At 72.1% G+C, this 56770-nt stretch carries 52 protein-coding genes and 1 pseudogene (1 of these 53 cut by a window edge); 28 read left to right on the top strand and 25 right to left on the bottom strand.

What is annotated here, in order from left to right; all coding sequences use genetic code 11:
* The 8 genes from AB0I52_RS26905 to AB0I52_RS26870 form a co-directional block, all read right to left on the bottom strand.
* On the bottom strand, window positions 1-789 hold the 5' portion of the coding sequence (locus AB0I52_RS26905) for a TetR/AcrR family transcriptional regulator (protein ID WP_363076786.1). Its footprint begins 102 nt before the window's first position; only the first 789 of its 891 coding nucleotides appear in the window; its start codon is at window positions 787-789; its stop codon lies beyond the left edge, outside the window.
* A gap of 101 nt (window positions 790-890) precedes the next feature.
* Complete coding sequence (locus tag AB0I52_RS26900) at window positions 891-1754, bottom strand: RNA polymerase sigma factor SigF (RefSeq protein WP_363076784.1); 864 nt, start codon at window positions 1752-1754, stop codon at window positions 891-893.
* Between the two features lie 437 nt (window positions 1755-2191).
* Complete coding sequence (locus AB0I52_RS26895; RefSeq protein WP_363076782.1) at window positions 2192-2806, bottom strand: XRE family transcriptional regulator; 615 nt, start codon at window positions 2804-2806, stop codon at window positions 2192-2194.
* A 133-nt stretch (window positions 2807-2939) separates the two neighbouring features.
* On the bottom strand, window positions 2940-4862 hold the full coding sequence (locus tag AB0I52_RS26890; RefSeq protein WP_363076780.1) for an ABC transporter ATP-binding protein: 1923 nt from the start codon (window positions 4860-4862) through the stop codon (window positions 2940-2942).
* Window positions 4862-5689, bottom strand: a complete 828-nt coding sequence (locus AB0I52_RS26885; protein WP_363076778.1) for an ABC transporter permease — start codon at window positions 5687-5689, stop codon at window positions 4862-4864. Before AB0I52_RS26885 ends, AB0I52_RS26890 begins: the two co-directional genes overlap by 1 nt.
* Entirely contained in the window at window positions 5686-6744 is a 1059-nt protein-coding gene (locus AB0I52_RS26880; protein WP_363076776.1) for an ABC transporter permease, read from the bottom strand. The genes AB0I52_RS26885 and AB0I52_RS26880 overlap by 4 nt, the downstream gene beginning before the upstream one ends.
* Entirely contained in the window at window positions 6741-8900 is a 2160-nt protein-coding gene (locus AB0I52_RS26875; protein ID WP_363076774.1) for an alpha/beta fold hydrolase, read from the bottom strand. Before AB0I52_RS26875 ends, AB0I52_RS26880 begins: the two co-directional genes overlap by 4 nt.
* A 45-nt stretch (window positions 8901-8945) precedes the next feature.
* Window positions 8946-10598: an ABC transporter substrate-binding protein gene (locus AB0I52_RS26870; protein WP_363076772.1), complete on the bottom strand. Its 1653-nt coding sequence runs from the start codon at window positions 10596-10598 to the stop codon at window positions 8946-8948.
* Between the two features lie 412 nt (window positions 10599-11010).
* On the opposite strand from AB0I52_RS26870, the gene AB0I52_RS26865 reads away from it, so the two are divergent.
* The 6 genes from AB0I52_RS26865 (at window position 11011) to AB0I52_RS26840 (ending at window position 16739) form a co-directional block, all read left to right on the top strand.
* Window positions 11011-11931 (top strand): NADP-dependent oxidoreductase, encoded by a 921-nt coding sequence (locus tag AB0I52_RS26865; protein WP_363076770.1) that lies wholly within the window; start codon window positions 11011-11013, stop codon window positions 11929-11931.
* A complete protein-coding gene (locus AB0I52_RS26860; RefSeq protein ID WP_363076768.1) occupies window positions 11928-12686 on the top strand; it encodes a GNAT family N-acetyltransferase in 759 nt (252 codons plus the stop codon). Before AB0I52_RS26865 ends, AB0I52_RS26860 begins: the two co-directional genes overlap by 4 nt.
* A 240-nt stretch (window positions 12687-12926) precedes the next feature.
* Entirely contained in the window at window positions 12927-14087 is a 1161-nt protein-coding gene (locus tag AB0I52_RS26855) for a PP2C family protein-serine/threonine phosphatase (protein ID WP_363076826.1), read from the top strand.
* A gap of 110 nt (window positions 14088-14197) precedes the next feature.
* A complete protein-coding gene (locus tag AB0I52_RS26850; RefSeq protein ID WP_363076766.1) occupies window positions 14198-14869 on the top strand; it encodes a TetR family transcriptional regulator in 672 nt (223 codons plus the stop codon).
* Window positions 14866-15639 carry an SDR family NAD(P)-dependent oxidoreductase gene (locus AB0I52_RS26845; protein ID WP_363076764.1) on the top strand — a complete coding sequence of 258 codons (774 nt, stop codon included), beginning with the start codon at window positions 14866-14868 and terminating at the stop codon, window positions 15637-15639. Before AB0I52_RS26850 ends, AB0I52_RS26845 begins: the two co-directional genes overlap by 4 nt.
* A 59-nt stretch (window positions 15640-15698) precedes the next feature.
* Entirely contained in the window at window positions 15699-16739 is a 1041-nt protein-coding gene (locus tag AB0I52_RS26840; RefSeq protein ID WP_363076762.1) for an NAD(P)-dependent alcohol dehydrogenase, read from the top strand.
* Between the two features lie 199 nt (window positions 16740-16938).
* On the opposite strand, the gene AB0I52_RS26835 is transcribed toward AB0I52_RS26840, so the two are convergent.
* The 3 genes from AB0I52_RS26835 to AB0I52_RS26825 form a co-directional block, all read right to left on the bottom strand.
* Complete coding sequence (locus tag AB0I52_RS26835) at window positions 16939-17154, bottom strand: DUF6243 family protein (protein WP_363076760.1); 216 nt, start codon at window positions 17152-17154, stop codon at window positions 16939-16941.
* A 234-nt stretch (window positions 17155-17388) separates the two neighbouring features.
* Complete coding sequence (locus AB0I52_RS26830) at window positions 17389-18018, bottom strand: phosphatase PAP2 family protein (RefSeq protein WP_363076758.1); 630 nt, start codon at window positions 18016-18018, stop codon at window positions 17389-17391.
* Window positions 18018-18662: a DedA family protein gene (locus tag AB0I52_RS26825; RefSeq protein ID WP_363076824.1), complete on the bottom strand. Its 645-nt coding sequence runs from the start codon at window positions 18660-18662 to the stop codon at window positions 18018-18020. The genes AB0I52_RS26830 and AB0I52_RS26825 overlap by 1 nt, the downstream gene beginning before the upstream one ends.
* A gap of 266 nt (window positions 18663-18928) precedes the next feature.
* Between AB0I52_RS26825 and AB0I52_RS26820 the strand changes: the two genes are divergently transcribed.
* The 3 genes and pseudogenes from AB0I52_RS26820 to AB0I52_RS26810 all read left to right on the top strand — a co-directional run bounded on the left by AB0I52_RS26820 (window position 18929) and on the right by AB0I52_RS26810 (window position 21877).
* Window positions 18929-19282 carry a BlaI/MecI/CopY family transcriptional regulator gene (locus tag AB0I52_RS26820; RefSeq protein ID WP_363076822.1) on the top strand — a complete coding sequence of 118 codons (354 nt, stop codon included), beginning with the start codon at window positions 18929-18931 and terminating at the stop codon, window positions 19280-19282.
* Window positions 19282-20217 carry a M56 family metallopeptidase gene (locus tag AB0I52_RS26815; protein ID WP_363076756.1) on the top strand — a complete coding sequence of 312 codons (936 nt, stop codon included), beginning with the start codon at window positions 19282-19284 and terminating at the stop codon, window positions 20215-20217. Before AB0I52_RS26820 ends, AB0I52_RS26815 begins: the two co-directional genes overlap by 1 nt.
* Window positions 20218-20478: 261 nt before the next feature.
* Window positions 20479-21877 (top strand): annotated as a pseudogene (locus AB0I52_RS26810) (ATP-binding cassette domain-containing protein).
* A 45-nt stretch (window positions 21878-21922) separates the two neighbouring features.
* Here the strand turns inward: AB0I52_RS26810 and AB0I52_RS26805 are convergent.
* The 5 genes from AB0I52_RS26805 to AB0I52_RS26785 all read right to left on the bottom strand — a co-directional run bounded on the left by AB0I52_RS26805 (window position 21923) and on the right by AB0I52_RS26785 (window position 25290).
* Window positions 21923-22429: an NUDIX domain-containing protein gene (locus tag AB0I52_RS26805; protein ID WP_363076754.1), complete on the bottom strand. Its 507-nt coding sequence runs from the start codon at window positions 22427-22429 to the stop codon at window positions 21923-21925.
* Window positions 22430-22486: 57 nt separating this feature from the next.
* Window positions 22487-22897 (bottom strand): PTS fructose transporter subunit IIA, encoded by a 411-nt coding sequence (locus tag AB0I52_RS26800; RefSeq protein WP_363076752.1) that lies wholly within the window; start codon window positions 22895-22897, stop codon window positions 22487-22489.
* A complete protein-coding gene (dhaL, locus tag AB0I52_RS26795) occupies window positions 22894-23508 on the bottom strand; it encodes a dihydroxyacetone kinase subunit DhaL (protein ID WP_363076750.1) in 615 nt (204 codons plus the stop codon). Before dhaL ends, AB0I52_RS26800 begins: the two co-directional genes overlap by 4 nt.
* A 58-nt stretch (window positions 23509-23566) precedes the next feature.
* Window positions 23567-24553 carry a dihydroxyacetone kinase subunit DhaK gene (gene dhaK, locus AB0I52_RS26790; RefSeq protein WP_363076748.1) on the bottom strand — a complete coding sequence of 329 codons (987 nt, stop codon included), beginning with the start codon at window positions 24551-24553 and terminating at the stop codon, window positions 23567-23569.
* Window positions 24554-24894: 341 nt separating this feature from the next.
* Window positions 24895-25290 (bottom strand): helix-turn-helix transcriptional regulator, encoded by a 396-nt coding sequence (locus AB0I52_RS26785; protein ID WP_363076746.1) that lies wholly within the window; start codon window positions 25288-25290, stop codon window positions 24895-24897.
* A gap of 241 nt (window positions 25291-25531) precedes the next feature.
* Between AB0I52_RS26785 and AB0I52_RS26780 the strand changes: the two genes are divergently transcribed.
* Together AB0I52_RS26780 and AB0I52_RS26775 are read left to right on the top strand one after the other, a co-directional pair.
* Window positions 25532-27034, top strand: coding sequence for an MFS transporter (locus tag AB0I52_RS26780; RefSeq protein ID WP_363076744.1), 1503 nt, complete (start codon window positions 25532-25534; stop codon window positions 27032-27034).
* Window positions 27035-27045: 11 nt separating this feature from the next.
* Window positions 27046-28077 carry a glutathione S-transferase C-terminal domain-containing protein gene (locus tag AB0I52_RS26775; RefSeq protein WP_363076742.1) on the top strand — a complete coding sequence of 344 codons (1032 nt, stop codon included), beginning with the start codon at window positions 27046-27048 and terminating at the stop codon, window positions 28075-28077.
* Window positions 28078-28083: 6 nt separating this feature from the next.
* Here AB0I52_RS26775 and AB0I52_RS26770 read toward each other — a convergent pair whose 3' ends face one another.
* Window positions 28084-28584: a tetratricopeptide repeat protein gene (locus AB0I52_RS26770; protein WP_363076740.1), complete on the bottom strand. Its 501-nt coding sequence runs from the start codon at window positions 28582-28584 to the stop codon at window positions 28084-28086.
* A 193-nt stretch (window positions 28585-28777) separates the two neighbouring features.
* Between AB0I52_RS26770 and AB0I52_RS26765 the strand changes: the two genes are divergently transcribed.
* The 4 genes from AB0I52_RS26765 (at window position 28778) to AB0I52_RS26750 (ending at window position 34920) form a co-directional block, all read left to right on the top strand.
* Window positions 28778-31000 carry an NADP-dependent isocitrate dehydrogenase gene (locus tag AB0I52_RS26765; RefSeq protein ID WP_363076738.1) on the top strand — a complete coding sequence of 741 codons (2223 nt, stop codon included), beginning with the start codon at window positions 28778-28780 and terminating at the stop codon, window positions 30998-31000.
* Window positions 31001-31326: 326 nt separating this feature from the next.
* Window positions 31327-33054, top strand: a complete 1728-nt coding sequence (gene ctaD, locus AB0I52_RS26760; protein WP_363076736.1) for a cytochrome c oxidase subunit I — start codon at window positions 31327-31329, stop codon at window positions 33052-33054.
* Window positions 33055-33083: 29 nt separating this feature from the next.
* Window positions 33084-33428 (top strand): hypothetical protein, encoded by a 345-nt coding sequence (locus AB0I52_RS26755; RefSeq protein WP_363076734.1) that lies wholly within the window; start codon window positions 33084-33086, stop codon window positions 33426-33428.
* A gap of 130 nt (window positions 33429-33558) precedes the next feature.
* Window positions 33559-34920, top strand: a complete 1362-nt coding sequence (locus AB0I52_RS26750; protein ID WP_363076732.1) for an NAD(P)/FAD-dependent oxidoreductase — start codon at window positions 33559-33561, stop codon at window positions 34918-34920.
* 92 nt (window positions 34921-35012) lie between these two features.
* Here the strand turns inward: AB0I52_RS26750 and rho are convergent, their stop codons facing one another.
* The 4 genes from rho to mutA form a co-directional block, all read right to left on the bottom strand.
* A complete protein-coding gene (gene rho, locus AB0I52_RS26745; protein WP_363076730.1) occupies window positions 35013-36170 on the bottom strand; it encodes a transcription termination factor Rho in 1158 nt (385 codons plus the stop codon).
* Between the two features lie 345 nt (window positions 36171-36515).
* Window positions 36516-37514 (bottom strand): methylmalonyl Co-A mutase-associated GTPase MeaB, encoded by a 999-nt coding sequence (gene meaB, locus AB0I52_RS26740; RefSeq protein WP_363076728.1) that lies wholly within the window; start codon window positions 37512-37514, stop codon window positions 36516-36518.
* Window positions 37515-37526: 12 nt separating this feature from the next.
* Window positions 37527-39728: a methylmalonyl-CoA mutase gene (gene scpA, locus AB0I52_RS26735; RefSeq protein WP_363076726.1), complete on the bottom strand. Its 2202-nt coding sequence runs from the start codon at window positions 39726-39728 to the stop codon at window positions 37527-37529.
* A complete protein-coding gene (gene mutA / locus AB0I52_RS26730) occupies window positions 39728-41587 on the bottom strand; it encodes a methylmalonyl-CoA mutase small subunit (protein ID WP_363076724.1) in 1860 nt (619 codons plus the stop codon). The genes scpA and mutA overlap by 1 nt, the downstream gene beginning before the upstream one ends.
* A 236-nt stretch (window positions 41588-41823) precedes the next feature.
* Here mutA and AB0I52_RS26725 point away from each other — a divergent pair, with 236 nt between their 5' ends.
* From AB0I52_RS26725 to AB0I52_RS26710, 4 genes are all read left to right on the top strand, one after another.
* On the top strand, window positions 41824-42237 hold the full coding sequence (locus AB0I52_RS26725; RefSeq protein WP_363076820.1) for a DUF6325 family protein: 414 nt from the start codon (window positions 41824-41826) through the stop codon (window positions 42235-42237).
* A 54-nt stretch (window positions 42238-42291) separates the two neighbouring features.
* Window positions 42292-42546, top strand: coding sequence for an SHOCT domain-containing protein (locus AB0I52_RS26720; RefSeq protein WP_363076722.1), 255 nt, complete (start codon window positions 42292-42294; stop codon window positions 42544-42546).
* Window positions 42547-42735: 189 nt separating this feature from the next.
* A complete protein-coding gene (locus tag AB0I52_RS26715) occupies window positions 42736-43533 on the top strand; it encodes a tyrosine-protein phosphatase (protein WP_363076720.1) in 798 nt (265 codons plus the stop codon).
* Between the two features lie 148 nt (window positions 43534-43681).
* Window positions 43682-44617: a hypothetical protein gene (locus AB0I52_RS26710; RefSeq protein WP_363076718.1), complete on the top strand. Its 936-nt coding sequence runs from the start codon at window positions 43682-43684 to the stop codon at window positions 44615-44617.
* Window positions 44618-44635: 18 nt separating this feature from the next.
* On the opposite strand, the gene AB0I52_RS26705 is transcribed toward AB0I52_RS26710, so the two are convergent.
* Window positions 44636-44818, bottom strand: a complete 183-nt coding sequence (locus tag AB0I52_RS26705; protein ID WP_363076716.1) for a hypothetical protein — start codon at window positions 44816-44818, stop codon at window positions 44636-44638.
* Between the two features lie 84 nt (window positions 44819-44902).
* Between AB0I52_RS26705 and AB0I52_RS26700 the strand changes: the two genes are divergently transcribed.
* Both AB0I52_RS26700 and AB0I52_RS26695 read left to right on the top strand, forming a co-directional pair.
* Window positions 44903-45307: a DUF1992 domain-containing protein gene (locus AB0I52_RS26700; RefSeq protein WP_363076714.1), complete on the top strand. Its 405-nt coding sequence runs from the start codon at window positions 44903-44905 to the stop codon at window positions 45305-45307.
* A 58-nt stretch (window positions 45308-45365) separates the two neighbouring features.
* Window positions 45366-45866, top strand: a complete 501-nt coding sequence (locus tag AB0I52_RS26695; RefSeq protein ID WP_363076712.1) for a GNAT family N-acetyltransferase — start codon at window positions 45366-45368, stop codon at window positions 45864-45866.
* Window positions 45867-45941: 75 nt separating this feature from the next.
* Here the strand turns inward: AB0I52_RS26695 and AB0I52_RS26690 are convergent, their stop codons facing one another.
* The 3 genes from AB0I52_RS26690 to AB0I52_RS26680 form a co-directional block, all read right to left on the bottom strand.
* Window positions 45942-46331, bottom strand: a complete 390-nt coding sequence (locus tag AB0I52_RS26690) for a VOC family protein (protein ID WP_363076710.1) — start codon at window positions 46329-46331, stop codon at window positions 45942-45944.
* A 179-nt stretch (window positions 46332-46510) separates the two neighbouring features.
* Window positions 46511-47338 carry a VOC family protein gene (locus AB0I52_RS26685; RefSeq protein ID WP_363076708.1) on the bottom strand — a complete coding sequence of 276 codons (828 nt, stop codon included), beginning with the start codon at window positions 47336-47338 and terminating at the stop codon, window positions 46511-46513.
* A 200-nt stretch (window positions 47339-47538) separates the two neighbouring features.
* On the bottom strand, window positions 47539-47871 hold the full coding sequence (locus AB0I52_RS26680) for a DUF6479 family protein (protein WP_363076706.1): 333 nt from the start codon (window positions 47869-47871) through the stop codon (window positions 47539-47541).
* Window positions 47872-48069: 198 nt separating this feature from the next.
* On the opposite strand from AB0I52_RS26680, the gene AB0I52_RS26675 reads away from it, so the two are divergent.
* The 7 genes from AB0I52_RS26675 to AB0I52_RS26645 form a co-directional block, all read left to right on the top strand.
* The gene (locus AB0I52_RS26675) at window positions 48070-48459 is read left to right on the top strand and encodes a hypothetical protein (RefSeq protein ID WP_363076704.1); all 390 of its coding nucleotides are present in this window, start codon (window positions 48070-48072) and stop codon (window positions 48457-48459) included.
* A 118-nt stretch (window positions 48460-48577) separates the two neighbouring features.
* Window positions 48578-49144 (top strand): 2Fe-2S iron-sulfur cluster-binding protein, encoded by a 567-nt coding sequence (locus AB0I52_RS26670; RefSeq protein WP_363076702.1) that lies wholly within the window; start codon window positions 48578-48580, stop codon window positions 49142-49144.
* Window positions 49141-50127 carry a xanthine dehydrogenase family protein subunit M gene (locus AB0I52_RS26665; protein WP_363076700.1) on the top strand — a complete coding sequence of 329 codons (987 nt, stop codon included), beginning with the start codon at window positions 49141-49143 and terminating at the stop codon, window positions 50125-50127. The genes AB0I52_RS26670 and AB0I52_RS26665 overlap by 4 nt, the downstream gene beginning before the upstream one ends.
* Window positions 50128-50146: 19 nt before the next feature.
* The gene (locus AB0I52_RS26660) at window positions 50147-52246 is read left to right on the top strand and encodes a xanthine dehydrogenase family protein molybdopterin-binding subunit (protein WP_363076698.1); all 2100 of its coding nucleotides are present in this window, start codon (window positions 50147-50149) and stop codon (window positions 52244-52246) included.
* 199 nt (window positions 52247-52445) lie between these two features.
* Window positions 52446-52961: an ATP-binding protein gene (locus AB0I52_RS26655; protein WP_363076696.1), complete on the top strand. Its 516-nt coding sequence runs from the start codon at window positions 52446-52448 to the stop codon at window positions 52959-52961.
* A 213-nt stretch (window positions 52962-53174) separates the two neighbouring features.
* Window positions 53175-54587 (top strand): NADP-dependent succinic semialdehyde dehydrogenase, encoded by a 1413-nt coding sequence (locus tag AB0I52_RS26650; RefSeq protein ID WP_363076694.1) that lies wholly within the window; start codon window positions 53175-53177, stop codon window positions 54585-54587.
* A 46-nt stretch (window positions 54588-54633) separates the two neighbouring features.
* On the top strand, window positions 54634-56770 hold a 2137-nt coding region (locus tag AB0I52_RS26645; RefSeq protein WP_363076692.1), incomplete at its 3' end, for a phosphoketolase family protein.

Below are 56770 nucleotides of genomic sequence, written 5' to 3'. Positions count from 1 at the left end.
GGCCAGCCCGTCGATGAGGGCGGTGAGACTCAGCGCGGCCGCCTCCGGGTCGACCGGCCGGAAGACCTCCTGCGCGACGCCGCGGCGTATCACCTCGGCGACCGTGGCCCGCCACTGCCGGTAGTACTCGACGTGGAGTTCACCGACCGCGGTGGAGCGCGCCGCCTCGGCCCAGAGATCGAGCCAGACGCTCCACTGGCGGCGCTGCTGCGTGGTGTAGGGCGTCTGGAGCTCGATCAGCAGGCGGAGTTCGTCGCCGGCGTGGTCCGTGTCGGCGGTCCCGGCCGCCCGTCTGGCGGTGTCCTCGTCCATGCACCAGCGGGCCGCCGCCTCCAGCAGCTCGTCCCGTCCGGGGAAGTGGTAATGGATGGCGGCGGTGCTGGTCCCGCAGGCTTCGGCGATGTCCGAGACCCGCACGGAGTGGAACCCGTGCTCCGCGATCAGCCGGACGGTCTGCCGGACGATCTGGAGCGGTCTGCCGCTGTCCGCCGCCGGCCGCGCGGCAGAGCCGTTGCGGGCGCGCCGGGGGCGGACGGCCGGCGGCGGGGCATCGGCCTGCTGCGAGGGCGCCGCGCCGTGTTCCGCGTGCGCCCCGAGCAGCCAGCCGGCGTCGACCTCCGCGATGTCGGCGACCCGGGCCAGCTCGGCCGTGGTGAAGCGACGGGTGCCGCCGAGCGAGCGCGAGAGCTTCGACGGATCGATGACCATCTGCCGCGCGAACTCGCGCTGACTCACTCCGGCGTCCCGGATCACCTGTCGGACCCGCTCGGCCACCTCATCGTGCTGCATGGTCAGCCACCGTACCCACATGTTGAGGGAATCTCAACGTCGGGTTCGATCAATGTGCCGCTGGCGTGTGCATTGAGGTGCTGACTGATGTGTCAGTCAGTTCATTCGTCGACGAGCATCCCGTTTCGGAGCTTTCCGAGGATCCGGCTGATCAGACGGGACACGTGCATCTGTGAGATGCCGAGCTCCACACCGATCTGCGACTGCGTCAGCTCCTGGCCGAAACGCATCTCCAGGATGCGGTGCTCGCGTGCGTCCAGATCGCCGAGCAGCGGCGCCAGCGTCTGCAGGTTCTCCACCGTCTCCATGGCGGGGTCCGCCTCGCCGAGCCCGTCGGCGAAGGTGCGTCCCGGAGTGCCGTTCCGGCCGGTGTCCGTCGCGTCGGTCGGCATGTCCAGGGACCCTGCCGTGTATCCGTTGGCCGCGACGATGCCCTCGGTCACCTCGTCCTCGGTGATCCCGAGGTGCCCGGCCAGCTCCTGGACCGTGGGATCGCGGTCGAGCTCCGTGGCCAGGGACTCCTTCGCCTTGGCGATGTCGACGCGCAGCTCCTGGAGCCGGCGCGGCACGTGGACCGCCCAGGTGGTGTCACGGAAGAACCGCTTGATCTCACCGACGATGTACGGAACCGCGAAGGAGGTGAACTCGACCTCGCGGGACAGGTCGAACCGGTCGATCGCCTTGATCAGCCCGATCGTGCCGACCTGGACGATGTCCTCCATGTCGCCGCTGCCGCGGTTGCGGAACCGGCCCGCGGCGAACCGGACCAGCGAAAGGTTCATCTCGATCAGCGTGTTGCGCGCGTACTGGTGGTCGGAGGTGCCCTCTTCCAGTGCCTGGAGCCGGTCGAAGAACAGCTTCGACAGCGCCCGCGCGTCCTTGGGCGCGATCTTCCCGGCGTCCTCGATCCACGGCAGTCCGTCCGTGGCCCCCGAGGCGTCCCCGGCCGTCGTACTGCCGGTCACCCCCCTCATCTCCGTGCTGTCCACCATGAACGCCACGTCCGCTGCGGCCGGCTTCCCTGTCGCCGTCGACCGTGCACTCTCCGCTCGTTCCGCATCGGCGGTCTGCGCAGTGTGCGCCGTCATCTCGTCACGCTCCCCTGGTCGTAGGCCATGAGGTATAGGCGTATGCCCGCAGGCAGTGTGCTCATGCGGGGAAGTGAGAGTTGATCAGGTCACAACGTGGCGATGGCCGAGAATCGACGTGATCCTTCGGCGTGTCTGTGCAAGGCCGTGCTGCCGGCAGCGGAACCGCCCCACCGGTACGGGGGAGCCCGGTGGGGCGGTCGTCACCAGAGTGCCACAGGCTCGGGTGCGATGGGCGCCGACCGGCGCATATCCAGCGGTAGTTGAGTTGAAATCGACGGTGCCCCGACCGGCGGCCCGTGCGCGGGGCGGTGTCAGTCGCGCGGGTATCCGACGATCGTGTGGGTGACCGCGGGGGAGTCCTCGGTGGTGTAGTAGTGGCTGCTGAGCCCCGAGAACCGGGCGGTGTCGCCCGCCTCCAGGAGATGGGGAACATCGTTCACCACCAGCGTCACCTGGCCGGACATCACCAGGACGTACTCCACCGAGTCGGCGCCGTGCGAGCTGACTTGGCTCTGCGCGTGCGGGTGCAGGCGGGTCCGGTAGATCTCCATGCGGCCCTGCTCGTGGCCGGAGTACAGCAGGGTGACTGAGGTCTCGTCCTCCGGTTCGACCAGCTCGGCGGCGCGGACGATCTCCGGGCGGAGCAGCGGCTGGCGCAGCAGATCCGTGCAGTTGGTGCCCAGCGCGTCGGCGATCCGGACCAGGACATCGACCGTCGGATTGGCTTCGGCCCGCTCTATCTGGGACAGCAGCCCCTTGCTGACGCCGGTCGCGGCCGACAGTTCGCGCAGGCTCCAACCGTGCTTCAGCCGTCGGCGGTTGAGATTTCCGGCCAATGACGTCCGCACCCCGGCGGAGCCGGGCCGAGGGGTCTCCGGGGCAAGCGGCGGCGCGGGACGGTCGGTGGTGGCGGGCGGCTCGGACACGGTTCCTCCTCGCTCCAGGTGCCAGGGCGTGTTTCGAAAGTAGCGCCGTCCGCCCGCCGGGCAGGCGGGACTTTGCGAAACACGGCCTAGGCGCAGGTCAGCGGCACACTCTACCGGTGCGGCCGGCGGACGGTCAGTTTCCGTCGGTGCTCTCCGCACGGCGTGGCAGCGCGTCGATCATGCGCCGGGTCCAGGGGTGTCGCGGGGCGTCCAGTACGGCGGCCGGGGTGCCCTGCTCGACGATCCGGCCCTCGTGCATGACAGCCACCCGGTCCGCGATCTGCCGCACCACCGCCAGGTCATGGGTGATGAACAGCACCGCGAAGCCCTCGACGCGCTGGAGCGAGGCGAGGAGGTTGAGCAGCTGGGCCTGGACCGACACGTCCAGCGCCGCCACCGACTCGTCGCAGATCAGCAGCCGGGGCCGGGCGGCCAGCGCCCGTGCCAGGGCCACCCGTTGACGCTCACCGCCGGAGAGCGCGGCGGGACGGCGCGAGGCGTACGAGGCGGGCAGCCCGACCTGCCCGAGCAGATCGGCCACCCCGGTGGCCGAATCGCTCCGCTCCCGCCCCGCCGCGGCGGCCAGCGCCTCGCGCAGGGTCGCGCCCACGGTGCGCAGTGGGTTGAGCGAGGAGTACGGGTCCTGGAAGACGATCTGCACCTGCTCCGCCAGACGCCGCCGGTCCGCGGTGCCGGGGCGGCGTCCGGCCGGCAGGGCGACACCGCCCACGGAGACCGTGCCGCCGTCGAACGTCTCGAGACCGACCGCGATCCTGGCCAGCGTCGTCTTGCCCGAACCGGACTCGCCGACCAGGGCCGTCACGGTGTTCCGCGGCACGGTCAGACTCACCTCGCGCAGGGCGGCCCGGTCCCCGGCGGACGAGCGGAACGTACGGTCGACGGAGGTGGCCACCAGGGCGGCGTCCCGCTCCGGCGGCCCGGCGGAGCCCCGGCCCGACACCGGTTCCGGTGAGGCGGTCTTCCGGAGCGCCGGCCCGGTGAGGGAGGGGCCGATCCCGTCGATCCGCACACAGGCGGACATGCGCCCGGTCCCGTGCCCGGCGCCGGACGGAGGCGCGAGCACGACCGGCCCGCTGCGGCACACCTCGGCCGCGTGCGCGCACCGCCCGGCGAACGGGCAGCCGGCGCCCCGGGACCCCGGCGCGGGCACGGAGCCCGGGATGGCGGGGAGCTCCGCGAACCGTTCACGCACCGACGGCTCGGAGGCCAGCAGTCCCGCCGTGTACGGGTGCCGGGGGTCCGGCTCCAGCTCGTCCGGGCGGCCGTGCTCCAGCACACTGCCCGCGTACAGCACGTACACCCGGTCGCAGGAGGAGAAGGCGACCCGCAGATCGTGGGTGATCAGGACCAGGCCCATCCGCCGCTGCCGCTGGAGCCGGCCGAGCAGGTCGAGTACGGCACCTTGGCTGGCGGCGTCCAGCGCGGTGGTCGGTTCGTCCGCGATCAGCAGCTCGGGGTCGCCCGCGAGGGCCGCGGCGACCGCCACGCGCTGCCGCATGCCACCCGACAGTTCGTGCGGGTAGCGGTCGGCGACATCGGGGCCGAGTCCGACCTCGGCGAGCCGCTGCTCCACCGCCGCCCGGCGGGCCGTCCTGCCCGGACGCCTGCGGTTGCCGCCGTCGAGGTCGCGCAGCCCGTCCGCGATCTGGCGCCCGCAGGTGAGCTGCGGGTGCAGCATGGTGAACGGGTCCTGCATGAGCAGGGTGACGCGCCGGCCACGCAGGGCGTGCCGCTCGCGCGGCGACAGGGTGAGGACCTCCTGGCCGTCGATCCGCACGGACCCGCCCGTCACCGCGGTTCCCGACGGCAGCAGACCCGCCACGGCCCGCATGGCGAGGGACTTGCCGCTGCCGGACTCACCGACGATACCGATGCACTCGCCCGGCCCCACCTCGAGCGAGACGCCGTCCAGGATCGGGACCGGCCCGTGCGCCCCCGCCGTCGCGCTCACCCTCAGACCGTCGACGGCGAGCAGCGGGCCGGTGGCCGGTGCGGGCGGTGCGGTACGGCTGTCCGTCGCCGGGCGCGCTGCCATCAGGACCTCCCACGGTCGGAGAACGCCTCGAACAGCCGGTCGCCGAGGAGGTTGAGGGCCACGGCCGCAGCGATGATGAGCACCGCCGGTGCCAGGGCCGCGGAGGGGTTGTCGTACAGCAGGGTGCGGTTCTCGGCGAGCATCCGGCCCCAGTCCGGGGCGCCCGGCGGTACGCCGAGCCCGAGGAAGGAGAGCGAGCTCAGCGCGACGATCGCCCCGGCGAAGTTCAGCAGGGTGTTGGCCACGACGACGGGCAGCACATTGGGCCAGATGTGCCGGGTCATCACCGTGAAACGGGAGAGCCCGAGAGTCTCCGCCGCTTCGACATAGGCGCGGTGGCGCTGTTCCAGCACGGCCGAGCGCACCAGCCGGATGTCGGCCGGTGAGGTCAGTACGACCAGTACGCCGACGGCCAGCGCGTACCCGCCACCGCCGATGCCGGCGACGACGATCGTCACGAGCAGGGCCGGCAGCGCCAGCAGCAGATCGGCCCAGCGCCGCACGACGGTGTCGATCCAGCCGCCCCGGTACCCCGCCAGGAGCCCCAGCACATTGCCGATGACCATGGAACCGAGGGCCACCAGCGCGGCACCGGCCAGGGTGCTCCGTGCTCCGGCGACCACCATCCCGGCGATGTCCCGGCCGAGTTCATCCGTTCCGAGCGGATGACCGCCGCCCGGCATGGCCGCGCCGGTCGCGAGATCCTGGGCGTCCCAGTCCGGCAGGAGCAGCCGGCCCACGGTGGCGGCCAGCGTGAACAGCACCAGCAGCACGGAGCAGCAGACGGTGAGAGGGGAGAACCGGCGGCGGGCTGTGCGGGTCTTCATCGGTCCTCCTCCGTACGGGCGCCGGCCGGGCGGGCCGCGGCGGTCGCCGGCGCTCCCCGGGCCGCCTTCGCCGCCGGTGCGGTCCGCAGCCGGGGGTCCAGCAGCGGCTGTACGAGATCGGTCACCAGGTTCGCCAGGCAGACCAGGGCCGCGATGAGCAGCGCCTCGGCCTGGACGACGGGCACGTCCCGGAAGGTGACCGAGTCGACGAGCAGGGAACCGAGGCCGGGCAGCGCGAACACCTGCTCCACCATGACCGTTCCGGCGAGGAGATAGGCGAGGACCAGACCGATCCCGGTGAGTACGGGGACGACGGTGCCGCGCAGCACGTACCGAAGGAGGATGTCCCGCTCCCGGACACCCCGGGCACGGGCGAACGTGACGTGCTCCCGGTCCAGTTCGCTGATCACCGCGGCCCGGGTCAGTTTGAGCAGGACGGCGGTGACGGCGAGTCCGAGCGCCAGGGCCGGCAGCACCAGGTGCGTCAGCCGGTCGGTGCCCGATCCCTCGCCCGGCCCGTATGCCGGGAACCAGCCGAGCATCAGCGCGAACACGTAGATGAGCAGCAGGCCGCCCGCGAACGCGGGGGTGGACAGTGCCACCACGCCCAGGCTCTGCACGGCCCGGTCCACGGCCCGCCGGCTGCGCAGGCCCGCCAGAACCCCCAGCGGCAGGCCGAGGAGCAGCGCCACGACGAAACCGAGGCCGACCAGCTGCCCGGTGAGCACGAGCCGGTCGCCCAGCGCGGCCGCGACGTTCTCACCGGTACGGATCGACGTACCGAGGTCGAGGTGGACGGCGTCGCTGAGCCAGTACCAGTACTGGACGGCCATCGGGCTGTCGAGGTGGTAGCGGGACCGGACGGCGGCCAGCGCCTCAGGGGTGGCGCTGCGCGGCCCGAGCAGTGTCCGGGCCGGATCGCCCGGGGCGGCCTGCAACAGGGCGAACACGGCGACGGACAGCACGACGAGCAGCCCGAGCGTGCCGCCGAGGCGCCGTACGACGAGCCGGGCGGGAAGAGCGCTCCGCAGCCGCGAACGGGCGGTGGCCGTCATCGCTCGCCTCCGGCCGGGGCGGCGGAAGCCGGGCGGGGGGTGGCCGGGCCGGACGGTGCCAGGGGGGTGTCACCGTCCGGCCCGGCCATGGAAGCCATGCCGGGGATCGGCTCGGGGGAAGCGTCCCCCGGCACGGCGGTTCGGTGGGCGGCCGGGGGCCGCGGGGCCAGGTGGACGGCGAGCCACTCCTCGACCCGGGCGGCGGCGTCGAGGAGATGCCCGCCGTCGGTGAACTCGTGTCCTTCGTCCGGGTAGACGTACAGCTCGACCGGGGCGCGTGCCGCCCGCAGCAGCGAGCGGTACAGCTCGTGCCCCTGGCCGACCGGAGTGACCCGGTCCGCGGCACCGTGCACGATGAGCGTCGGGGTTCCGCTGCCGCCGAGGGCGAAGACGGGGGAACGCCGGATCAGTTCGCCGGGTGCCTCCGGGCCGCCGATCCCGTAGGTCCGGTCGTAGCCGCCGCCGATGTTGCTGGTGTGCGTGAAGCTCAGCCAGTCGGTGGGCGCGGAGACGACCACCGCCGCCCTGAAGACGTCGGTGCGCGCCGAGGCCTGGGCCGCCAGGAAACCGCCGTAGCTGTGTCCCAGGACGGCGGTCCGGTCCGGATCGGCGAGCCCGGTGTCCACGAGGTGGTGTACCCCGGACAGCACGTCGTCCAGGTCGGCGCCGCCGACATCGCCGATCACGGCACGGGCGTGTTCGAGCCCCCGGCCGCTGCTGCCGCGCGGGTTGGGCAGCAGCACCAGATATCCGGCGGCGGCCAGCGCGGGGGCCAGCCCCAGTACATCGCCCGGCGCGTACGACGCGGACCAGAGCCAGGCGGGTCCGCCGTGCAGGAGAACGGCGAGCGGCCGGGGCCCGGCGTTCTCCCCGCTGGAGAGCAACAGCCCCTGCACGGTGCGGCCGTCGGGGGCGGACCAGTCGGTGCGTTCCGTACGGACGCCGGCGAGGGCCGGGTCGGCAGGGGTGTTGAGCGCGGTGACGGCCGCCCAGTTCCAGGCGTCGGGGCCCTCGGTGCGGGAGACCACGGCCTCGGCCGGGCGGCCCGGTGCGTCGAGCACGGTGGCGGCCAGCCGCTGGTCGCCACTGAGCGACAGACCCGGCTGGAAGCCGGCCCCGCCGAGCGTCACGGCCGCCGACCAGAGTGGGCCGGTGCGGTCTCCGGTACGCCCGGCACGGGAGCCCGTCCCGTCCCAGCCCGCGAACCACAGCGAGCGGGGCGCGGATTTCGCGCCGTCGTCGAACCGCAGCCAGGTCGCGTCCTCGACGCCCGGCACCGATTCGGCGCGCCCGGACTCCAGGTCGACCACGACCGGGCGTCCGGACACGATGGAGATGCCTTCGCAGACCGCCGCGGACCGGCCGTCGCCGCTGAGCGCGGGCGCGCCCAGCTGTCCCCGCGGCACGTACACCGTCCGGGCCGTGCGCGCGCCGAGATCCAGGGCGGCGAACCTCGCGCCGTAGTACCCGGCGGGCAGCGTGTCCTCGCAGACGGTGGCCACGGCGGTGTCCCCGCCGCGCCAGGCGACGTTCCACACGGTCAGTCCGTCCGGCCCGGCCTCCCTCATCGAACCGTCCGCGAGATCGACGAGATACAGCGAACGGCGGCCGGTGCCGGGGGCGAAGCGCTCCGGTGACGGTACGGCTCCGAGCCGGACCGGCAGGCCGAGGTTCATCCCGTCGCGTTCGGCGCCGTCCCGGGCGCAGAGCAGCAGCGCCCGGCTCCCGTCGTCGGACACCAGCAGTTCCTCGACCGCGCCGGGTACGTCCGCCACGGTGCGCACGGCTCCCGACTCCGTGTCCAGGGCCGCCAGCCGCACCTCGGTCCCGGCCGGTCCCGCGCCTTCGGCGATGTGCAGCAGCGTCCGGGAGTCCGGCAGCCAGCGCGGGCTGTGACGGTCCGTCGCAGCAGCCGGTTCCGACGGGGCGAGGAACACGTGCGGCCGGACATCCGCGTCGGGCAGCAGCCCTGCGGGAACCGGCGCGAGGACCAGCCCGGCCCGTTCGGGTCCGGCCGTGGCCACGGCGACGGCCCGGCCGTCCGGGCTGATCCGGGCCTCGACCGGATGGACCAGTCGCAGCATGGCCTCGCGGACCCGCCGCACGGTGATCGCGGCGTGCCGCTGCGGCGTGCTGGACGCGGCGGGACTGGGCATGGTGATCCGTTCTGATGCGGGAGCCGGGGAGGGGCGGGCGGCGGGTCAGGCGGCTTTGCGGATCCGGGTCGCCCACGGTCCGATGAAGGTGAACGGCCCTGGATCGGGCAGGACGAGCTCCTTGGACAGTGCGGTCGCGGTCTTGGCCCACCACAGGGGGAGGTAGGGCAGATCGGCGCCGGCCGTCTGCACCGCCTTCATCAGTTCCCGGGCGCGGACGTCCTTGTCGGCGGACGCCTTCGCGGTGTCGAGCGCGGAGTTGACTGTCCTGTTGTCGTAGTGCGCGATGTCCGTAGCCGTGGCCGCGCCGTTGAGATACGGGTCGGCCAGCTCGGCCGGGTCGCCGGTGACGGGGAAGTACCACAGGAACTGCAGCGGCTGCTTGCCGGAGCCGAGCTCCGCCACCCACTGCTCCAGGGTGATCTCCTTGACGTTCAGCGTGATGCCGAGCTTCTTGAGCGAGGCGGCGAGTGCGAGCGCCGCCTTGCCCAGCTGCGGACCGCTGCTGGGGTAGTGGAGTTCGGCCGTGAAGCCCTTCGCCACCCCGGACCTGTCCAGTTCGGCACGTGCGGCGTCCAGGTCGTACGGCACCGCGGGGATCGCGTCGTAGCCGGATCGGACCTTCTCGGCGGACAGCAGATCGCCCCACATGTCGCGGGAGGGCAGCGCGTCGGCGACCTCGGCCCGGCCCTGCAGGATGCCCTTCACCATGCCCTCGCGGTCGGTGGCGTGGGCGATGGCGCGGCGGACCCGGATGTCGTCGAACGGGGCGGCGGTGGTGTCGAACGCCAGGGACACCACGGAGCGGTCGCCGGTGTAGGTGACACGCGCGCTCGACTCCCAGCCGTGGGCCTCGTCCGACGCGAGGTTGAGGGCGCCGTCCACCGCGCCCGACTTCATCGCGACCAGCCGTGTTCCGGCGTCCGGCACGAAGGACAGCTTGAGCTTCCGCACGGCGGGTTTCTCGCCCCACCAGGCGTCGTTGCGCTCCAGCAGTACGTGGTCGTCGGCGGCGAATTCGGTGATCCGGTACGGGCCGGTGCCGAGCAGCAGTGTCTTCGGGGTGCCGACGCGTCCCGCGTTGCGGGTGAGGAAGGCGCGGCTGCTGACGAGGAGTCCGCCCGCGGTCGTCGTCCAGGCGAACATCGCGTCGGGCGCCTTGAGACGGATCGTCACCTCGTGGTCGCCGGTGGACCTCACCGACGAGACACCCGCGTAGGCGTATCCGAGGGCGGAACCGTTCTCCGGGTCCCGGATGGCCTCGACGGAGGCCACCACGTCGTCCGCGGTGAACGGGGCGCCGTCGCTGAAGGTGACACCGCGGCGCAGCGTGAAGACGTACGTCCTGGCGTCGGGCTGCCGCCAGGACGTGGCGAGGCCGGGTGCCAGCTTGCCGGACGGGTCGACCGAGAGCAGGGACTCCTGGGCCAGCACCGCGACCAGGTAGTTCAGCACACCCGACTCCCGGCCCACGTCGAGGCTGGAGATGGAGGAGGGCAGGGCGAGTACGAGACTGCCGATCGGCACGTCGGCGCCCAGCGCACCGGTCGCCGGTCCCTCCGGCCCGGTGCCCGTCCCGTTCGCGGGCGGGGGCGCACAGGCTGCGAGCACACCGGACGCGGCCAGGACGCCCGCACCCGCACCGGCCAGGCGCAGCAGTCGGCGTCGGCTGAGGTTGCCACCCGGTTCCGATGTCATCGGGAACCACCCATCTCGCATCTGTCCATTGAAACTGCCCAACTGGGCGTGGACAGTATCCGAATGGCCTAAGGGCGTCAACGGACGGTTGATGAGTGCCCACGGTGTGGACATGTCGTGGGGATGTATCAGGACATCCCGGAGAGGAAGGCGGAAGAGGGGTGACCTCGCTGCGACCGGTCGGAACCCCTCTCCGGGTGACGATCCGCCGGATCAGCTCGGGGACCCACTCGGCGTACTCGGTCCCGGGCCCGCCCCCGTGCCGGGCGCGGCGTGGTCGCCCGGCACCGGACCGCTTCCGTTGCGGCCTCGTGAATCCGGTGCCCCGAGGGAATACCCGCACGCGGAAGGGCCTTCCTGCTGCTGTGGGGACCCGGGTGGCCGGGTGCCGGGGACAGGAGAGTGGGAGCTCATGCCGAAGGCGTACGTGTTCACCCGCAACGGCGGACCCGAGGTGGAGGCACTCGTCGAGCAGGACGCTCCGGTGCCGACTCCCGGGGAACTGCTCGTCGCCGTACGGGCGGCGGGGGTCAACCCGGTCGACTGGAAGCTGCGCACCGGGTACACCGGACCCGGCAGTCAACCGCAGCCGTTTCCCACCGTCCTCGGCAGCGAGACCGCCGGGGTCGTCCAGGCGCTCGGTCCGGACGTGGAGGGATTCGCGGTCGGCGACGAGGTCTTCGGCACTCCGGTGACCGGTGGGTACGCCGAGTACACCCTGCTGCCCGTCGCAGTCACCGCGCACAAGCCGGCCGGGCTGTCGTTCACCGACGCCGCGGCATTGCCGGTCGCAGCGGCCACCGCGTACGACGGGGTCCGCCGGCTCGCCCCCGCCCCCGGTTCGACGCTGCTGGTCACCGGGGCCGGAGGCGGCGTCGGGAACGCGCTGGTCCAGCTCGCGGACCACGCCGGCGTCCGGGTCTTCGGCGCGGCGAGCGCGGCCAAGAAGGACTTCGTCGAATCGCTCGGCGCGGTGCACGTCGAATCCGGCGCCGGACTGGCCGACCGGGTACGGGTGGTGGCCCCCGGCGGCATCGACGCGATCTTCGACCTGGCCGGCGGCGACACCCTGAGGGAAGTGGCGCCGCTGCTCGCCGATCCCGCAGCGCTCATCAGCGCCGCGGGCGAGCCCCTGCCGGTCGAGCTCGGAGGTGCGGCCGTCGCCCGCGCCCGCACGGCGGCGGTGCTCGACGAAGTGGCGGACCTCGTCGTCACCGGGGTCCTGCGGACGCACGTCACCCGGACCTACCCGCTGACCGGGGCGGGCGAGGCGCTGCGCGCCGTCGAGAGCGGCCATGCCCGCGGGAAGCTCGTGATCGAGGTGGGCGCATGACCCCGCCGCGGTCCTCCGCCGGCGGCGCGCATCCGCTGGACGACCCGGTCGGCACCTCGCTGACCGGCCCGCACGCCCGTTTCGCCGAACGCCGCGGCCGGATCCTGCGCTACCCGGCCGATGTCACCCCCTGGGCCGCCGTCCCGGACCGGCCGGAGGCCGCCGACTGGGCCGATGCGGCGGCGCTCGCCGGCCCCGGGGGATCCGTCACCCTCACCGCCTTCCGTGAGCCGCCGCCGGCCGACTGGGAGGTGACCTTCCACGCCGAGGGCGTCCAGCTCGTCGACACGGGTGTCGCGGCTGCCCCGGACCCGGAGGCCGTCCGGCTCGGACCCGCCGATGTGCCCGAGATGCTCGACCTGGTCGCCCGCACCCGTCCCGGGCCGTTCCTGCCGCGGACGGTCGAGCTCGGCACCTATCTCGGTATCCGGCGCGAGGGGGTACTGGTGGCGATGGCCGGGGAACGGCTGCACCCGCCCGGCTGGAGCGAGATCAGCGGCGTCTGCACCGACGAGTCCGTAAGGGGACAAGGACTCGCCACCCGGCTGCTCCTCGCCGTCTCCCACGAGATCAGGGAACGCGGCGAGACGCCGTTCCTGCACGCCGCGGTGGCCAACGTCCACGCGGTGCGGCTCTACGAATCCCTCGGATTCGCGCTCCGCCGCCGGACGTCGTTCCTGGCGGCGCTCGCACCGGACGGCGCAGGCGCGCACCCGGCGCCGGGGGAGGCGGCCGGCGCCGCGGCCCGGAACTGAGAGCCGGAGCCGCCGGTCGGCCGGCGGGACGTCCGTCCGGGACTTCCGGCCCGGAACGCGGCTCTCCGCCCCGGCCGGGGACCTTCGGCGTGCCGCCTGAGGCCGAAAGCCCCGTGCGCCGTTGGTCCGGTCCGGGTGGACTGGAAGAGAGTGCCGGGACACGCCCGGTGACTGCGGGAGGAGATGGCCGTGACGATCGGGGTACAGCGTCCGTCGACGACGCGCGGTGCGCAGGCGGCGATCGACGCGGGGGAGCGGGCGGCCGTCCGCTCCCGGATCGGCACCCCGGCCCTGCTGGGCGGCCTCGTCCTGCTGTCCCTGGGCGTGGCGGGGCTCGATGTCCTCACCGGTGACGACCTGCGGCTCATCCCGCTGCTGGTCGTGGTGCCCGCGCTCGTCTCGGTCTTCTGCACGGTCCGGCAGACCGTCGCCGCCGCGATCTGGATCATGCCCATCGTCGTCATCTCCCGGCTGGTGTCCGGCGGCACGTTCTGGGACATCACGAGCGGTGTCTGCTTCACCGTGCTGGCCTGCGCGGTGGGCGTCGGGGCCTGTTCACTGAGAATCCGGCACGTCACCGAGATCGCCAGGCTGAGGTCGGCCGCCGTCGCCCTCCAGCGGCAGATCCTGCGCCCGCTGCCCGTACTGACCGACCAGGTCCTGGTGGACGGCATCTACGCGCCGATCGAGGAGGACCGGCTGGTCGGCGGCGACATCTACGAGGTCGTCCAGTCCCCTTACGGCACCCGCGTCATCATCGGTGACGTGCAGGGCAAGGGCCTTGCCGCCATAGGGGTCGGCTTCGCTGCGCTCGGCGCCTTCCGGGAGGCGGCCATCCGTGAGCCCGCCCTGACCGGTGTGGTGGACGCGGTCGAGGACGCGGTCGCCCGGCACAACGCCTTCTCCGCCCAGACCGGCGAGATCGAGCGCTTCGTCACCGCGCTGGTGCTCGGCCTCGACGGGGAGGGCCGGGTGCAGGCCGTCAACTGCGGCCACCTGCCGCCCCGGCTGCTGCACGAGGGGGTGGCGGCCGCCGTTCCGCTGCGCCGTACGTCGGTGCCGCTGGGCATGGCGGAGCTCAGCAACGAGGCGCGGGCCGCCGAATGGCTGGACCTCCCGCCCGGCGCGACGCTCCTGCTGTTCACCGACGGAGTGACCGAGGCCCGTGACGCCTCGGGAGCCTTCTATCCGCTGGACGCACGCCTGAGCGGCTGGACCCGGCTCGCCCCCCGCGAGCTGCTGGACACGCTCCACGCGGACCTGGAGGCGTTCTCCGGTGGCGTGCGGCGCGACGACATCGCGGTGCTCACGCTGCGCGGCTCGTCGTACGGCGGCCGCCACCGCCCCGCCACGGCCGGCGCCGACGCACGGCGGGCCGCAGAGGCGTTCAGCGGGCGGTAGGCGCGGCCCCGAAGCCGAATGGCGGCCAGGAGCAGCGAGGCGCACACCCTTCGAGGTGTCCCGATGCGGCATATGTCGCAACGGGACATTATTGGGTGTACGGTGCGGTCATGAACCGGGAACGGAAGACCCCGGAGAGGCGGAGCCGCAAGGCCCGCCGGACCCGGGACACGCTGGCCCAGGCCGCGTTCGAGCTGGTGCTCGACCGGGGGCTGAGGGAGGTGACGGTCGAGGAGATCGCGGAGCACGCGGATGTCGACCGCCGCACCTTCAGCCGGTACTTCACCAGCAAGGAAGCCGCCGTCCTGGACTCGGTCCGGGGTGACGGCGACCGGATCAACGACGCCCTGCGGGCCCGTCCCGCCGACGAACCACCGCTCACCGCGTACCGCGGGGCCGTCCTGGACTGGCTGGCGGACCCGGAGGCGGAGGCCTGGCACCGCCGCCCGAGGATTTTCGACCTGCTGGTCCTCGCGGAGCGGGAACCGACCCTCTACGCGGCGTTCCACCACATCCGGGTGGACGCCCAGGAGGACTCGGTCGCCATCGTCGCGCAGCGGCTGGGAACCGACCCGCGGCTGGACATCCGTCCCGCCGTCACGGTCGCCGCCGGAGCGGGAGCGCTCCTCGCCGCCCAGGCCGCCTGGGTGCGCGGAGGCTGCCCCGAGGAGCTGCCCCGGCTCGTCGAGCAGGCATTCGACGCCCTTTCGGGGGAGCTGTTCGCACGGCTCCCCGCCGGACCGGCGTCACACAGCACCACGGAAGGAAACGGAACATCATGAGCACCACCCCCACCACCACTGACCAGGAATTCGCCGGACGCACGGCCCTCGTCACCGGAGGAGCCTCCGGCATCGGACTGGCCCTCGCCCACAGGCTGGCCGCCGCCGGCGCGTCGGTGGTCGTGGCCGACTACGACGAGGAGAGCGCCCGCAAGGCGGTCGCCGCGCTGGAGAGCACCGGGGCCAAGGCCGCGGCGGTCGCCATGGACGTCACCGACCCCGCCTCCGTCGAGGCGGGCGTGCGGTTCGCCGTCGACACCTTCGGAGCCCTGCACCTCGCGGTCAACAACGCGGGCATCGGCGGCCCGAGCAGCCCGACCGGCGAGTACGCCGTCGAGGACTGGAACCGGGTCGTCGCCACCAACCTCAGCGGCGTTTTCTACTCGATGCGCTACGAGCTTCCCGCGATCGTCGCCGCGGGCGGTGGCGCCGTCGTCAACATGTCGTCGATCCTCGGCACCAACGGCTTCGCCGGATCGCCCGCCTACGTCGCCGCCAAGCACGGCGTCGTGGGCCTCACCAAGACGGCGGCACTCGAGTACGCGGCGCAGAACGTCCGCGTCAACGCCGTGGGGCCGGGCTTCATCGACACCCCGCTGCTGCGCAACACCGACGGCCCCGCCCGCGACCACCTCATCTCGCTCCACCCGGCCGGACGCCTGGGCACCGCGCAGGAGGTGGCGGAACTCGCCGCCTTCCTGCTCTCCGACCGCGCCTCGTTCATCCACGGCAGCTACCACCTGGTGGACGGCGGCTACTCCGCCTCCTGAGCGGAGTACGGGGGCTTCGGGGGGCGAGAGACAGAAAAGCAGAGGTCAAGGAGGACCCAATGAAAGCCGTCCAGTACCGCACCGTCGGCGCCGCACCCGAGGTCGTCACCGTGCCCGATCCGGAACCCGGCCCCGGACAGGTGCTGCTGAAGGTCACCGCCGCCGGTGTCTGCCACTCCGACATCGCGGTGATGAGCTGGCCCGCGGACCAGTTCCCCTACGATCTCCCGCTCACCCTCGGCCACGAGGGCGTGGGCACCGTAGCCGCGCTCGGCGACGGGGTCGCCGGTCTCACGGTGGGCGAGTCCGTAGCGGTCTACGGCCCCTGGGGCTGCGGTACATGCGTCAAGTGCGCCGAGGGCAAGGAGAATTACTGCCTGCGTGCCAAGGAACTAGGCATCAACCCGCCCGGTCTCGGCGCGCCCGGCGCCATGGCCGAGTACATGATCGTCGACGACCCGCGTCACCTGGTGCCGCTGGGAGACCTCGACCCGGTCCAGGCCGTGCCGCTCACCGACGCCGGCCTCACGCCGTACCACGCGATCAAGCGCTCCCTGCCGAAGCTGGTGCCCGGCGCGACCGCCGTCGTCATCGGCACCGGCGGACTCGGCCACGTCGCCATCCAGCTGCTGCGCGCCATGACGGCCGTCCGGGTCATCGCCCTGGACGTCACGGAGGACAAGCTCGCCCTCGCCCGCACCGTCGGCGCGCACGAGACCGTGCTGTCCGACGAGCACGCCGCCGCGAGGATCCGTGAGTTGACCGGCGGCATCGGCGCGCAGGTCGTCCTCGACTTCGTCGGAGCACCGCCCACCGTGACCACGGCGGGCGCCGCGGCCGCCATCGACTCCGACGTCACGATCGTGGGCATCGGCGGCGGGGCGCTGCCGGTCGGCTTCGGCTCGCTGCCGTTCAACACGACGGTGACCGCCCCGTACTGGGGATCGCGTTCCGAGCTGACCGAGGTGCTCGATCTCGCCCGTGCCGGTTCGGTCGAGGTGCACGTGGAGACGTACTCGCTGGACGAGGCTCCGCTGGCGTACGAGCGGCTGCACGACGGCAGGATCAGCGGCCGGGCCGTCATCCTCCCCAACGGCTGACCGTCCGATCCCCTTCCTCGGGACCCTGCGGGCCGTCGCACTGTGCGCCGGCCCGCATCGTCATGTCCACGACCCGTGCACTGAGCGGGACCGGCCGTACCCGGTACGGCAGCAAGGCCCCGGTACGACAACAGGGCCCGGACCGTGCGTCGCGGTCCGGGCTCTGCCCCTTGCGGTGCCGCACTGCGGCGGCGGTGCGTCAGCTCTGTGCGGTGTCGTCGCCCGACTGCCCGGAGGCCTCAGCGGCGCCTGCCTTCTCGCGCATCTTGCGCACCAGCTCCGCCTTCTGGTCCGCCGCACCCTGGCGGTCGAGGTTGCGGTGCGGACCGTTGTTCTGCCGTTCGGCGCGGGACAGCCTCTTGCGCTGGCCGCCGCCCATGCCCACGGGGTTGTTGATGTTCTTGCTCACGGTCATGGGTTCTCCCGGTAATGATGTGAAGTGATCTACGGATTCATCGGGGGGGATGGGCGGTGACATCGAAGGACGTCAGCAGAGGCCCATCACGCTCTCACTCGTAAATCGGCGTCTGGAAGAACATGCCGAAGACGTTACCCGGTTCCGTCGGCCCCGCACACCAACCCGAGACGGTCGGGTGTGCGGGCGTCCCGTCATCCGGCCGGGGCACACGGATCTCCGCGGGCACGGGAATCAGTTGCTGCGCGCCCCCACGCCCGCTGACCGCACCGCCACCAGCGGACGCAGCCGGCTGTCGCGCAGCCGGACCACCGCCGGGGCGCAGCGCCGCGCCGCGAGGGCCAAGGGCCAGGCGACGAGCGCGCCGATCAGCAGCCCGACGAGCACATCGTGCGGGTAGTGCGCCCCGACCCACACCCGGGACGCCGCCATCAGCAGCGCGGCCGGCAGCGCGACCGCTCCGAGCCGCCGGTCGGTCAGCCAGATCACCATGGCCGCGGCCGCCGCGATGGCGGCGTGATTGCTGGGGAAGGACCAGTCGCCGAGCGCCGGGCACGCCTCCACCGTCACGACGTGCAGCGTCTGGCAGGGGCGTTGTTCGTGAAAGGCGGACTTCACCACGTCGTTGACGAGATAGGTGGCGACCACGACGAGCGGGGCGCAGAGCGCCATGGCGGTACGCGCGGGATCCGCGGAACGGGAGCGCCACCAGGACGCGAGCATGAGCACCGCGAACAGGGCGAGCCCGTAGTCCGACCACACGCGGACGGCGGAATCCAGGACGGCGGGGGAGCGCTGGGCCAGCTCGGTGACCCAGGTGTACAGCCCACCGTCGATCGAGGTGGCCGCGGAGGCGAGCCGCATCAGTTGTTGTCTCCTTCGGCAGTGCGCCGGCTGCGGGAGCGGAGCAGTTCGACGGCGAGAGGGATGAGGGAGACCACGACCACGACGGCGACGATCGGCAGCAGGTAGCGGTCGACATTCGGCACCGAGGACCCCAGCGCGTATCCGGCGAGGACCAGACCGGCAGTCCAGACCACGCCACCGACGACCTGCCACAGGGCGAACAGCCTGGCCGGGACGTCGAGCGCCCCGGCCAGCGGATTGAGCACCGTGCGCACGACGGGGACGAAGCGGGCCAGCACGATCGCGCGGGCGTAGCCGTATCTGGCGAGCAGCTCCGCCGCGCGGCCGGCGCCCTCGTGCAGTCGCTTGGAACGGCTGCGGGCGAGCAGCGCCTGTCCGCCCCGGCGGCCGAGCCAGTAGCCCGTCTGCGCCCCGAGCAGCGCTCCGGCCACCGCGGCGATCAGCACCTGCGGCAACGACAGCTCGATCGGACCATGGGTACCGGAGACGCTGAGCAGGCCCGCCGTGAACAGCAGTGAATCGCCGGGGAGGAAGAAGCCGACGAGCAGCCCCGTCTCGGCGAAGAGCACGACGGCGACGCCTAGCGCGCCGAACGTTCCGAGCAGCGAACCGGCATCCAGCAGGTTCACCGCTTGTGGCATGGTCGCCAGTGAGAGTACGGACACGGTGGAGGGTCTCCCATAATGGTGAGCGGGTGTCCCTGTGAACACCCGGACTGACTACAGTGATGTAGACGGTCGACACCACTGTAGACGCCCGAAGGGGGAGGAGAGTTCCCATGCCGCAGGTGAACGGGATATCCGGCGGAGAATCCGCCCCCCGGCCGTACGACGGGCCGGACACCGGGCAGTCACGCCCGGCCGGGCAGCAGCCCGCCCCACGAACCGCCGCGGCCGGTCAGGTCCCGGTGGAGCGCCGCCCCTCGGGTGAGCTGGAGTCCGCGATCCTGGCGGCCCTCTGGGCGGCCGGCACCCCGCTCACCGCCGGTCAGGTGCAGGGCGCGATCGGGCCGGAGCTCGCGCGGACGACTGTCACCACCATCCTTTCGCGGCTCCACGAGAAGGGCACGGTCGCCCGCACCAGGTCGGGACGCGGATTCGCGTACACCCCCACCGAGGACGCGGCCGGACTGACCGCCCGCCGGATGCACAGCGAACTGCGCAAGGACGAGGACCGCGGCACAGTGCTGGCGCGGTTCGTGTCGCAGCTCAGCGGCGAGGACGAACGGCTCCTGCGCGATCTGCTCGACGGGGACACGTGATGATCTACGCGGTATGGATTCCGCTGCTCGTGCCGTTCCTGGTGGTTCCCGCGGCCCGCCGGCTCGCGGATGCCCTGTCGCCCGTGCGGGCCGTGCGGCTGCTCGCCGCGACGGGCGCCGGCCTGGCACTCTGCACCGTGTGCGCGCTGGCGCTGCTGGTGGTGCCCGGAGCCGGCCGGCTGTCCGCCGTCGCCGCCGCCGGAGAATTCGTGCGCCCGCTCGCCGCCGCCGAACCGGCCGTCGCCGTACCGCTCGCGGCCGCCGCGCTGGCGCTGCTCCTGGGCTGCGCCGTGGCCGTGACCGGTGCGGCGCGCAGCCACTGGCTACAGCTCCACCGGGCCGCAGGCCCGGGGCGGCGCGACGAGAGCGAGCTCGCCGTGATGCGTGACACCCGCCCCGACGCCTACGCGCTGCCCGGACGGCCCGGCAGCCCCGGCCGGATCGTCGTCACCACCGGCATGCTGCACGCCCTGGACCCCGCCGAGCGGGACGCGCTCCTGGCCCACGAGCGCGCGCACCTCACCGGGCGCCACCACCTGTACCTCGCCGTCGCCGAGCTGTCCGCCCGCTGCCACCCGGCGCTGCGTGCCCTGCGCGCCCCCATGGGATACGCGCTGGAGCGCTGCGCGGACGAGGCCGCTGCGCACGCCGTCGGAGACCGCAGGGTCGCCGCCCGCGCGATCGGGCGCGCCGCGCTGGCCGCCCGGACGGCCGGCGGCTGCGCGCCCCACCCCGCCCCGGCGCTCGGCGCGGTGGCCGGCCCCGTCCCGCGCCGGGTCGCCGCCCTGCTCGGCAGGACCGCCGGGCGCCCGCGCATCGGCCTCGCCGCCGCCGCGACCCTGATCGCCTGCCTGGCCGCCTCGGGAGCGGCCGCTCTCGACGCGACGCACGACCTGCACAGCAGCATCGAGGTCGCCCAGGGCGAGAACCCGTAGTACCCGCCCGGCTTCCGCCCGATCGGGGAAAAGGGCCTGACAGCCCACGCGCCCCCGTGCTTGGACTGGCTCCATGGGTTCGTACTACTTCTTCCGCTGATTCCGGCAGGACACCACAGAGCGTCGCCGGGTGCGACACCGGGCGTCGCCGGGTGACCCTCGGGGTCACCCCGTGCGGTGTCCCCTCCGCCCGTTCAGCGTCCTCGCCCGCCGCGCCCGTCACGGGCTGCCGAGGCATGTCGCCCGAGGGAAGAGCGACCCATGTCGCCCAAGCACGACAGCGCCCAGCTGGCCATGAAGGACGTATCCAAGGCGTACGGAGTCCGCACCGTCCTCGACCAGGTGTCGCTCACCGTCCGCCCCGGTGACCGCGTCGGAGTGATCGGCGAGAACGGCTCCGGCAAGTCCACTCTCCTGCGGTTGCTGTCCGGTGCAGAGACTCCGGACAGCGGCGAGATGACCGTCCGCTTCCCCGGTGGCACCGGTTATCTCTCCCAGACACTCGCGCTGGTCCCCGGCCACACGGTTCAGGACGCCGTGGACACCGCCCTGGCCGGACTCCGCGCGCTGGAGCAGCGGATCCGCACCGCCGAAGCCGCACTCGCCGTGCCCGGAGGCCCGGACGACGCCCGACTCGCCGCGTACGGGGATCTGCTGACGGAGTACGAGGAGCGCGGCGGCTACCTGGCCGATGCCAGGGTCGATGCCGCGCTGCACGGCCTCGGGCTCGGGCACCTCACCAGGGCGCGCCGGCTCGGCACACTATCCGGCGGAGAGCAGTCCAGGCTCGCGCTCGCCTGTGTGCTGGCATCCGGTCCGGAACTGCTGCTGCTCGACGAGCCGACCAACCACCTGGACCTCAGGGCCACCACCTGGCTGGAGGACCAGCTGCGCGCCCACCGCGGTACCGCCGTCGTGATCACCCACGACCGGGCGTTCCTGGAGCGGACCACCACCGTCATCGTCGAGGTGGACCGCGATCTGCGCGGCGTCGTCACGTACGAGGACGGCTGGGACGGCTACCGCACGGCGAAGACGGCCGCCCGCCGCCGCTGGGCGCAGGACCACCAGGAGTGGCTGGACGAACTGGCCCGTACCGAAGAGCTCGTGAGCGCCGCGGGCCGGCGGCTCGCCGGGGCCGGGAAGGACCCGGGGGAGGGCTTCGGCAAGCACCGCCGTTCGCACGAGGCCAAGTTGTCCGGGCAGGTCAGAGCTGCCAGGAGCCGACTGGAGACGCTGCGCAGGGCGCCGACGGGCCCGGATCGGGTATCTCCCGCAGGAACTCCCCGCCCGGCCCACCCGGCGCACGCTCCTGGCGACCTTCGCGGCCGGACGGCCCGGTCACGCCGACGAGTACACCGACACGCTTCTCGCGCTCGGACTGTTCCGTCCCGAGGACCTGGGTGTTCCCGTCGCCGGCCTCTCCGTCGGGCAGCAGCGGAGGCTGGCGCTGGCCCGGCTGGTCACCCGGCCGGCCGATCTGCTGGTGCTCGACGAGCCGACGAACCACATCGCCCTCGGCCTGGTGGAGGAACTGGAGGCGGCGCCGGCCGCGTACGCGGGTGCCGTCGTGGTCGTCTCGCACGACCGCAGCTTCCGCGGCCGCTTCACCGGCGACCGGCTCGAACTCCACGAGGGCGCACCGGCCGGCGCTCCCTGACCCGCCGGCCGCACCGCGGCGCAGCGGCTCAGGAGCCGCGGGACCTCAGGGCCCGTCGGGCGCGGACGGTTCCCGCTCGCCTGTCACCATGTCGCGCAGCCGGTCCACGAAGACCCGCTGCCCCTTGACGAGACGCCGGGCGGCAACCTCCGGCGTGCACCAGGCGAACCGGTCGATCTCCGGGAACTCCTGCTGCACGCCGGACCCCCGTGGCCACTCCATCGTGAACGTCCCCGGAACGGCCGTCGCCGGATCGAGGCCGGCCTCCAACGCCCATACCGTCACGATCTTGCCGCCGGACTGACGGGACTCGCCCAGCGCCACCCACGGACCGTTCGGGACCGGGTGGCCGAACTCCTCCCCGAACTCCCGCCGGGCCGCGGCCGCCGCTTCCTCCCCGGGGCCGTACTCACCCTTCGGAACCGACCACGCCGCGCTCTCCCGGCCCGCCCAGAACGGCCCGCCCATATGCCCGATGAGGACTTCCAGACCGGATTCCCCGGTGGTGCGGAACAGGAGAAGCCCGGCGCTGCGCCGCTCGTTCGGTGACATGCCGTCAAGTGTGAGTGAACGGCGCAGCAGGGCGGGCCGCCGACACGGCGGCCCGCCCTACACCTTGCGGTAGTCGTACGCCTCCGACGCGGCGGCCGCCACCGCCGAGAGATCGCCGCCCGCCGACGCGGTGACCACCGCGGCCACCGCACCCTCGACGAACGGGGCATCCACCAGCTGTGCGCCGGCCGGGAGTTCGTCGCCCTCGGCCAGCATCGCCTTGACGGTGAGCACCGCACTGCCCAGGTCGACCAGTACGGCGACACCGGCGCCGCCGTCCACCGACCGGGCCGCCTGCGCGATGAGCTCCGCGCTGGTCCCGAGGCCGCCCGCGGGCGTACCGCCGGCGGCGGCCACCGGCGCTGTCGCGCCACCGGCCGCGAGCCCCCTGGCCAGCGCGGCGACCGCCTCGGCCACCGGCCCGCTGTGCGATACCAGCACGATCCCGACCTGCTTGTCCGCGTTCACGCGTCACCCCCGCCTGCACCGTCGGCCGCTGCGAGCGCGGCGATCAGCAACGCGGAGGACGCGGCCCCCGGATCCTGATGTCCGATGCTCCGTTCGCCCAGATAGCTGGCCCGGCCCTTGCGCGCCTGCAACGGCACGGTCGCCACCGCGCCCGCCCGCGCCGCGTCCCGCGCCGCCTCGAACGAGGTCCCCAGCGCCTCGGCCGCCGGCAGCAGGGCGTCGAGCATCGTCTTGTCCCCGGCCTGGGCCCCGCCCAGCTGGGCCACCGCCGCCACGCCCGTGCCGAGCGCCTGTGCCAGCTCCCCGAGGGTCACGGTGGGCGCGTCACCCAGGGCCTTGCCGGTGCGCCGGAGCAGCGTCCCGTACAGCGGACCGGACGCCCCGCCGACGGTCGAGATCAGCTGTCTCCCGGCAAGCGTCAGTACGGACCCCGGAGTCTGCGGCGTTTCCTTTTCCAGGGCGGCCGCCACCGCGGTGAACCCGCGCTGCAGATTGCTGCCGTGATCGGCGTCCCCGATCGCCGAGTCGAGTTCGGTCAGGTGCGCCGCTTCGCGGTCCACGGCGGCGGCGGTCGTGGTCATCCAGCGGCGGAAGAAGTCGGCGTCGAACACTTGATCTCCTTGGTCCATCGAGTGTGACGGCGTGCGCTGCGACGCGGGACACGTAGGGTCAACGGCCCCAGCGCAGGGCAGGCGTCTCCACCGGCGCGTCCCAGAGCCGTACCATCTCCTCGTCCACCTGGCAGAGCGTCACCGAGCAGCCCGCCATGTCGAGCGACGTCACGTAGTTCCCCACGAGCGTACGAGCCACTGCCACGCCCCGCTCGGACAGCACCCGCTGCACCTCGGCATTGAACCCGTACAGCTCCAGCAGGGGAGTCGCGCCCATCCCGTTGACCAGCGCGATCACCGGCCCGTTCGGGCGCAGGTCCTCCAGTACGGCGTCCACCGTGAAGTCGGCGATCTCCCGCGACGTCATCATCGGACGCCGCTCGCGCCCCGGCTCGCCATGGATCCCCACCCCGAGTTCGAGCTCGCCCGCGGGGAGGTCGAAGGTGGGGGAGCCCTTGGCAGGCGTGGTCACGGAGCTCAGTGCCACCCCGAAGCTGCGCGACGACTCGTTCACCTGGCGCGCGATCGCCGCCACCCGGTCAAGCGGAGCGCCCTCCTCGGCCGCCGCCCCGGCGATCTTCTCGACGAACAGCGTCGCGCCCGTGCCCCGTCGCCCCGCTGTGAAGAGGCTGTCGGTGACCGCGACATCGTCGTTGACGAGCACCTGGGCGACCCGTACGCCTTCCTCGTCGGCGAGCTCGGCGGCCATCTCGAAGTTGAGCACGTCGCCGGTGTAGTTCTTGACGACGAAGAGCACACCCGCACCGCTGTCCACGGCGACAGCGGCCCGCACCATCTGATCCGGCACCGGGGACGTGAACACCTCGCCGGCACACGCGGCGGACAGCATCCCGGGCCCGACGAACCCGGCATGCAGCGGCTCGTGCCCGGACCCGCCGCCGGAGACCAGGGCGGTCTTTCCGGCCACAGGTGCGTCACGCCGTACGACGACACGGTTCTCGACATCCACGGTCAGATCCGGATGGGCGGCGGCCATCCCGCGCAGGGCATCCGCGACCACGGTTTCGGGGACGTTGATCAGCATTTTCAACGGTGACCTCCCAGTAGAGCCATCGAGTGGCGCCCTGATCAGGTTTTAGCAGCTCAGGGACCGCTTGGCGAGTCGTCGAGTCCGGCGGCGGACGGCTCTCCGGGATCGGGGCCGGCGCGGCCGGTGGCGACTCGCCGCCAGTGTACTGACGGCCTGTCATCGCTGGGGTGAGGTGCGCCCAGGTGGCGCGACGCCCCGGGGCCGCCGCCGCGGCAGGACACGTTGTCCTGGGACACCGAAGTGCGTCGTCGAAGGAGAAGCTGCGCTCGTCGTTGTCGATGTGATGGCGGGTGAGCGTGGCCCGGGCCGGGTTGCCGGACAGCGCGCTGAACGCGTCAGGTGCGGTCGATGTGCACGCTGGTCGACTTCACCCGGGCGGTGGCCTGCATGCCCACCTCGAGGCCGAGCTCCTCGACCGCCTCCCGGGTCAGCAGTGACACGAGCCGGTGCGGACCGGCCTGGATCTCCACCTGTGCCGCCACGTCCCCGAGCTTGACAGCGGTGACGATGCCGGGAAAGGCGTTGCGCGCCGAAGTGTAGGACGTGTCGTCCTCGCCGGCACCGCCCTGGGCGATCTCGACGGAGAACGCGGCCAGATCGCGGCCGTCGATGAGGCGGCGCCCGCCGTCCTCGCGGTGGGTCGCCACACGGCCGGCGTCCGCCCAGCGGCGCGCGGTGTCCGGGCTGACGCCCAGCAGGCGGGCGGCCTGCCCAATGGTGTAGGACTGCATATGCCGCATCTTAGGGTCGTATGGCTTGCATATGCAAGCTTTTTCTGTGAATTTCTTGGTGGATAGGAAGTATCCGGCGGTCGTCCTCGCCGCTGTCCGTGCACTGCGGTCGGCCGCCCCGGTCCGCATCCCGCCCGTACACCGTCCGCATACCGGCGACCGCGCCAATGTAGCGCGCGGCGCACGGCCGGGTGGCCCTGCCGGGATGAGGAATCGGGGCGTGCGACCTAGTGTGCGAGCCATGGCAGAGAGCGCGTACCGGGGTTCCGCGGGGCGGGGTGCGGAGTCCGCCGCCGGGCCGGACGCGCCCGACCCCCGGCGGTGGCGGGCACTCGCGGTGTGCCTGGTCGCGGGCTTCATGACGCTGTTGGACGTGTCGATCGTCAACGTCGCGCTGCCGTCCATTCGGGAGGGTCTGCACACCCCGGAGTCCGACCTGCAGTGGGTGCTTTCCGGATACGCCCTTGCCTTCGGGCTGTTCCTGATTCCCGCCGGGCGGCTCGGTGACGCGCGCGGGCGCCGCGAGGTCTTCATGGCCGGGCTGGTGCTCTTCACACTGGCGTCCGCGGCCTGCGGGGCCGCCCAGTCCAGCCTCTGGCTGGTGATCGCCCGACTGATCCAGGGCCTGGCCGGCGGGCTGGTGTCGCCCCAGATCTCCGCGCTCATCCAGCAGATGTTCTCGGGGCGCGAACGGGGCCGGGCCTTCGGCATGTTCGGCACGGTGGTCGGCATCTCCACCGCCGTCGGCCCGCTGCTGGGCGGCCTGCTGATCCAGGCGGCCGGCGCCGAGGAGGGCTGGCGCTGGGTGTTCTACGTCAACCTGCCGCTCGGAGCCGTCTGCCTTCTGCTGGCCCGCAGACTCCTGCCGGACACCCCGTCCGCGGGCCCGGTGCGGCTGCGGGACCTCGATCCCCTCGGGGTCGTGCTGCTGGGCGCGGGGGTGCTGGCGCTGCTGCTGCCCTTCGTCCAGGCACAGCAGTGGCGGGGCGACGGGAAATGGCTGCTCCTGTTGGCGGCCGCGGTGCTGCTCGCCGCCTTCGTCGCCTGGGAGTCCCGGTGCGGCCGCCGCGGCACCCAGCCGGTGGTGAACCTCTCGCTGTTCCGCGTCCGCTCCTACTGGCTGGGCTGTCTGCTGATCCTGCTCTACTTCGCCGGATTCACCTCGATCTTCTTCATCACCACGCTCTACCTGCAGAGCGGACTGCACTACACCGCCCTGATGGCAGGTCTCGCGATCACGCCCTTCGCCCTCGGGTCCGCCGCCGCGGCCGGCCCCGGCGGCAGGCTGGTCGGCCGGTACGGGCGCCCCCTCGTCGTCATCGGCATGACCACCGTGGCGGTCGGACTCGGGGCCACCGCGCTCGCCGTCCATCTGGTGCCCGGCAGGGGCGCCGGCTGGGCGATGGCGGCCCCGCTGCTGCTCGCCGGACTGGGCAGCGGCCTGGTCATCGCGCCCAACCAGACCCTGACCCTGTCCCAGGTGCCGGTGGCCAGCGCGGGGAGTGCCGGTGGCACCCTCCAGACCGGCCAGCGTGTCGGATCCGCGATCGGGATCGCCGCGGTCGGCTCGGTCTTCTTCGCCCGGATGGGCTCCGCCGGCTGGTCCAGCGCCTACGACCGCGGGCTGGTCGTCTCCGTCGCCTTCGTGGTGGCCGGACTGATCGTGGCGCTGGCCGACGTGGGCGGGGCGCGTCGGGGCAGAAGCCGTACAGAGCAGTCCGCCCGCATTGAGGCCCCGTCGTAGGGAGAAACGCGATGAACGACCCCGCCCGCACCGAACCGGACGGCAACACGGAGTACGGCCACAAGCCCTTCAAGCGGTCCAGGAGCCATTTCGCCGACCGGATCACCGCCGATGGCCGCGACGGCTGGCCCGTCGAGGCCGGCCGCTACCGCCTGGTCGTCAGCCGCGCCTGCCCCTGGGCGAGCCGCGCCCTGGTCTCCCGCCGGCTGCTCGGCCTGGAGAGCGCGCTCTCGCTCGCCGTCACCGATCCGCTGCAGGACGACCGCAGCTGGCGCTTCACGCTGGACGAGGGCGGCCGGGACCCGGTGCTCGGCATCAAGTACCTCGGCGAGGCGTACGACGCGCGGGAACACGGGTACCCCGGCGGGGTCAGCGTCCCCGCCGTCGTCGACGTCCCCAGCGGCAAGCTCGTCACCAACGACTACCAGCGGATCACCCTGGACCTCGCGACCGAATGGACCGCGCTGCACCGGCCCGGGGCGCCCGACCTCTACCCCGAGCCGCTGCGCGAGGAGATCGACGAGGTCATGGAGGGCATCTACCGTGACGTCAACAACGGCGTGTACCGGGCCGGGTTCGCGACCGGACAGGACGAGTACGAGGCCGCGTACGGGGATCTGTTCCGCCGCCTGGACCTGGTGTCGGAGCGCCTCGCGGACCGGCGCTACCTCGTCGGCGACACGATCACCGAGGCCGACATCCGGCTCTTCACCACACTGGTGCGCTTCGACGCCGTCTACCACGGACACTTCAAGTGCAACCGCTCGAAGCTGGCCGAGGACCCGGTCCTGTGGGGCTACAGCAGGGACCTCTACCAGACCCCCGGCTTCGGTGACACGGTCGACTTCCACCACATCAAACAGCACTACTACCGCGTCCACACGGGCATCAACCCCACCGGCATCGTGCCCGCCGGCCCCGACCTGTCGGGCTGGCTGACCCCGCATCACCGAGAGCAGCTGGGCGGCCGGCCCTTCGGCGACGGCACCCCGCCCGGGCCGGTGCCGGCGGGCGAGGAGGTCCCGGCGCGGGGGCGGCCCTGAGGGGCTCTACTCCGTCTCGTCCAGACGGTCGGCGTAGTACTCGATCGCGGGGCGGTACGCCTGGACCCGGCCGTCCGCACTGGTGGCCGCCGTGACCCCGAGGAGCGTCCGCACCGCTTCGCGGGAGTCGCCGAGGTTGTACAGCGTCATCGCCAGGAAGGTCAGCAACGAGGCATCGTGCGCGAACTCCTCCAGACCGCGGCCGAGCACCCCGCGCGCCGCCTCGTAACGGCCCAGCACCCGCAGCGTGCTGCCGAGGCCGAGGAAAGCCCCGTGGCGGTCCTCGGCCGAGAGCCCCGGCCCCTCCAGCGCACGCTCGTAGAACGGCACGGCCTGTGCTTCCAGGCCGAGGGAATCGTGCGACCAGGCGGTCTGATAGGCGATCGCCGCGTCCCGCGGATACCTCGCCGCCAGGGCCAGCAGCTGCTGGTGCGCCTGCGGGTCCTTCCGCTCGCGCAGCCGTACCGCCTGCGCCGACGGCTCGTCGTGTTCGAATTCCGGGCTCATAGCGCCGCACGCTGCCAGGACCGCGGCCGTACGGCAAATCAATGGCAAAGCGCGGCGGCCGGCTCGCCCGCCCACCGGCGGCGGGGCGGTACGGCGGGTTCCGGTCCGTGCGGGGCAGGGCCCTGTCGAGACAGCGGCGGTCACGAGATATCTTGATGTCAAGCAATGTTGCAGACGTGGAGCGGAGCACAGGGTGACTGACTCGACCATCATCTATACACACACCGACGAGGCCCCGGCCCTGGCGACGTATTCGTTCCTGCCGGTGATCGAGGCCTACGCCTCGAAGGCCGGGGTCACCGTGGAGAGCCGCGACATCTCCCTGGCGGGCCGGATCATCGCCAGTTTCCCCGACCGCCTCCAGGAGAACCAGCGCGTCGAGGACGCGCTCGCCGAGCTCGGCGCGCTGGCCACGACTCCCGGGGCCAACATCATCAAGCTGCCGAACGTCTCGGCCTCGATCCCGCAGCTGAAGACCGCGATCGCCGAGCTCCAGGCGCAGGGCTACGCGCTGCCGGACTACCCGGACGACCCGAAGTCCGACCAGGACAAGGACGCCCGCGCGCGTTACGACAAGATCAAGGGCAGTGCGGTCAACCCCGTCCTGCGCGAGGGCAACTCCGACCGCCGGGCTCCCGCATCGGTCAAGAACTACGCCAAGGCGCACCCCCACCGCATGGGCGCCTGGTCGGCCGACTCGAAGACGAACGTCGCGACCATGGACGCCGACGACTTCCGCTCCACCGAGAAGTCCGTGGTGATCGCGGACGCGGGTTCGCTGCGCATCGAGCTGGTGGGCGACGACGGCACCACCACCGTGCTCCGTGAGTCCGTACCGGTGCTCGCGGGCGAGGTCGTGGACGCCGCCGTCATGCGCGTCGCCGCGCTGCGCGAGTTCTTCACCGAGCAGGTCGCGCGCGCCAAGGCCGAGGGCGTGCTGTTCTCGGTGCACCTCAAGGCCACCATGATGAAGGTCTCCGACCCGATCATCTTCGGCCACGTGGTCCGCGCCTTCTTCCCGAACACGTTCGCCAAGTACGGCGAGGCGCTCATCGCCGCGGGCCTGACCCCGAACGACGGCCTCGGCGGGATCCTCAAGGGCCTGGACTCGGTGCCTCACATCGGTGCCGAGATCAAGGCCTCGTTCGAGGCCGAGCTCGCCGAGGGCCCCGCCCTGGCGATGGTCGACTCCGACAAGGGCATCACCAACCTGCACGTGCCGAGCGACGTCATCGTGGACGCGTCGATGCCGGCCATGATCCGCACCTCCGGTCACATGTGGGGCCCGGACGGCGAGGAGGCCGACACCCTCGCCGTGCTGCCCGACAGCAGCTACTCGGGCGTCTACCAGGTCGTCCTCGACGACTGCCGCGCCAACGGCGCCTACGACCCGGCCACGATGGGCTCGGTGTCCAACGTCGGTCTGATGGCGCAGAAGGCCGAGGAGTACGGCAGCCACGACAAGACCTTCGAGGTCCCCGTCACCGGCACGGTGCGGGTCGTCGACGGCAACGGCGACGCCGTCCTGGAGCAGGTCGTCGGCGCCGGTGACATCTTCCGCATGTGCCAGGCCAAGGACCTGCCCATCCAGGACTGGGTGAAGCTCGCCGTCACCCGTGCCCGCGCGACCGGCGACCCGGCCGTGTTCTGGCTCGACGAGGACCGGGCGCACGACGCCGAGCTCATCGAGAAGGTCAGGACCTACCTGGCCGAGCACGACACCGAGGGTCTCCGGATCGAGATCATGTCCCCGGTCAAGGCCACCGCGTTCTCCCTGGAGCGCATCCGCCGCGGCGAGGACACCATCTCGGTCACCGGCAACGTGCTGCGTGACTACCTGACCGACCTGTTCCCCATCCTTGAGCTGGGCACCAGCGCGAAGATGCTCTCCGTCGTCCCGCTGATGAACGGCGGCGGTCTGTTCGAGACGGGCGCCGGCGGCTCCGCGCCCAAGCACGTGCAGCAGCTCGTCAAGGAGAACTACCTGCGCTGGGACAGCCTGGGCGAGTTCCTCGCCCTCGCCGTCAGCTTCGAGCACCTCGCGCAGACCACGGACAACGCCGGCGCCCAGGTCCTCGCGGACACCCTGGACCGCGCGACCGCCACGTTCCTGAACGAGGACAAGTCGCCCAGCCGCCGGCTCGGCGGCATCGACAACCGCGGCAGCCACTTCTACCTGGCGCTGTACTGGGCCCAGGAGCTGGCGCGGCAGACCGCCGACACCAAGCTCGCCGAGGCCTTCGCGCCGCTCGCCAAGACGCTGGCCGAGCAGGAGCAGACCATCGTCGACGAGCTGATCGCGGTCCAGGGCAAGCCGGTGGACATCGGCGGCTACTACCAGCCCGACCCGGCGAAGGCCTCGGCCGTCATGCGCCCGTCGGCGACGTTCAACCAGGCGATCGCGAGCCTCGCCTGATCCGATCCGGTGGACGGGGGAGGCCCTGCCGCTTCCCCGCCCCGTACCGCTTCTGACCGCTCCGCCCCGGCCGACACACCGTCGAGCCGGGGCGGAGCTGTTTCCAGGAGCGGACGGGGCCCCGGAGCTGCTCGTCCGGGGACGTCCTGACGGGTGAATGTCGCGCCACGGCGGGCGCAGGGCCACCCCAGGCGGCCACCCGGCTGGTTTGCTGCAACCGGAAACTCGCGCGACGTGCGGGGAGGGCCGTTCGGCCGACCCCGGTGGAGGCGGCGCCACGCCGGGTGTGCAGTCCACCCGCGGAAGACAACCGAAGGAGCGTCCCAGTGACGACGACGGGCACAACAGGGACGGCGGAGGACGACGAGTCGTACGCCAACGAGCTTCCGGTACACAGCAGAGAGCCGGGAAACGTCGTCATCAAGTGGATGACCACCACGGACCACAAGACGATCGGCACGATGTACCTGGTCACCTCGTTCGCGTTCTTCCTCATCGGCGGTCTGCTCGCGCTCTTCATGCGCGCCGAGCTGGCCCGTCCGGGCATCCAGATCATGTCGCACGAGCAGTTCAACCAGGCGTTCACGATGCACGGCACGATCATGCTGCTGATGTTCGCGACACCGCTGTTCGCCGGGTTCACCAACTGGATCATGCCGCTGCAGATCGGCGCGCCCGACGTGGCGTTCCCGCGGCTGAACATGTTCGCGTACTGGCTCTACCTCTTCGGCTCGGTCATCGCGGTGGGCGCCTTCCTCACCCCCGACGGAGCGGCCGACTTCGGCTGGTTCGCCTACTCCCCGCTGACGAGCGCGGTCCACTCGCCGGGCATCGGCCCCGACATGTGGATCATGGGTCTGGCCTTCTCCGGATTCGGCACGATCCTCGGTTCGGTCAACTTCATCACCACGATCGTCTGCATGCGCGCACCCGGCATGACGATGTTCCGCATGCCGATCTTCGTCTGGAACGTCCTGCTGACCGCTGTCCTGGTCCTGCTGGCCTTCCCGGTCCTCGCCGGTGCGCTCCTGGCGCTGGAGGCGGACCGAAAGTTCGGCGCGCACGTCTTCGACGCGGCCAACGGCGGCGCACTGCTCTGGCAACACCTCTTCTGGTTCTTCGGCCATCCGGAGGTCTACATCATCGCGCTCCCGTTCTTCGGGATCGTCACCGAGATCATTCCGGTCTTCAGCCGGAAGCCGGTCTTCGGCTACATCGGTCTGGTCGGTGCGACGATCGCCATCGCGGGGCTGTCCGTGACCGTGTGGGCCCACCACATGTTCGTCACCGGCGCTGTGCTGCTGCCGTTCTTCTCGTTCATGTCGTTCCTCATCGCGGTGCCGACCGGGGTGAAGTTCTTCAACTGGATCGGCACGATGTGGAAGGGCTCGCTGTCCTTCGAGACACCGATGCTCTGGGCCATCGGCTTTCTCGTGACGTTCCTCTTCGGCGGACTGACCGGGGTGCTCCTGGCGTCGCCGCCGATGGACTTCCACGTCTCGGACTCGTACTTCGTCGTGGCGCACTTCCACTACGTGGTCTTCGGCACCGTGGTCTTCGCGATGTTCGCCGGATTCCACTTCTGGTGGCCGAAGTTCACCGGCAAGATGCTGGACGAGCGGCTCGGCAAGATCACCTTCTGGACGCTGTTCGTGGGCTTCCACGGCACGTTCCTGGTGCAGCACTGGCTGGGCGCCGAGGGCATGCCGCGCCGCTACGCGGACTACCTCGCGACGGACGGCTTCACCGCGCTGAACACGATCTCGACCATCTCCTCGTTCCTGCTCGGCCTGTCGATGCTGCCGTTCCTGTACAACGTGTGGAAGACGGCCAAGTACGGCGAGAACGTCGGGGTCGACGACCCGTGGGGTTACGGACGCTCGCTGGAGTGGGCTACGTCCTGCCCGCCGCCCCGGCACAACTTCGTCACGCTGCCGCGGATCCGTTCCGAGTCCCCGGCGTTCGACCTCCACCACCCGTCCGTGCGTGAGCTCGACGAGGCCGCCGGCCACGGCGGCCGCTCGGTGACGGCCCCGGGGGACAGGCGGGCGTGAGCGGGGCGGCCGGCGCAGAGGAGGACCGGATGGGGCCCGACCCCGACAAGGACAGCGCCCGCGGGCTGGCCCAGATGGAGGGCTATCTGCTGTGGAACGCCGAGATCGAGGAGGCGCGACGGTCCGCCCGTCGCTTCACCGACGAGCTGCCCTGGCTCACCACCGCCCAGCGCGAGGACGTGGAACGGATCTACGTGGCTGACCGGGCGGAGGCCTCGCGGGTGATGCTGGTCCGCGTCTGCGCCCGTGCCACCGAACTGCGCGGCGAGTACAGCCGGCGGTACCGCACGCTCAGGGCGCGCTGCGTCGCCGCCGTGGTCTGCCTGGGCACGGCCGGCGGCGCCTGCGCCGTGGTGACGTACCTCGTCAGGTGATCACCGGTGGTCCGTTCTGCCTCCCCAGCAGGCGAAGTCGCCCCTGTCTCGTGAAGATGAGAGGTGACGGGCGCGTGCGACGGGGCAGGCGAACGGACGACCGTGCAGACCCCGAGAAGGGACGAACACTGTGGCACGACCCAGGATTCTCGTTGTCGGAGCCGGTTTCGCCGGGGTCGAGTGCGTACGCCGTCTGGAACGCCGGCTCCGTCCGGGTGAAGCGGACATCGCGCTCGTTGCGCCGTTCTCGTACCAGCTCTACCTGCCCCTGCTGCCTCAAGTGGCCTCGGGTGTCCTCAGCCCGCAGTCGGTCGCGGTGTCACTGCGCCGCAGCAGCCGGCACCGCACCAGGATCATTCCCGGCGGGGCCATCGGAGTGGACCCGCTGGCGAAGATCTGCGTCATCCGCAAGATCACCGACGAGGTCGTCAACGAGCCGTACGACTACATCGTGCTCAGTCCGGGCAGCGTCACCCGCACCTTCGACATCCCCGGACTGCTCGACAACGCCCGGGGCATGAAGACCCTGGCGGAGGCCGCCTTCGTGCGCGATCACGTCATCGCGCAGCTCGATCTCGCGGACGCCAGCCATGACGAGGAGGAGCGGGCCTCGCGGCTGCAGTTCGTGGTGGTCGGCGGCGGGTACGCGGGCACCGAGACCGCGGCCTGTCTGCAGCGGCTCACCACCAACGCGGTGCGGCACTACCCCCGGCTCGACCCGAAGCTGATCAAGTGGCACCTGATCGACATCGCCCCGAAGCTCATGCCCGAACTGGGCGACAAGCTCGGGGCGAGCGCGCTGAAGGTGCTGCGCGACCGCGGGATCGAGGTGTCCCTGGGCGTCTCGATCGCCGAGGCGGGACCCGACGAGGTGACCTTCACGGACGGCCGGGTGCTGCCCTGCCGGACCCTGATCTGGACCGCGGGCGTCACCGCCAGCCCGCTGGTCGCCACCTTCGACGCAGAGACGGTACGCGGCCGGCTGGCGGTCACTCCCGACATGCGCCTGCCCGGTCACGACGGCATGTTCGCCCTCGGTGACGCGGCTGCCGTACCCGATCTGGCCAAGGGCGACGGCGCGGTCTGCCCGCCCACCGCGCAGCACGCCATGCGCCAGGGCCGCAGGGCCGCCGACAACCTCCTGGCCACCCTCCGTCACCAGCCCCTCAGGCCGTACGTCCACAAGGACCTCGGGCTCGTCGTGGACCTCGGTGGCAAGGATGCCGTCTCCAAGCCGCTCGGCATCGAGATGCACGGCATCGGCGCCCAGGCCGTGGCCCGCGGCTACCACTGGTCGGCACTGCGGACCAACGTGGCCAAGGCGAGGGTCATGACCAACTGGCTGATCAACGCGGCCGCGGGCGACGACTTCGTCCGAACCGGATTCCAGTCCCGCAAGCCCGCCACCCTGCGCGACTTCGAGTACACCGACAGCTATCTCACGCCTGAGCAGGTCCGCGAGCACACAGCCTCGCTGAACACCCGGATGTGACCCGCGGCAAACGGCGGGGCCCGGCCGGAGTCAGGTGGCCGCTCTCCCTCCGCTGGCCAGTGCCGCTGCATCGGGAGAGCTCCGACCGGCGCTCAGGCGGCCGGAACGGTACTGCGGATCAGCTTGAGGAAGGCCGCGTTGTCCGGGGTGTGCCGGATCCGGTCCAGCAGCGTTTCGAGCGAGGTCTGCGTGTCCCTGGAGTGCAGGGCGCGCCGCAGGCCGCGTACGGCGGTCAGTTCGTCGGCCGGCACGAGGAGTTCGTCGCGGCGGGTCCCGGAGCCCGAGATGTTCACGGCCGGGTGGATCCGCTTCTCGGCCAGGGTGCGGTCGAGCCGCAGTTCCATGTTGCCGGTCCCCTTCAGCTCCTCGAAGAAGTACTCGTCGGCCCGGGAGCCGGTGTCCACGAGCGCCGTGGCCAGAATGGTCAGGGAGCCGCCCTCCTCGGTGAGCCGCGCGGCCCCGAAGAGGCGCTTGGGTCCGAGCAGGGCCGCGGCGTCGACACCGCCGCTGAGGGTGCGGCCGCCGGCCGCGGCCGCGTTGTTGTGGGCCCGGCACAGCCGGGTGAGGGAGTCCAGCAGGATGACGACGTCCCGGCCCTGCTCGACCAGCCGCTTGGCGCGTTCGAGCGCGAGCTCCGCCAGCGCGATGTGCTCCTTGGCGGGGCGGTCGAAGGTCGAGGCGTAGACCTCGCCCCGTACCGAGCGCAGCATGTCGGTGACCTCCTCGGGACGCTCGTCGAGCAGCACCACCATCAGGTGGCACTCGGGGTGGTTCTCGGCGACCGATGCCGCGATCTGCTGGAGCAGGACCGTCTTGCCGGTCCTGGGCGGGGCCACGATGAGCCCGCGCTGTCCCTTGCCGATCGGGGCGACGAGATCGACGACGCGCGTCGAGGGGCTGCCCGAGGGTGTTTCCAGGCGCAGCCGCTGCCGGGGGTGGAGCGGGGTGAGGTCACGGAAGTGCGGACGGGCCCGAAGGGCCCCGGGGGGAAGGCCGTTGACGCGCTCGACGGTGCTCAGTGCGCGGGGCCGGTCGCAGGTCCCCTCGACGAGGTCGCCCTTGCGCAGGCCGTGCCGGCGGATGAGCGTGGCGGGGACCTGGACGTCGCGGGGGGTGGCGTGCCCGTCGGCCGGGCGCAGGGTGCCGTGCCCCTGGTGGGTGATGTCGAGGACACCGGCCGCTGCCGTGGAGGCCGCGGGCTTGGTGGTGACGGGCTTGGTGGTGACGGGGTGTTCGAGTGTGGTGGTCATGCGGGGGTGGTCCTTTCGCGGACATGCGAATGAAGGGGCCCGGCAGATACGGGGGCGGAGATCTCACGCCCCGGACGACGGGCAGGAAAGCCCGGTGGGAAAGCCCGTACCGGACTGAGGAAAGCAATGCGGTGAAGCTGGATCGCCGGTCGCAATGAACGGGCGCATCAGCGTGATGAAAAATGAACCGGTACCGGCGCCCGAATCTCTGGGCGTACACAAGTACCAATGGCAATGTACCACGGCTGCCGGGTACGGACGGCAGCCGTGGTGTGGATCACCCCGTCGACGCGGGGGAGCGGGAGGCGGTCGCGGGCTCCGGGACCCCGGGCCCCGGAGCCGTGGTCAGACCGTCGGCCCCGGGCCCCGGAACGTCTCCAGGATCTGCTCGGCGGCCAGCGTGGCCGGCAGGGTGCCCTCCCGTACCCGCAGTTCGAGTTCCGGGGCGAGCGCTCGCACCCCGGGATGGCTGCGCAGGCTCTCCAGCAGCTCCTCGCGCACCATCGTCCAGGTCCAGTCGACCTGCTGATCGCGTCTTTTGGCAGCCAGCCGGCCAGTCGATTCGAGCAGCGTCCGGTGCTGTTCCAGCCGCTCCCACAAGGTGTCGAGGCCGCTTCCCTCGCGCGCACTGCACGTCAGCACCGGTGGGGTCCAGGCCGCGTCCGCCGCGTGCATCAGCCGCAGTGCGCCCGCCAGTTCGCGCGCGGCGGAGCGGGCGTCGCGTTCGTGCGGTCCGTCGGCCTTGTTGACCGCGATGGCGTCGGCGAGCTCCAGCACGCCCTTCTTGATGCCCTGCAACTGGTCGCCGGTACGGGCCAGCGTCAGCAGCAGAAACGTGTCGACCATATTGGCGACCGCCGTCTCCGACTGGCCGACCCCGACCGTCTCCACCAGCACCACGTCGTACCCCGCCGCCTCCATCACCACGATGGACTCCCGGGTCGCCTTCGCCACCCCGCCCAGCGTGCCGGCGGTGGGGGAGGGGCGCACGAACGCCGCCGGGTCCACCGCGAGCCGCTCCATCCGGGTCTTGTCGCCCAGGATGGACCCGCCGGTACGGCTGGAGGACGGGTCGACGGCCAGCACCGCGACCCGGTGCCCGAGCCCGGTGAGCATCGTGCCGAGGGCGTCGATGAACGTCGACTTGCCGACCCCGGGCACCCCGCTGATGCCGATGCGGCGGGCGCTTCCGGAGTGCGGCAGGAGCTCGCGCAGCAGCTGCTGGGCCAGGGCCCGGTGGTCGGGCCGGGTGGACTCGACGAGCGTGATGGCGCGCGCGATGTGCGCCCGCCTCCCGTCGAGTACCCCCTTCGCATAGCTGTTGAGATCGATCTTCGGGGCCATGGGTTCAGCGGCTCACAGCTCGTGGCCGAGTGAGGCACCGAGCCGCGTCACCAGGTCGTGGGCCGCGTCCGGGATCACCGTCCCGGGCGGGAACACCGCCGCCGCGCCCGCCTCGTGCAGCGCCTCGATGTCCTGCGGCGGAATCACCCCGCCCACCACGATCATGATGTCCTCCCGGCCCTCGGCCGCCAGCTCCTCGCGAAGCGCCGGTACCAGGGTGAGATGGCCGGCGGCCAGTGACGAGACGCCCACGATGTGCACGTCCGCCTCGACCGCCTGCCGGGCGACCTCGCCCGGCGTCTGGAACAGCGGGCCGACATCGACGTCGAAGCCCAGGTCGGCGAAGGCGGTCGCGATCACCTTCTGCCCGCGGTCGTGCCCGTCCTGGCCCATCTTGGCGACCAGGATGCGCGGGCGCCGCCCCTCCGCCTCCTCGAACGCGTCGACCAGTGCGCGGGTGCGGTCCACGGACGGCGACTCCCCTGCCTCGTTGCGGTACACACCGGAGATCGTACGGATCTGACCGGAATGCCGGCCGTACACCTTCTCCAGCGCGTCCGAGATCTCGCCCACGGTGGCCATCGCCCGCGCCGCGTCGACGGCCAGCGCCAGCAGATTGCCTTCGAGCCCGGGGCCCGGCTCCCGGCCCGCCGCGTCCGTCAGCGCGCGCAGAGCGTCCTGGCAGGCCCGCTCGTCGCGCTCCTCGCGCAGCCGCCTCAGCTTCTCGATCTGCTGCGTGCGCACCGAGGAGTTGTCGACCTTGAGCACATCGATCTTCTCGTCGGTCTCGACCCGGTACTTGTTGACGCCGATGACCGGCTGGCGCCCGGAGTCGATACGCGCCTGGGTGCGGGCCGCGGCCTCCTCGATGCGCAGCTTCGGGATGCCGGCGTCGATGGCCTTGGCCATGCCGCCCGCCGCCTCGACCTCCTCGATGTGCTGCCAGGCCCGCCGCGCCAGGTCGTACGTCAGCTTCTCCACGTACGCGCTGCCGCCCCACGGGTCGATGACCCGGCCGGTGCCGGACTCCTGCTGGAGCAGCAGCTGGGTGTTACGTGCGATGCGCGCGGAGAAGTCGGTGGGCAGGGCGAGTGCCTCGTCGAGCGCGTTCGTGTGCAGCGACTGGGTGTGCCCCTGGGTGGCGGCCATCGCCTCCACACAGGTCCTGGTGACGTTGTTGAAGACGTCCTGTGCGGTCAGCGACCAGCCCGATGTCTGCGAATGGGTGCGCAGCGAAAGGGACTTGGGATTCTTCGGCTCGAACTCCCGGACCAGCTTGGCCCACAGCAGCCGGGCCGCCCGCAGCTTCGCGATCTCCATGAAGAAGTTCATGCCGATCGCCCAGAAGAACGACAGCCGGGGCGCGAACGCGTCCACATCCAGCCCGGTGTCCCGCCCGGCCCGCAGGTACTCGACCCCGTCGGCCAGGGTGTACGCGAGCTCCAGATCGGCCGTGGCCCCGGCCTCCTGGATGTGGTAGCCGGAGATGGAGATCGAGTTGTAGCGCGGCATCCGCTGCGAGGTGAACGCGAAGATGTCGGAGATGATCCGCATCGAGGGCTTCGGCGGATAGATGTAGGTGTTTCGGACCATGAACTCCTTCAGAATGTCGTTCTGAATGGTCCCGGCCAGCTTCTCGGGCGGCACGCCCTGCTCCTCGGCGGCCACGATGTACAGCGCGAGCACGGGGAGCACCGCGCCGTTCATCGTCATCGACACCGACATCCTGTCCAGCGGGATGCCCTCGAACAGCTGACGCATGTCGTAGATCGAGTCGATCGCCACCCCCGCCATGCCGACGTCGCCGGTCACCCGCGGGTGGTCGCTGTCGTAGCCCCGGTGGGTCGGCAGGTCGAAGGCGACGGACAGCCCCTTCTGCCCGGCCGCGAGGTTGCGGCGGTAGAAGGCGTTGGACTCCTCGGCGGTGGAGAACCCCGCGTACTGCCGGATCGTCCAGGGCTGGTTGACGTACATCGTCGGGTAGGGGCCGCGCAGATACGGCGCGATGCCCGGGTACGTACCGAGGAAGTCGAGACCCTCCAGGTCCTGGCCGCTGTACAGCGGCTTGACCGCGATGCCTTCCGGGGTCTCCCACAGCAGGTCGCCGGCGGAGCTCCCGGAGGACTCCTTCACCGCCGTACGCCACTGGTCCTCGGTCACCTCGGCGCCGCTGCCCGGCCCGAGCTCGATGTCGGAGAAGTCGGGGATCCGCATTACGCCACACCCATACGGTCGAGAACGGAGGAGAGCACGGCCACCACATCGCAGCCGGCGAAGACGTACTCGTCGACACCGGCGTAATCGCCCGGACGCCCCGCCAGGTACACCCGCCGCGCACCCGCCGACACGAGCGCCCCGGCCACCTCGCCGGCCTGCTCCGCGTAGAGCGCGTCACTGGAGCACAGGCACGCCACGTCCGTCCCGGCGGCCGCGAATGCCGCGCCCGCCGACGAGGCGTCCACCTCCACCGGTTCGTGCACCGGCTCGATACCGCCCGCCTGGAAGAGGTTCGCGGCGAACGAGGCCCGAGCGGTGTGCGTGGCGGCGGGGCCGAGCGCGGCCAGGAACACCCGCGGCCGGCGGCCGGTCGCCGCCAGATGGGCGTCCGAGCGGGCACGCAGCGCCTCGAACGCCTCGTCGCGGCGGACCACCGGCAGACCGCCCGGCGCCACGGCCGACGGCACGGCCTCGCGCTCCACCGCACGCTCGGCGAGCTGTGGGAACTCGCTCACACCGGTGATCGGCTCCTTGCGCCGCGCCAGGTTCTTCTTCCGCGCCGTCCAGGTGGCCGCCAGCCGCTCCGCGAGCATTCCGGAGTCCAGCGCGGCCGCCTGACCCCCCGCCCGCTCGATCTCCTGGAAGAACGCCCAAGCGGCGTCCGCGAGTTCGTCGGTGAGCCGCTCCACGTACCAGGAGCCGCCGGCCGGGTCGATGACCCGGGCCAGATGCGACTCCTCCACCAGGATCGTTGACGTGTTACGGGCGATGCGCCGTGCGAACGCGTCCGGCAGGCCCAGCGCGTGATCGAACGGCAGCACGGTCACCGCATCGGCCCCGCCGACGCCCGCGCCCAGACAGGCCAGCGTGGTCCGGAGCATGTTCACCCACGGGTCGCGCCGCGTCATCATCACCGGCGACGTCACGGCGTGCTGACGCTGCGCCCCCGCCTCCGCGGCGCCGCAGACCTCGGCGACCCGCGCCCACAGCCGGCGCGCCGCCCGCAGTTTGGCGATCGTCAGGAACTGGTCGGCGGTGGCCGCGTACCGGAACTCCAGCTGCGCGCAGGCCTCCTCGACACCGAGCCCCGCCTCGGCCAGCGCCCGCAGGTAGGCGACCCCGGTGGCCAGCGAAGCGCCCAGCTCCTGGGCGGCCGAGCCGCCGGCCTCGTGGTACGGCATGGCGTCCACGGTCAGTGCCCGCAGCCCGGGGTACTCGCGGGCGCAGCGCTGCGCCCAGTGGACCGCGGCCGCCAGGTCCGGTGCGGCGCCGCTGCGGGCCGCCTGCCCCAGCGGGTCCGCGCCGAGGCTGCCGCGCGCCGACTGCGGTGACAGGCCCCGCTCCGCGTACAGGCGCAGCAACTCCGTCGCCGCGGCGTCGAGTTCGTCCCCCGCGTCGAGCACGACCGGAGCCAGGTCGAGATGGACGCCGTCCAGTGCCCGTGCGAGACCGGAGACCGGAACGCCACCGCCGGCGTCCCCCACGGTCAGCCACAACGAGGTGACACCGTTCTCCAGATCCGTGAGCACGGCCTCGTTGAGCCGGGCGGGATCCGGTGTGCCGTGACGCTGTCGAACGCCCCAGCCGCCCGCCGTGCTTCCCTCGGGCTTGCTGCCGCGGGTGAAGGGGGCGAAGCCCGGGAGGCCGGTTTCGGGCGCGTCGTCGCGCGAGGTGTAGAGGGGGCGGGTGATGAGCCCGTCCTCCACCGTGGTGGACAGCGCTTCCTCGGCGGCCGAACCCGAAACGTCCTTGCCCGACTTGCGCAGCACACCCTCGACGAGGCTCTGCCACTGCTCATGGGCGGGGTCAGGGAATTCGGCGGCCAACGAAAGCCCGTCAGCAGGCAGGACCGTCATGCCCAGATGTTAGGGCAGGTCTCAGACGGGCAGCAGAGGCGCCGGCTGTGACCTTGCCCTCTCCGAACGCGCTTGATCCTTTACGTACTGTCGAGTAACCCCCTGGACGGTGATTCGCCCGGCGTTTCGACCGCAGGCGTCGGCGGGCGATTTGCCGCAGTGCGGCGCGAAATGACCGAAGTTATGCTGCTGGCAATCCATCCTTCCGGAGAGGACACCCCGTGGCAGTGGGACCTGTGGAGTACCTCGTCGTCGCCTTCCCCGGCAGCCGGTTCACCGGTGCGATCGCCCCGGCGCTGGCCGACGCGGTCGCGTCGAAGGCGGTGCGCATCATCGACCTGACCTTTGTGTACCGGGCCGACGACGGCACGATCGAGACCGTCGAGCTGGACGAGCTCGACCCCGACGACCTCGTCTCGTTCGAGCCGGTCGAGGGTGAGGTCACCGGGATGCTGAACGAGGACGACATCCGGCAGCTGGGCGAGAGCGTGCCGCCGGGGAGCTCCGCGGCGCTGATCGTGTGGGAGGACCTCTGGGCGGTACCGCTCACCGAGGCCGTCCGCGCGTCGGGCGGACAGCTCGTCGCACATGAGCGGATCCCCGCCGAGGTGGCGGAGGCGGCCGTGTCCGCCGCCGGTTCCGCCCGCTGAAGCCGCACCCGCACCGGAAGGGCGTACGACATGCCGATTTTTCGAGGAGCCGGAATGAACCGCCGCGGGCCCGGCCTGCTCGGCGTGGCGGCGCGCACGGCCGTCGTCGCGGGCACCGCCTCGGCGGTCGGCGGCCGGGTCCAGCAGCGCCAACAGGCGAAGAACGACGAGCGGGACGCGGGGCAGCCGGCCGAGCCGTCTCCGGATGATCTGATCGGTCAGCTGGAGCGGCTGGGCGCGCTGAAGAAGCAGGGCATCCTCACGGACGCCGAGTTCGTGGCGCAGAAGAACAGACTTCTGGCGGAATGACGCGGCGGCCCCGGCGGAACCGGTGCACGCGTTCCCCGCCGCCGGTCACGGGTGTGTGCGTCGGATTGACCCATCGCCGGGCCGGGGCGCCGGATGCGACATCCGTGCGGAATCCCGACCTCATGCGGCTTTTGATCCGGCCAAGCCGAAATCAATTCGGATACGTGTCGGGAAAAGAGGAAGTTCATCGTGCAAACCGTCAGGGCCGTCCCGGCAGTCTCCGTACTCAATCTGCGTGACCTGGGCGGCATCGCCCTCGAACGCGGCCGTCAGGTCCGGCCTGGCCGGGTGATGCGCTCCGGCCAGCTCAGCGGGCTGGAGCCGGCGGACGACGCCGCGGTGGCGGCGCTCGGAATCCGCACGGTCGTCGATCTGCGGACCGCGGACGAGCGCGCGTCGGCCCCCGACCGGCTGCCGCCCGGGGCCCGGCTGTTCGTCGCCGATGTGCTCGGGGACAACCCGGGCGTGGCGCCCGCCCGGCTGCGGGCCCTGCTCGCCGACACGGTCGAGGCGGAGCGGCTCCTCGGCGACGGAAAGGCCGAGGAGATGTTCGCGGAGACGTACCGGCAGATGGTGCTCTCGCCGCGCGCGGGAGCCGCGTACCGGGCCTTCGTCGACACGGTCGCCGACGGGGCGGCGTGCCCGGTGCTCTTCCACTGCACCGCGGGCAAGGACCGCACGGGCTGGGCGGCGGCCCTGCTGCTGCTTCTGCTGGGCGCCTCGCGGGACGTGGTGAGGATCGAGTACCTCGCGGTGAACCCGGTGGTGCGGGTCGCCTTCCGGCCGTACGTACAGAACTTTCTCGACGCCGGCGGCGACCCGGAGATCGCGTCCGCGATCATCGAGGTCCGCCCCCGCTACCTCGACACGGCGCTGGACGCCATGGACGAGCGGTGGGGAGGGCTCGACGGCTATGTGCGCGACGGGCTGCGCATCCCCGAAGCGGCCCTGCGGCGGCTGCGCACCGGACTCGTGGCCCCCGCCTAGCTGCGGTCCCGCTGCCGCCCCCTTCCGCTCCCCGCTCCCCGCCTTCCGGTGACCGCGTTCCGTTCCCTGTCCGCCTCCGGGTTGACTAGATACCCCTAGGGGGTATGTTGGATGCATTCGAAGCGGCCGTTTCCCGGAGGAGAGCGCCATGAACAACGGATTGAAGATCACCGCCTACGCCGCCGCGCTCGCCGCGACCTTCGGCGTCGCCTACGGAGTCGGCAACGGCGTCGACCCGCTGGTGGCCGCCGAAGCGCGACCCGCGCCGGAGCACGGCGGGCACGGTACGGAGCCGGAGGGCGCCGCCGGGGCGGCGGCAGGCCCGGCGGGCGGGCTCGACGCCTCCGACGGGGGCTACACGCTGGAGCTGCAGACGCCTGTGGTCGGTGCCGGAGCCCGCACCGGGATACGGTTCGCCGTCGTGGAGGACGCCACCGGTCGCAAGGTCACCGCCTATCAGCGCGAACACGGCAAGGAACTGCACCTCGTCCTGGCCTCGCGCGACCTCGGCACGTACCGGCATCTGCACCCCGTCCGCGCGGCCGACGGCACCTGGTCCGCCCCGGTCGACCTGCCGGCCGCCGGCGACTACCGGGCCTTCGCCGATTTCACCCCGGCGGCCGAAGGCGCCCGCAACCTCGTCCTCGGAGCCGACCTCGCGGTCTCCGGCGACTACCGGCCGAAGGCCCTGCCCGCCGCGCGCGCCACCGCCGTGACCGACGGCTACCGGGTGGACCTCGACGGCGGTCTGAAGGCCGGCCGGGAAAGCGATCTCAGGCTCACCGTCAGCAGGAACGGCAGGCCTGTCACCGACCTCCAGCCCCATCTCGGCGCGTACGGGCATCTCGTCGCCCTGCGCTCCGGCGACCTCGCCTACCTCCATGTACATCCCGCCGATGGCGGTCCTGGCCCGGCTGTCTCCTTCGCGGCGGCGGCGCCCAGCGCCGGCACCTACCGGCTGTTCCTGGACTTCCGGCACGGCGGCAAGGTGCACACCGCCGCGTTCACGGTCGAGGCTGGGACGCAGGCCGGGCCGGACGCGGGCCGGTCGCACTCCCCGGCCCCCGACGAGCACAAGCACTGACCCGGGCACGTCCGGGTCTCAGACGTTCAGCAGCCGTTCGGTGAGATCGCGGTACTGCCGCAGGGCGATCCGCGGTTCCTGACCCTTTCGGTCCGTGTACCGGACGAGGGCCGGTCCGGACGTGCCGCTGGTGTACCCGCGCCGATTCATGCCCGAGCGGGGCGAGTTGCCCGCCGGACGAGAGGCGCGCACACGCGTCATCGGCCTCTCCCGGAGCGGACCCGCCTGCCGGGCCTCGGTATCGTGAAGGGGGCGAATCACGAGTTCTCCGAGAGGGACGTCACGGTGACCGAACGCAAACCCGCGGGCATCAGCTTCGAGTCCTGGGTCGACAAACAGATCCGCGAATCCGAACAGCGTGGTGACTTCTCCCGGCTGCCGGGGTTCGGCAAGCCACTCGACGGCCTCGACCGCCCGTACGACGAGACGTGGTGGATCAAGGCGAAGATGCAGCGCGAGGGCATGTCGGTGCTCCCGCCGGCACTGGCCCTGCGCAAGGAGGCGGAGGACGTCATCGCGGCCCTGTCCGAGGTCCGGACGGAGGCCGAGGTGCGGCGGATGCTGACCGAGGTGAACGAGAAGATCGCCGAGGCCGTCAGGCGGCCGCCACCGGGACCGCGCCTCAACCTCAAGCCGTTCGACATCGACGCCCTGACCGGGGAGTGGCGCGCGGCTCGCGACTCCTCCTGAGCCGCCCGCCGGCGGATCGCCCGCCGTCCCGGGCCCCCGGATGCGTAATACTCGACGCATGAGATCGAGCGTTACGCGGCGGGGGCGCCCGGCGCCCGGCGAAGGCGTACGGATCAGGCGGGCCGCCGCCCGGGACGCGAAGCGGCTGACCCGGCTGGTCCAGGCCTCGCGGGCCTATCAGGGCCCGTACGCCCCGATGGTCGACGGATACCGGGTGGGTCCCGACTACGTCGAGACGCACCGGGTCTTCGCGGCCGTGGAGGAGGCCACCGGGCGGCTGCTCGGCTTCTACTCCCTCGTTCTGGATCCGCCTGAGCTCGACCTGATGTTCGTCGCCGACGACGCGCAGGGCGCCGGCATCGGGCGGCTGCTCGTCGGACACCTGCTGGACGAGGCGCGGAAAGCCGGACTCACGGGCGTGCGCATCATCTCGCACCCGCCGGCCGAGGGCTTCTACCGGAGCGTGGGAGCCGTGCGGACCGGGACCGAGCGAGCCGCTCCGCCCGCGGTGATGTGGGACCGGCCCGAACTGCTGCTCCCGGTGCTCCCGGTCGGCTGAGGACGGGGAACGGGAAGGGCCCGGCGCCACCCGCGTGCGGCGGATCCGGCCGGGCCCCTGGAACGGCGCCCGACGTCAGGACTCGTAGCCCCCGTACGGACGTGTGATGATCTCCATCGCATGACCGGCGGGGTCGATGAAGTAGACGCCACGGCCGCCGTCGTTGTGGTTGATCTCGCCCGGGTGCTTACGGTGCGGATCGGCGTAGTACGTGGCCCCGAGCTCCTTGATACGGGCGTACGCCCGATCGAACTCCGCCTCCGAGACGAGGAAGGCGTAGTGCTGGAGTGTGATGGACTCGGCGGGGACGGTCGCGAAATCCAGGGTGACCCCGTTGGCCGTGGTGACCGGGATGAACGGGCCCCACTCCGCACCCGTCTCCAGCCCCAGGACGCCGGCCAGGAACTCTGCGGATTCCCGGTTGTCCCGGGAGTGAATGATGGTGTGATTCAACTCGACTGACACTGTGGAATGCCTCCAACGGGCATCTCACGGGCACCTCCACGCCTCACCCGGCCGGTGACCGGCGCGCGATGCCGTACCCGTCAGCCTAGGCGCACGCCTCCCGATCGTCGAGGCTCTCCGGTGACGCCCAGCGGCTGTGATCGCGTCCGGGACCGCGACGGAGGCCGACGCCCCGTCCGTCAGGCCGGGTCGGTCGTGGTGGGGTTGTGGGCGTCCGTGAGGGTGAAGAGTCCGCCGTCCGGGTCGAGCAGCGTCGCCTCCCGTGCGCCGCGCCGCGACACCTCCTCGACGAGCGAACCGCCGTGCTCCCGCGCCGATGCGACGGCGGCGGCCACATCCGGGACGGGGAAGTTGACCTGCCAGTGCGGCCGGACCAGCGGGTCGGGGGCCGCCTCGACCGCGCCCGAGCTGATCCGGGCCAGCTGACGGCCGCGGTAGGTGACGATCACCTCGTCCTTCGCGTACGACACCTCGCAGGAGCCGGGCCGCCCGCTCGCCCAGTCCAGCACCTCGCCGTAGAAGATCGCGGAGTCGAAGGCGTTCCTGGTGTGCAGCCGCAGCCAGGCGTGCGAATGGCCGTCAGGCGCGGGCGGCGAGGTCGCGGGTTCGGTCCGCTCCCAGATGCCGAACCCCGCGCCCTCGCGGTCGGCGGCCAGCGCGCCGCGCCCCTTGCCCAGGGCCAGCGGCCCCACCGCCACCGTGCCGCTGCGCTCACGGATCCGGGAGGCGGTCGCGTCGGCGTCCTGGACGGCGAAGTAGGGCGTCCACGCCACCGCGACCCGGAACGTGGTCGCCACAGCCCCGATACCCGCGACGGGTACACCGCCCCGGCGGGCGACCGAGAACTCCTGGCCGAGCCTGCCCGGCCGGAAGGTCCAGCCCATCACCGGGCCGTAGAACTCCTGTGCCGACTCCAGGTCCCGGGTCATGAGATTGACCCAGCAGGGCGCCGCGGGCCCGGTCAGAGGCGCGGTCGCGGATGCCGAACCAGAGGTGCTTGCGGTCATGGTCCTACTGCCTTCATGGGGTGTGCGGCGGTGTGCGCCGGTGGCCGGCGGGCCCCCACCAGCCTCACCGGGGGCGGCCGCTCCCGCAACACGCGGCGGCGCCGCCCGTCGCGCACCCGCCCCCGCACGGCCCCGGACAGCCCGGAACCCGGCCGGCCCGGACCCCGGAACCTCGCAGCTCCGCTCCCGCCCCGCACCGCTCAGTCGCGCTTCTCGTCGTTCTCGGGGCGGGCGGTCTCGTCCGCGTGCTCACCGAGCTCGTAGGGGGAGAGCCCGCGGCCGTCGGCCGGGAAGCTGTCGTCGGCGTGGACGTCGCGCTCCTCGACGTGGGTGCGGTGGTCCGGCGCCACCGGCTGCTCCTCGGGCCGTGGCGGGGGCGGTTCCTGGGCGCGCCGTCGCTTGCCCAGCCACACGGCACCGATCAGCAGAGCCACCAGGATCACTCCGACAACGCCCAGAACCACCCCGGCCGCGCCCCGTCCGTCCGCGAGGGTGAGGGCCAGGGAATTCAGGGCTCCATGCGATACGTCCATGCATGCGGGATACCCCGGGACCCGGCCGTCACTCGGTAATAAGGTCGAATTCATGTTTTAAGTGGATACGAGGGTAAAAAGCGTTTCGATCGGTACGGGACCTGCCGCGGCCCGCATTCGCGCGGCGGCGGGACCGCTCATGTCGCAGACACCCGGCCGCGGGGAGAGCCTGGAGGTATCCCTCAGGAAGGAACCGCGGTGAACAGCACACGGGAAACGCAGACGGAGGAGAACAAGCAGGGCGGGCAGGTGTCGGTCGTTCTCAGCGGGTGCGCGAGGGGTGACGCGGGCACGGTTTTCGACGTGCTGCGGGCCGCCTTCACCACCGACCGGGCCTCGGTCGATGTGCCGCAGGACGTCACCGGCAAGCAGCCCACCGCCTGGGTCGCGACCGTCGACGTGGCCGAGGAGCGGGTGGTGTCGGGGTCGGTGGAACTCGGTGCGCCTGTCACGGTCGATGCCCAGGGCGGTTACTGGGCGGTCGAACGGCTCAGGCACAGCCTGGCGGGAGCCTTCGCGGTACGGGTCGTGGGCACCGTGTCCGGGGACCAGGAGGAGGAAGTGCGGCTGCGGCTGGCGAGTAAGTAGGCCGCCCCCGACGCGCCGCGTCCGTCCCGGGCGAGGGCACCGAACCCCTGGCGCATATCTGGTAGAAACAGGCAAAGCGACCCAGTGTGAAGTGACCCTGAGTGAAAGGCCCCGGCACGTGGATCCCACCACCCAGCGGGAGGACGGCGGGGGAGACCCACGGGCGACCGCCGGCCGTTCCACCCTGACCCTGAACGTCAACGGAACCGAGCGGACCCTGACGCTCGACCACCGCACCACGGTCCTGGACACGCTGCGCCTGCACCTGGCCCTGACCGGTGCGAAGAAGGGCTGCGACCACGGCCAGTGCGGTGCCTGCACCGTTCTGGTGGACGGCCGGCGGGCGAACAGCTGTCTGCTCCTGGCCGTCGCGTACGACGGCTCCCGCATCACCACGGTCGAGGGCCTGGCCGACGGCGACCGGCTGCACCCCCTCCAGGAGGCCTTCCTGGACCGTGACGCGCTCCAGTGCGGCTACTGCACGCCAGGTCAGATCTGTTCAGCCGTCGGGGTGCTGGGCGAGGCCGCCGACGGTTTCCCCTCCCACGCCACCGGGCACACCGCACCCGTCACCGCCCCGGCACCCCTGGACGCCGCCGAGATCCGCGAGCGGATGAGCGGCAATCTGTGCCGCTGCGGCGCGTACCCCCGCATCGTCGAGGCGATCGGGGACGTGGCGCCGTGAAACCCTTCGGCTATCTGCGCGCCGGATCCGTCGCCGAAGCGGTCCGGGAGAGCGCGGCCAACCCCGGAGCCCGGTTCCTCGGCGGCGGCACCAACCTCGTCGACCTGATGAAGCTGGGGGTGGAGACCCCCGGCCTGCTCATCGACGTCAGCCGTCTCCCGCTGGACCGGGTGACGGACACCGACGACGGCGGACTGCGCATCGGCGCGGCGGTACGCAACAGCGACCTGGCCGCTCATCACGCCGTACGCACCCGCTATCCCGCCCTCTCCCGGGCGCTGCTGGCCGGTGCCTCCGGGCAACTGCGCAACACCGCCACCACCGGCGGCAACCTCCTCCAGCGCACCCGCTGCCCGTACTTCCAGGACACGTCCAAGCCCTGCAACAAACGCGAGCCCGGCAGCGGCTGCCCGGCCCGCGAGGGCGCCCACCGCGATCTCGCCGTCCTCGGCCACTCCGCCGCATGCGTCGCCACTCACCCCTCGGACATGGCGGTCGCCCTGGCCGCCCTCGACGCCACGGTCCTGCTGCACGGACCGGACGGCGAACGCGCCGTGCCCCTCACCGGCTTCCACCGGCTGCCCGGGGACAGCCCGGACACCGACACCGTGATCCGGCCGGACGAACTCATCACCGAGGTACTCCTGCCGCCGCTTCCCGACGGCACGGCCTCCCTCTACCGCAAGGCCCGCGACCGCGCGTCGTTCGCCTTCGCGCTGGCCTCCGTCGCCGCGGTCCTGTGCGTCCGCGGCGGCCGGATCGAGCACGCGGCCCTCGCGTTCGGCGGCCTCGCCCACCGCCCCTGGCGGGCCCGCGCCGCCGAGGAGATCCTCCGCGGCGCACCCGCCACCGGCGAGACGTACGAATCAGCGGTGGACGCCGAACTCGCCGCGGCCCGCCCCCTGCGCGACAACGCGTTCAAGGTCACCCTGGCCCGCCGGCTGGCCGTCGACGCCCTGGCCGAACTCGCCGCCCGCCCCTGAAGAGCCGAGGACTCCCACCATGAGCCACACCCCCCAGCCCCTGGGCGCTCCCGTCGTCCGCCGCGAGGGCCGGGACAAGGTGACCGGCGCCGCGCGCTACTCCGCCGAACGCAACCTGCCCGGCTGCCTGTACGCCTGGCCCGTGCCCGCCACCGTCCCGCGCGGCCGGGTCACCGCGATCAGCACCGCGGGTGCGATGGCGCTCCCCGGCGTCCGCGCCGTCCTCACCCACGAGAACGCGCCGCGGACCGAGGAACCGGACGACCCGATCCTCGCCGTCCTCCAGAACGACCGCGTGCCGCACCGCGGCTGGCAGATCGCCCTCGTCGTGGCCGACACCTTCGAAGGCGCGCGGGCGGGTGCCGAGGCACTGCGCATCACCTACGAGACCGCCCCGCACGACGTACTCCTGACCGAGGACCACCCCGGTCTGTACACCCCGCAGACCGCCAACGGCGGCTACCCGGCCGTACGCGAACGCGGCGACTTCGACCGGGCCTTCACCGCCGCGCCCGTACGGATCGACGTCACGTACACCCTCGGCGCCCTGCACAACCACCCCATGGAGCCGCACGCCTCGACCGCCCACTGGTCGCCGGACGGGCATCTCACCGTGTACGACACCGGCCAGGGCGCCACCAACGTGCGCGACAGTCTCGCCACCGTGTTCGGGCTGCAGCCGGACCAGGTCACCGTCGTCTCGGAGCACGTGGGCGGCGGCTTCGGCAGCAAGGGCACCCCGCGCCCCCAGGCCGTGCTCGCCTCCATGGCCGCGCTCCACACCGGCCACCCCGTCGAACTCGCCATGCCCCGGCGCCACATGGCCGCGGTCGTCGGTCACCGCGCACCCACCGTCCAGCGCGTCCGTCTCGGCGCCGAGGCCGACGGAACCCTCACCTCGGTCGCCCACGAGATCATCTCCCACACCTCCACCGTCAAGGAGTTCGTGGAGCAGGCCGCCGTACCGGCCCGGGTGATGTACGGCTCCGCGCACAGCCGGACCGTCCACCGGGTCACCGCCCTCGACGTCCCGAGCCCGTCGTGGATGCGGGCCCCGGGCGAGGCCCCCGGCATGTACGCGCTCGAATCGGCCCTCGACGAACTCGCCGCGGCCCTCGGCATCGACCCCGTCGAACTGCGCCTGCGCAACGACCCGGCCGACGAGCCCGACTCCGGGAAACCCTTCAGCAGCCGCGGTCTGGCCGCCTGTCTGCGGGAGGGTGCCGCCCGCTTCGGCTGGCACGACCGCGATCCCCGCCCCGCGATCCGCAGGGAAGGGGCGCTGCTGCTCGGTACGGGCGTCGCCTCCGCCACGTACCCCGTCTACATCAGCGCCTCCCACGCCTCGGCCCACGCCGCCGCCGACGGCTCCTACCGCATCGCGGTCAACGCCACCGACATCGGTACCGGCGCCCGTACCGTCCTCGCCCAGATCGCCGCGAGCGTGCTGGCGACCCCGGTGGAGAACGTGACGGTCGACATCGGCAACAGCGAACTGCCGGACGCCCCGCTGGCCGGGGGCTCCTCCGGCACGGCCTCCTGGGGCTGGTCGGTGCACAAGGCGGCGACCGGACTCGTGCGGCAGCTCGGCGAGCGCACCGGACCGCTGCCCGACGAGGGCGTGACGGTCACCGCCGACACCGGGAGGGAGACGGCCGCCGAGTCCCCGTACGCCCGGCACGCCTTCGGGGCGCAGTTCGCCGAGGTCGCCGTCGACAGCCGCACCGGCGAGGTCCGGGTGCGCCGGATGCTCGGGGTCTTCGCCGCCGGACACATCCTCAACTCCCGTACCGCACGCTCCCAGTTCATCGGCGGGATGACCATGGGGCTCGGCATGGCGCTGACCGAGGGCAGCACCATGGACCCCGTCTTCGGGGACTTCACCGAAAGTGACCTCGCCTCCTACCACGTGCCGGCCTGCGCGGACGCGGTCGGCATCGAGGCGCACTGGATCGACGAGGAGGATCCCCACCTCAACCCGATGGGCAGCAAGGGCATCGGTGAGATCGGCATCGTCGGCGCGGCTGCGGCGATCGGCAACGCCGTCCGGCATGCCACCGGTGCCCGGCTGCGCACCCTGCCACTCACGCCGGACCGGCTGCTGCCGCACCTTCCCTGAGGGCGGGGGCGCCCACCGGCGTCCCCGCCGGCAAAATGCGCCGGTCACCGGGGGTGCGGGGCCGGTTGTGTTGCGCAACCGGCTCTACCGGGTCACCCTATGGAGTGACCCAGAAGTGACATCTGCTCACTCTTTGCATTCGGGGGTCGTTCGTTCAACGGGGCGAAGCATGTGGGCCTCGATGTGAGGAGCCTCGACGATGACCGTTCCACTCGACCGGCACTATCTGGTCGAACTCCAGGTTTCGACAGAGCGTGTGTCCCAGCTGCGGCGGATCATCGCCGCGCATCTGCGCCACTGGAGTCTCGAACTTCACATCCGGCCCGTGTGCCGTGCTGTGGAGGAGCTGCTGACCAATGTCCAGCGGCACGTCGGCGACGACAACACCTGTGTCCTCGAACTCCGCTGGTCAGGACGGCACCTCACGGTCTCCGTCGCCGACAACGGTGCCGACATGCCGCGACTGCTCCACGAGGGCGGCGGCCTCAGCCGGGTGATGGCCCTCAGCGACAGCTGGGGCACCTGCCGGACCGCCGAGGGCAAGGTGGTCTGGTTCACCCGGTACGCGCAGGAGCCGCAGCACATCGCGCTGGTGCCGCTCCCGCCGTTGCCCGGAGTCCGCGAGTTCCGCCGTCCGCCCGCCCTGGTCGCGGACTTCCCCATGGCCGAGCCCGCCCGGACCGGCGCCCCCGCCCCTGCCCCCGCCCTCGTCTGAGACGCGCTGCTGCACGGAGCGGCGCCGTGCAGCCGTCCGGCTGCCGCCCCGCACCCCGTACCGCAGTGCCCCGCAGCCCTCCCGGCCGGCGTGGATCGCATGCGTACCGCACGCATGGTCCGCGCCGGCCGGGTACACGTGCGCCGGGGCCCGCGTTGCGCCACCGCGCGCGGCGCGGCACGGTCGGAATACCGAGGCAAGGAGGCCACAGTCATGCCCATCGCGACGGTCAACCCCGCGAACGGCGAGACCCTCAGGACGTTCGACGCCCTGGGAGCGGACGAGATCGAGCGGCGGCTCGCCGCGGCGGACACCGCCTTCCGGGCGTACCGCACCACCGGGTTCGGCGAACGGTCCCGCCTGATGAACCGGGCCGCCGACCTCCTCGACGAGGACCAGCGGGACATCGCCCGCACCATGACCCTGGAGATGGGCAAGCCGGTCAAGGCGGCCCGCGCGGAGGCCGCGAAATGCGCGAAGGCCATGCGCTGGTACGCCTCCCACGCCGAGGGACTCCTCGCCGACGAGCACCCCGCGCCCGCCGACGTCGAGGACTCCGGCGCCTCCCGCGCCTACGTCCACTACCGCCCGCTGGGCACCGTGCTCGCCGTCATGCCGTGGAACTTCCCGCTCTGGCAGGTCGTACGGTTCGCCGCCCCCGCCCTGATGGCCGGCAACACAGGACTGCTGAAGCACGCGTCCAACGTGCCCCAGACCGCGCTCTACCTGGGCGATCTGTTCCGCAGGGCCGGATTCCCGGAAGGCTGCTTCCAGACCCTGCTGGTGGGCTCCGGAGCGATCGAGGCGATCCTGCGCGACCGCCGGGTCGCCGCGGCCACCCTGACCGGCAGCGAACCGGCCGGCCGCGCGGTCGCGGCCGTCGCGGGCGACGAGGTGAAGCGGACCGTCCTGGAGCTGGGCGGCAGCGACCCGTATCTCGTCCTGCCCTCGGCCGACGTCGCCAGGGCCGCCCGCATCGCCGTCACCGCCCGGGTCCAGAACAACGGACAGTCCTGCATCGCCGCCAAGCGGTTCATCGTGCACACCGAGGTCTACGAGGAGTTCGCCGAGCGCTTCACCGTGGGCATGCGCGATCTGACCGTCGGCGACCCGCTGGAGGAGTCCACCGACGTCGGCCCGCTCGCCAGCGAGCAGGGCCGCACCGACCTGGAGGAACTCGTCGACGACGCCGTGCGGCAGGGCGCGGGCGCACTGTGCGGCGGCGGCCGGCCCGAGGGGCTGGCCGGGGGGCTGGAGCACGGCTGGTTCTACGCCCCGACCGTCCTCACCGGCATCACACCCGCGATGCGGATCCACCACGAGGAGACCTTCGGCCCCGTCGCCTCGCTCTACCGGGTGAACAGCCTCGACGAGGCGGTGGAGCTCGCCAACGACACCCCCTTCGGGCTCAGCTCCAACGTGTGGACCCGCGACGCCGAGGAGAGCCGGCGCTGCGTCCGCGACCTGGAGGCGGGCGGGGTCTTCTTCAACGGAATGACGGCCTCGCACCCCGCGCTGCCGTTCGGCGGGGTGAAGCGCTCCGGATACGGGCGTGAGCTCGCCGGGCACGGCATCCGTGAGTTCTGCAACGCCACGACCGTCTGGTACGGGTCCGAGCCGCAGTGACCGCACCCCGGGCCACCGGCACTGTTCCGCACGCTGAGAGGTGACCATGAGCGACGCCCCACCGACCGTGCCGACGGCCGGTCCGTCCGACGAAGAGATCTCCGCGCTCGACGCCCACTGGCGGGCGGCCAACTATCTGGCCGTCGGCCAGATCTACCTGATGGCCAACCCGCTGCTGACCCGGCCGCTCGCCCCCGAGCACATCAAGCCCAGGCTGCTCGGCCACTGGGGCACCTCGCCGGGGCTCAACCTCGTGTACACCCACCTCAACCGCGTCATCGCCGCACGCGGTATTACCGCCCTGTGCGTCTGGGGCCCAGGTCACGGCGGTCCGGCGGTGCTCGCCAACTCCTGGCTGGAGGGGAGCTACTCGGAGACGTACCCCGACGTCAGCAGGGACGCGGCGGGCATGGGGGCGCTGTTCAAGCAGTTCTCCTTCCCCGGCGGCGTGCCCAGCCACGTCGCGCCCGAGACCCCCGGCTCCATCCACGAGGGCGGCGAACTCGGCTACTCCCTCGCCCACGCCTACGGCGCCGCCCTCGACCACCCGGACCTGCTCGTCACCTGCGTCATCGGCGACGGCGAGGCGGAGACCGGACCGCTCGCCGGCTCCTGGCACGCCAACAAGTTCCTCGATCCGGTCCACGACGGAGCCGTCCTGCCGGTCCTCCACCTCAACGGCTACAAGATCGCCAACCCGACGGTGCTCGCGCGCCTCCCCGAAGGCGAGCTCGACGCCCTGCTGCGCGGCTACGGACACGACCCGCTGTACGTGGAGGGCGACGACCCCCTCACCGTGCACCGGGCGATGGCCGCCGCGATGGACCGGGCCGTCGACCGCATCGGGGAGCTCCAGGCGGCCGCCCGGACCGGCGGCGACACCGCACGCCCGCACTGGCCCATGATCGTGCTCCGTACCCCGAAGGGGTGGACCGGCCCCGCCGAGGTCGACGGGGTGCCCGTGGAGGGCACCTGGCGCGCCCACCAGGTCCCGCTGCCCGGGGTCCGCGACAACCCGGCCCACCTGCGTCAGCTGGAGGCGTGGCTGCGCTCCTACCGGCCCGAGGAACTCTTCGACGCCGAAGGGCGCCCATCCGCCCAGGTCCTGGCCTGTGTGCCCGGGGGCACGGCCCGGCTCGGCTCCTCGCCGTACGCCAACGGCGGGCTGCTCGTGCGTGACCTGCCCGTTCCGCCGCTCGACGGGCACGGGGTCCGGGTGGACCGGCCCGGCACTGTCCTGCACGAACCGACCCGGGTCCTGGGCGGACTGCTGGAGGCCGTCATGGCGGCCACCGCGGACCGCAGGGACTTCCGGGTCGTCGGCCCCGACGAGACGGCCTCGAACCGGCTCGACGCCCTCTACGAGGCCACCGGAAAGGCGTGGCAGGCCGGGACACTGCCCACCGACGAGCACCTCGCCCGCGACGGCCGCGTCATGGAGGTCCTCTCCGAGCACCTGTGCCAGGGCTGGCTGGAGGGGTATCTGCTCACCGGCCGGCACGGACTCTTCTCCTGCTACGAGGCGTTCGCGCACATCGTCGACTCGATGGTCAACCAGCACATCAAGTGGCTGCGGACCTCGCGCCGGCTGCCGTGGCGCCGCCCCATCGCCTCGCTCAACTACCTCCTCACCTCGCACGTCTGGCGCCAGGACCACAACGGCTTCTCGCACCAGGACCCGGGCTTCGTCGACCACATCCTCAACAAGAGCCCCGAGGTCGTCCGCGTCTACCTGCCGCCGGACACGAACACCCTGCTGTCGGTGGCCGACCACGCGCTGCGCAGCCGCGACTACGTCAACGTGATCGTGGCCGGCAAGCAGCCGAGCTTCGACTGGCTCACCCTCGACCAGGCCCGTGCGCACTGCGCACGGGGCGCCGGGGTCTGGGAGTGGGCGGGCACCGAGGACGGCAGCCGCGAGCCCGATGTGGTGCTCGCCTGTGCCGGGGACGTACCCACCCTGGAGATCCTGGCCGCCGCCGGTCTGCTCCGGCGCCACCTGCCCGAGCTGGCGGTGCGGGTGGTGAACGTCGTCGACATGGCCCGGCTGATGCCGCACGGCGAGCATCCGCACGGGATGCCGGACTCCGAGTACGACGCCCTCTTCACCCGCGACAAGCCGGTGATCTTCGCGTACCACGGCTATCCCTGGCTGATCCACCGGCTGGCCTATCGCCGCACCG

This window comes from Streptomyces sp. NPDC050423 (genome assembly GCF_040655445.1).
In the GTDB taxonomy this organism is placed as follows: Bacteria; Actinomycetota; Actinomycetes; order Streptomycetales; family Streptomycetaceae; genus Streptomyces.
This window is presented reverse-complemented; position numbering and strand designations above follow the sequence as displayed.

Coding starts and splice junctions, on each gene's coding strand:
- AB0I52_RS26685 (WP_363076708.1), bottom strand. CDS start 47,338: ATGACCGCAAGCACCTCTGGTTCGGCATCCGCGACCGCGCCTCTGACC.
- AB0I52_RS26875 (WP_363076774.1), bottom strand. CDS start 8,900: ATGCCCAGTCCCGCCGCGTCCAGCACGCCGCAGCGGCACGCCGCGATC.
- AB0I52_RS26840 (WP_363076762.1), top strand. CDS start 15,699: ATGAAAGCCGTCCAGTACCGCACCGTCGGCGCCGCACCCGAGGTCGTC.
- meaB (WP_363076728.1), bottom strand. CDS start 37,514: ATGGCCCCGAAGATCGATCTCAACAGCTATGCGAAGGGGGTACTCGAC.
- AB0I52_RS26865 (WP_363076770.1), top strand. CDS start 11,011: ATGCCGAAGGCGTACGTGTTCACCCGCAACGGCGGACCCGAGGTGGAG.
- AB0I52_RS26655 (WP_363076696.1), top strand. CDS start 52,446: ATGACCGTTCCACTCGACCGGCACTATCTGGTCGAACTCCAGGTTTCG.
- AB0I52_RS26860 (WP_363076768.1), top strand. CDS start 11,928: ATGACCCCGCCGCGGTCCTCCGCCGGCGGCGCGCATCCGCTGGACGAC.
- scpA (WP_363076726.1), bottom strand. CDS start 39,728: ATGCGGATCCCCGACTTCTCCGACATCGAGCTCGGGCCGGGCAGCGGC.
- AB0I52_RS26805 (WP_363076754.1), bottom strand. CDS start 22,429: ATGTCACCGAACGAGCGGCGCAGCGCCGGGCTTCTCCTGTTCCGCACC.
- AB0I52_RS26780 (WP_363076744.1), top strand. CDS start 25,532: ATGGCAGAGAGCGCGTACCGGGGTTCCGCGGGGCGGGGTGCGGAGTCC.
- AB0I52_RS26660 (WP_363076698.1), top strand. CDS start 50,147: ATGAGCCACACCCCCCAGCCCCTGGGCGCTCCCGTCGTCCGCCGCGAG.
- AB0I52_RS26815 (WP_363076756.1), top strand. CDS start 19,282: ATGATCTACGCGGTATGGATTCCGCTGCTCGTGCCGTTCCTGGTGGTT.
- mutA (WP_363076724.1), bottom strand. CDS start 41,587: ATGACGGTCCTGCCTGCTGACGGGCTTTCGTTGGCCGCCGAATTCCCT.
- AB0I52_RS26710 (WP_363076718.1), top strand. CDS start 43,682: ATGAACAACGGATTGAAGATCACCGCCTACGCCGCCGCGCTCGCCGCG.
- AB0I52_RS26885 (WP_363076778.1), bottom strand. CDS start 5,689: ATGAAGACCCGCACAGCCCGCCGCCGGTTCTCCCCTCTCACCGTCTGC.
- AB0I52_RS26680 (WP_363076706.1), bottom strand. CDS start 47,871: ATGGACGTATCGCATGGAGCCCTGAATTCCCTGGCCCTCACCCTCGCG.
- AB0I52_RS26755 (WP_363076734.1), top strand. CDS start 33,084: ATGGGGCCCGACCCCGACAAGGACAGCGCCCGCGGGCTGGCCCAGATG.
- AB0I52_RS26835 (WP_363076760.1), bottom strand. CDS start 17,154: ATGACCGTGAGCAAGAACATCAACAACCCCGTGGGCATGGGCGGCGGC.
- AB0I52_RS26890 (WP_363076780.1), bottom strand. CDS start 4,862: ATGGCAGCGCGCCCGGCGACGGACAGCCGTACCGCACCGCCCGCACCG.
- AB0I52_RS26695 (WP_363076712.1), top strand. CDS start 45,366: ATGAGATCGAGCGTTACGCGGCGGGGGCGCCCGGCGCCCGGCGAAGGC.
- AB0I52_RS26845 (WP_363076764.1), top strand. CDS start 14,866: ATGAGCACCACCCCCACCACCACTGACCAGGAATTCGCCGGACGCACG.
- AB0I52_RS26785 (WP_363076746.1), bottom strand. CDS start 25,290: ATGCAGTCCTACACCATTGGGCAGGCCGCCCGCCTGCTGGGCGTCAGC.
- AB0I52_RS26770 (WP_363076740.1), bottom strand. CDS start 28,584: ATGAGCCCGGAATTCGAACACGACGAGCCGTCGGCGCAGGCGGTACGG.
- AB0I52_RS26775 (WP_363076742.1), top strand. CDS start 27,046: ATGAACGACCCCGCCCGCACCGAACCGGACGGCAACACGGAGTACGGC.
- AB0I52_RS26880 (WP_363076776.1), bottom strand. CDS start 6,744: ATGACGGCCACCGCCCGTTCGCGGCTGCGGAGCGCTCTTCCCGCCCGG.
- AB0I52_RS26825 (WP_363076824.1), bottom strand. CDS start 18,662: ATGCCACAAGCGGTGAACCTGCTGGATGCCGGTTCGCTGCTCGGAACG.
- AB0I52_RS26870 (WP_363076772.1), bottom strand. CDS start 10,598: ATGACATCGGAACCGGGTGGCAACCTCAGCCGACGCCGACTGCTGCGC.
- AB0I52_RS26650 (WP_363076694.1), top strand. CDS start 53,175: ATGCCCATCGCGACGGTCAACCCCGCGAACGGCGAGACCCTCAGGACG.
- AB0I52_RS26850 (WP_363076766.1), top strand. CDS start 14,198: ATGAACCGGGAACGGAAGACCCCGGAGAGGCGGAGCCGCAAGGCCCGC.
- AB0I52_RS26830 (WP_363076758.1), bottom strand. CDS start 18,018: ATGCGGCTCGCCTCCGCGGCCACCTCGATCGACGGTGGGCTGTACACC.
- AB0I52_RS26705 (WP_363076716.1), bottom strand. CDS start 44,818: ATGACGCGTGTGCGCGCCTCTCGTCCGGCGGGCAACTCGCCCCGCTCG.
- AB0I52_RS26720 (WP_363076722.1), top strand. CDS start 42,292: ATGAACCGCCGCGGGCCCGGCCTGCTCGGCGTGGCGGCGCGCACGGCC.
- rho (WP_363076730.1), bottom strand. CDS start 36,170: ATGACCACCACACTCGAACACCCCGTCACCACCAAGCCCGTCACCACC.
- dhaK (WP_363076748.1), bottom strand. CDS start 24,553: ATGCTGATCAACGTCCCCGAAACCGTGGTCGCGGATGCCCTGCGCGGG.